General features: G+C 42.2%; 47 protein-coding genes, 6 tRNA genes, 3 rRNA genes, 1 pseudogene and 1 riboswitch (2 of these 58 only partly in view). Of the genes and pseudogenes, 30 read left to right on the top strand and 27 right to left on the bottom strand.

Annotated elements, in window-relative coordinates; all coding sequences use genetic code 11:
- Window positions 1–897, top strand: partial view of a transposase gene (locus HUK62_RS15070; protein ID WP_176538265.1) — the 3' portion only. Its footprint begins 390 nt before the window's first position; 897 of the gene's 1287 nt are visible here — the last part of the coding sequence; its start codon lies off the left edge, out of view; the stop codon is at window positions 895–897.
- 69 nt (window positions 898–966) lie between these two features.
- A complete protein-coding gene (locus HUK62_RS15065; RefSeq protein WP_176538264.1) occupies window positions 967–2430 on the top strand; it encodes a phospholipase D family protein in 1464 nt (487 codons plus the stop codon).
- A gap of 118 nt (window positions 2431–2548) precedes the next feature.
- Here the strand turns inward: HUK62_RS15065 and HUK62_RS15060 are convergent, their stop codons facing one another.
- Window positions 2549–3001 carry a hypothetical protein gene (locus HUK62_RS15060; protein ID WP_058870278.1) on the bottom strand — a complete coding sequence of 151 codons (453 nt, stop codon included), beginning with the start codon at window positions 2999–3001 and terminating at the stop codon, window positions 2549–2551.
- A gap of 197 nt (window positions 3002–3198) precedes the next feature.
- Here HUK62_RS15060 and HUK62_RS15055 point away from each other — a divergent pair, with 197 nt between their 5' ends.
- A complete protein-coding gene (locus HUK62_RS15055) occupies window positions 3199–3651 on the top strand; it encodes an RcnB family protein (protein WP_004697742.1) in 453 nt (150 codons plus the stop codon).
- Window positions 3652–3720: 69 nt separating this feature from the next.
- Here the strand turns inward: HUK62_RS15055 and HUK62_RS15050 are convergent, their stop codons facing one another.
- The 4 genes from HUK62_RS15050 to HUK62_RS15035 form a co-directional block, all read right to left on the bottom strand.
- Entirely contained in the window at window positions 3721–4218 is a 498-nt protein-coding gene (locus HUK62_RS15050; RefSeq protein ID WP_176538263.1) for a phosphate-starvation-inducible PsiE family protein, read from the bottom strand.
- A gap of 140 nt (window positions 4219–4358) precedes the next feature.
- Complete coding sequence (locus tag HUK62_RS15045) at window positions 4359–6140, bottom strand: acyl-CoA dehydrogenase C-terminal domain-containing protein (RefSeq protein WP_176538262.1); 1782 nt, start codon at window positions 6138–6140, stop codon at window positions 4359–4361.
- Window positions 6141–6337: 197 nt separating this feature from the next.
- On the bottom strand, window positions 6338–8140 hold the full coding sequence (locus HUK62_RS15040; protein WP_004983590.1) for an acyl-CoA dehydrogenase C-terminal domain-containing protein: 1803 nt from the start codon (window positions 8138–8140) through the stop codon (window positions 6338–6340).
- A 305-nt stretch (window positions 8141–8445) separates the two neighbouring features.
- Entirely contained in the window at window positions 8446–9063 is a 618-nt protein-coding gene (locus HUK62_RS15035; RefSeq protein WP_126035358.1) for a hypothetical protein, read from the bottom strand.
- Window positions 9064–9182: 119 nt separating this feature from the next.
- Between HUK62_RS15035 and baeS the strand changes: the two genes are divergently transcribed.
- From baeS to HUK62_RS15020, 3 genes are all read left to right on the top strand, one after another.
- On the top strand, window positions 9183–10853 hold the full coding sequence (gene baeS, locus HUK62_RS15030; RefSeq protein ID WP_176538261.1) for a sensor histidine kinase efflux regulator BaeS: 1671 nt from the start codon (window positions 9183–9185) through the stop codon (window positions 10851–10853).
- 19 nt (window positions 10854–10872) lie between these two features.
- Window positions 10873–11559 (top strand): response regulator, encoded by a 687-nt coding sequence (locus HUK62_RS15025; protein ID WP_004697755.1) that lies wholly within the window; start codon window positions 10873–10875, stop codon window positions 11557–11559.
- Between the two features lie 211 nt (window positions 11560–11770).
- Window positions 11771–13126, top strand: a complete 1356-nt coding sequence (locus HUK62_RS15020) for an amino acid permease (protein WP_176538260.1) — start codon at window positions 11771–11773, stop codon at window positions 13124–13126.
- 104 nt (window positions 13127–13230) lie between these two features.
- Here the strand turns inward: HUK62_RS15020 and HUK62_RS15015 are convergent, their stop codons facing one another.
- From HUK62_RS15015 to HUK62_RS14980, 8 genes are all read right to left on the bottom strand, one after another.
- Window positions 13231–13503 (bottom strand): DUF2164 domain-containing protein, encoded by a 273-nt coding sequence (locus HUK62_RS15015; protein ID WP_176538259.1) that lies wholly within the window; start codon window positions 13501–13503, stop codon window positions 13231–13233.
- Window positions 13504–14250: 747 nt separating this feature from the next.
- On the bottom strand, window positions 14251–14622 hold the full coding sequence (locus HUK62_RS15010) for an MmcQ/YjbR family DNA-binding protein (RefSeq protein ID WP_151836111.1): 372 nt from the start codon (window positions 14620–14622) through the stop codon (window positions 14251–14253).
- A gap of 69 nt (window positions 14623–14691) precedes the next feature.
- A complete protein-coding gene (locus HUK62_RS15005; protein ID WP_176538258.1) occupies window positions 14692–16137 on the bottom strand; it encodes a YdiU family protein in 1446 nt (481 codons plus the stop codon).
- A gap of 78 nt (window positions 16138–16215) precedes the next feature.
- Complete coding sequence (locus tag HUK62_RS15000; RefSeq protein ID WP_151836109.1) at window positions 16216–16545, bottom strand: DHCW motif cupin fold protein; 330 nt, start codon at window positions 16543–16545, stop codon at window positions 16216–16218.
- A 74-nt stretch (window positions 16546–16619) separates the two neighbouring features.
- Window positions 16620–17786 (bottom strand): acyl-CoA desaturase, encoded by a 1167-nt coding sequence (locus HUK62_RS14995; RefSeq protein WP_004697764.1) that lies wholly within the window; start codon window positions 17784–17786, stop codon window positions 16620–16622.
- Window positions 17787–18062: 276 nt separating this feature from the next.
- Window positions 18063–18785 carry a glycerophosphodiester phosphodiesterase gene (locus HUK62_RS14990; RefSeq protein ID WP_176538257.1) on the bottom strand — a complete coding sequence of 241 codons (723 nt, stop codon included), beginning with the start codon at window positions 18783–18785 and terminating at the stop codon, window positions 18063–18065.
- 306 nt (window positions 18786–19091) lie between these two features.
- On the bottom strand, window positions 19092–19670 hold the full coding sequence (locus HUK62_RS14985) for a cob(I)yrinic acid a,c-diamide adenosyltransferase (protein ID WP_176538256.1): 579 nt from the start codon (window positions 19668–19670) through the stop codon (window positions 19092–19094).
- Between the two features lie 98 nt (window positions 19671–19768).
- On the bottom strand, window positions 19769–21652 hold the full coding sequence (locus tag HUK62_RS14980; RefSeq protein ID WP_176538255.1) for a TonB-dependent receptor: 1884 nt from the start codon (window positions 21650–21652) through the stop codon (window positions 19769–19771).
- 34 nt (window positions 21653–21686) lie between these two features.
- Window positions 21687–21895: riboswitch (cobalamin riboswitch) on the bottom strand.
- Window positions 21896–22038: 143 nt separating this feature from the next.
- Between HUK62_RS14980 and HUK62_RS14975 the strand changes: the two genes are divergently transcribed.
- From HUK62_RS14975 to HUK62_RS14955, 5 genes are all read left to right on the top strand, one after another.
- On the top strand, window positions 22039–22680 hold the full coding sequence (locus HUK62_RS14975; protein ID WP_176538254.1) for a phosphoribosylanthranilate isomerase: 642 nt from the start codon (window positions 22039–22041) through the stop codon (window positions 22678–22680).
- The gene (gene trpB / locus HUK62_RS14970; RefSeq protein ID WP_086210407.1) at window positions 22664–23893 is read left to right on the top strand and encodes a tryptophan synthase subunit beta; all 1230 of its coding nucleotides are present in this window, start codon (window positions 22664–22666) and stop codon (window positions 23891–23893) included. The genes HUK62_RS14975 and trpB overlap by 17 nt, the downstream gene beginning before the upstream one ends.
- Before the next feature lie 68 nt (window positions 23894–23961).
- Window positions 23962–24888, top strand: a complete 927-nt coding sequence (locus tag HUK62_RS14965; RefSeq protein WP_078388460.1) for an FRG domain-containing protein — start codon at window positions 23962–23964, stop codon at window positions 24886–24888.
- Between the two features lie 10 nt (window positions 24889–24898).
- Window positions 24899–25411 carry a DUF1543 domain-containing protein gene (locus HUK62_RS14960; protein WP_078388459.1) on the top strand — a complete coding sequence of 171 codons (513 nt, stop codon included), beginning with the start codon at window positions 24899–24901 and terminating at the stop codon, window positions 25409–25411.
- Between the two features lie 162 nt (window positions 25412–25573).
- Window positions 25574–26566 carry a DUF2804 domain-containing protein gene (locus tag HUK62_RS14955; protein ID WP_078388458.1) on the top strand — a complete coding sequence of 331 codons (993 nt, stop codon included), beginning with the start codon at window positions 25574–25576 and terminating at the stop codon, window positions 26564–26566.
- A 47-nt stretch (window positions 26567–26613) separates the two neighbouring features.
- Here HUK62_RS14955 and HUK62_RS14950 read toward each other — a convergent pair whose 3' ends face one another.
- Together HUK62_RS14950 and HUK62_RS14945 are read right to left on the bottom strand one after the other, a co-directional pair.
- On the bottom strand, window positions 26614–28446 hold the full coding sequence (locus tag HUK62_RS14950) for a DUF3413 domain-containing protein (protein WP_171263835.1): 1833 nt from the start codon (window positions 28444–28446) through the stop codon (window positions 26614–26616).
- A gap of 112 nt (window positions 28447–28558) precedes the next feature.
- Window positions 28559–29434: a metal-dependent hydrolase gene (locus HUK62_RS14945; protein WP_176538253.1), complete on the bottom strand. Its 876-nt coding sequence runs from the start codon at window positions 29432–29434 to the stop codon at window positions 28559–28561.
- A 135-nt stretch (window positions 29435–29569) separates the two neighbouring features.
- Between HUK62_RS14945 and HUK62_RS14940 the strand changes: the two genes are divergently transcribed.
- Complete coding sequence (locus HUK62_RS14940; protein ID WP_176538507.1) at window positions 29570–30592, top strand: AraC family transcriptional regulator; 1023 nt, start codon at window positions 29570–29572, stop codon at window positions 30590–30592.
- A 52-nt stretch (window positions 30593–30644) separates the two neighbouring features.
- Here the strand turns inward: HUK62_RS14940 and HUK62_RS14935 are convergent, their stop codons facing one another.
- Window positions 30645–31976: a Na+/H+ antiporter NhaC family protein gene (locus HUK62_RS14935; RefSeq protein WP_176538252.1), complete on the bottom strand. Its 1332-nt coding sequence runs from the start codon at window positions 31974–31976 to the stop codon at window positions 30645–30647.
- 372 nt (window positions 31977–32348) lie between these two features.
- On the opposite strand from HUK62_RS14935, the gene trpA reads away from it, so the two are divergent.
- The 4 genes from trpA to HUK62_RS14915 are packed head-to-tail and all read left to right on the top strand — an operon-like array spanning window position 32349 to window position 36329.
- Window positions 32349–33152: a tryptophan synthase subunit alpha gene (trpA, locus tag HUK62_RS14930; protein WP_005401958.1), complete on the top strand. Its 804-nt coding sequence runs from the start codon at window positions 32349–32351 to the stop codon at window positions 33150–33152.
- The gene (gene accD, locus HUK62_RS14925) at window positions 33149–34045 is read left to right on the top strand and encodes an acetyl-CoA carboxylase, carboxyltransferase subunit beta (RefSeq protein ID WP_058870258.1); all 897 of its coding nucleotides are present in this window, start codon (window positions 33149–33151) and stop codon (window positions 34043–34045) included. The genes trpA and accD overlap by 4 nt, the downstream gene beginning before the upstream one ends.
- Window positions 34042–35325 carry a bifunctional tetrahydrofolate synthase/dihydrofolate synthase gene (gene folC, locus HUK62_RS14920; RefSeq protein WP_176538251.1) on the top strand — a complete coding sequence of 428 codons (1284 nt, stop codon included), beginning with the start codon at window positions 34042–34044 and terminating at the stop codon, window positions 35323–35325. The genes accD and folC overlap by 4 nt, the downstream gene beginning before the upstream one ends.
- Entirely contained in the window at window positions 35322–36329 is a 1008-nt protein-coding gene (locus HUK62_RS14915) for an SPOR domain-containing protein (RefSeq protein ID WP_176538250.1), read from the top strand. The genes folC and HUK62_RS14915 overlap by 4 nt, the downstream gene beginning before the upstream one ends.
- A 25-nt stretch (window positions 36330–36354) precedes the next feature.
- Here the strand turns inward: HUK62_RS14915 and HUK62_RS14910 are convergent, their stop codons facing one another.
- The 3 genes from HUK62_RS14910 to HUK62_RS14900 all read right to left on the bottom strand — a co-directional run bounded on the left by HUK62_RS14910 (window position 36355) and on the right by HUK62_RS14900 (window position 38703).
- The gene (locus tag HUK62_RS14910; protein ID WP_176538249.1) at window positions 36355–36930 is read right to left on the bottom strand and encodes a dual specificity protein phosphatase family protein; all 576 of its coding nucleotides are present in this window, start codon (window positions 36928–36930) and stop codon (window positions 36355–36357) included.
- On the bottom strand, window positions 36927–37751 hold the full coding sequence (locus HUK62_RS14905) for an MBL fold metallo-hydrolase (RefSeq protein WP_176538248.1): 825 nt from the start codon (window positions 37749–37751) through the stop codon (window positions 36927–36929). Before HUK62_RS14905 ends, HUK62_RS14910 begins: the two co-directional genes overlap by 4 nt.
- 310 nt (window positions 37752–38061) lie before the next feature.
- The gene (locus tag HUK62_RS14900; RefSeq protein WP_062031356.1) at window positions 38062–38703 is read right to left on the bottom strand and encodes a peroxiredoxin; all 642 of its coding nucleotides are present in this window, start codon (window positions 38701–38703) and stop codon (window positions 38062–38064) included.
- A 354-nt stretch (window positions 38704–39057) separates the two neighbouring features.
- Here HUK62_RS14900 and HUK62_RS14895 point away from each other — a divergent pair, with 354 nt between their 5' ends.
- The 9 genes from HUK62_RS14895 (at window position 39058) to HUK62_RS14855 (ending at window position 46105) form a co-directional block, all read left to right on the top strand.
- Window positions 39058–39477: a hypothetical protein gene (locus tag HUK62_RS14895; RefSeq protein WP_176538247.1), complete on the top strand. Its 420-nt coding sequence runs from the start codon at window positions 39058–39060 to the stop codon at window positions 39475–39477.
- Window positions 39478–39691: 214 nt separating this feature from the next.
- Window positions 39692–42415 (top strand): preprotein translocase subunit SecA, encoded by a 2724-nt coding sequence (gene secA, locus HUK62_RS14890; RefSeq protein WP_176538246.1) that lies wholly within the window; start codon window positions 39692–39694, stop codon window positions 42413–42415.
- 192 nt (window positions 42416–42607) lie between these two features.
- A complete protein-coding gene (locus HUK62_RS14885) occupies window positions 42608–42955 on the top strand; it encodes a hypothetical protein (RefSeq protein WP_004983653.1) in 348 nt (115 codons plus the stop codon).
- A 157-nt stretch (window positions 42956–43112) separates the two neighbouring features.
- Window positions 43113–44333 (top strand): bifunctional glutamate N-acetyltransferase/amino-acid acetyltransferase ArgJ, encoded by a 1221-nt coding sequence (gene argJ, locus HUK62_RS14880; RefSeq protein ID WP_176538245.1) that lies wholly within the window; start codon window positions 43113–43115, stop codon window positions 44331–44333.
- A 144-nt stretch (window positions 44334–44477) separates the two neighbouring features.
- Complete coding sequence (gene nadA, locus HUK62_RS14875) at window positions 44478–45545, top strand: quinolinate synthase NadA (protein WP_176538506.1); 1068 nt, start codon at window positions 44478–44480, stop codon at window positions 45543–45545.
- A 153-nt stretch (window positions 45546–45698) separates the two neighbouring features.
- Window positions 45699–45775, top strand: a tRNA-Pro gene (locus HUK62_RS14870).
- Window positions 45776–45821: 46 nt separating this feature from the next.
- Window positions 45822–45898 (top strand) — tRNA-Arg (locus HUK62_RS14865).
- A 35-nt stretch (window positions 45899–45933) separates the two neighbouring features.
- A tRNA-His gene (locus HUK62_RS14860) sits at window positions 45934–46009 on the top strand.
- Between the two features lie 19 nt (window positions 46010–46028).
- Window positions 46029–46105, top strand: a tRNA-Pro gene (locus HUK62_RS14855).
- Window positions 46106–46227: 122 nt separating this feature from the next.
- Here the strand turns inward: HUK62_RS14855 and HUK62_RS14850 are convergent.
- The 3 genes from HUK62_RS14850 to HUK62_RS14840 are packed head-to-tail and all read right to left on the bottom strand — an operon-like array spanning window position 46228 to window position 48441.
- Window positions 46228–46704, bottom strand: a complete 477-nt coding sequence (locus HUK62_RS14850) for an OmpA family protein (protein WP_176538244.1) — start codon at window positions 46702–46704, stop codon at window positions 46228–46230.
- Window positions 46698–47936 (bottom strand): sensor domain-containing diguanylate cyclase, encoded by a 1239-nt coding sequence (locus HUK62_RS14845; RefSeq protein WP_176538243.1) that lies wholly within the window; start codon window positions 47934–47936, stop codon window positions 46698–46700. The genes HUK62_RS14850 and HUK62_RS14845 overlap by 7 nt, the downstream gene beginning before the upstream one ends.
- Window positions 47937–47940: 4 nt before the next feature.
- Window positions 47941–48441 carry a YfiR family protein gene (locus HUK62_RS14840; protein WP_168159422.1) on the bottom strand — a complete coding sequence of 167 codons (501 nt, stop codon included), beginning with the start codon at window positions 48439–48441 and terminating at the stop codon, window positions 47941–47943.
- Window positions 48442–48948: 507 nt separating this feature from the next.
- Between HUK62_RS14840 and HUK62_RS14835 the strand changes: the two genes are divergently transcribed.
- From HUK62_RS14835 to rrf, 5 genes are all read left to right on the top strand, one after another.
- Window positions 48949–50486, top strand: a 16S ribosomal RNA gene (locus HUK62_RS14835).
- Window positions 50487–50547: 61 nt separating this feature from the next.
- Window positions 50548–50624, top strand: a tRNA-Ile gene (locus HUK62_RS14830).
- Window positions 50625–50692: 68 nt separating this feature from the next.
- Window positions 50693–50768, top strand: a tRNA-Ala gene (locus tag HUK62_RS14825).
- 447 nt (window positions 50769–51215) lie between these two features.
- A 23S ribosomal RNA gene (locus tag HUK62_RS14820) occupies window positions 51216–54109 on the top strand.
- Between the two features lie 170 nt (window positions 54110–54279).
- Window positions 54280–54394, top strand: a 5S ribosomal RNA gene (gene rrf, locus HUK62_RS14815).
- Together the 16S, 23S and 5S rRNA genes with 2 tRNA genes alongside form the textbook arrangement of a ribosomal RNA operon.
- 166 nt (window positions 54395–54560) lie before the next feature.
- Here the strand turns inward: rrf and HUK62_RS14810 are convergent.
- The 5 genes and pseudogenes from HUK62_RS14810 to HUK62_RS14795 form a co-directional block, all read right to left on the bottom strand.
- Window positions 54561–55651, bottom strand: a protein-coding gene (locus tag HUK62_RS14810) for an IS4-like element ISAba33 family transposase (protein WP_122071878.1) whose coding sequence is annotated in 2 segments (ribosomal slippage) — window positions 54561–55111 and window positions 55111–55651 — 1092 coding nt in all. Because the reading frame shifts where the segments join, the coding sequence is not laid out codon by codon here.
- A gap of 87 nt (window positions 55652–55738) precedes the next feature.
- Window positions 55739–56145, bottom strand: a pseudogene (locus HUK62_RS14805) (roadblock/LC7 domain-containing protein).
- Window positions 56146–56163: 18 nt separating this feature from the next.
- The gene (locus tag HUK62_RS14800; RefSeq protein WP_176538242.1) at window positions 56164–56712 is read right to left on the bottom strand and encodes an ATP/GTP-binding protein; all 549 of its coding nucleotides are present in this window, start codon (window positions 56710–56712) and stop codon (window positions 56164–56166) included.
- 9 nt (window positions 56713–56721) lie between these two features.
- Window positions 56722–57042 carry a hypothetical protein gene (locus tag HUK62_RS19115; protein WP_228723707.1) on the bottom strand — a complete coding sequence of 107 codons (321 nt, stop codon included), beginning with the start codon at window positions 57040–57042 and terminating at the stop codon, window positions 56722–56724.
- Window positions 57039–57671 carry the 3' portion of a hypothetical protein gene (locus tag HUK62_RS14795; protein WP_228723706.1) on the bottom strand. It continues 15 nt past the right edge of the window, so the window shows 633 of its 648 coding nt (coding positions 16–648); its start codon lies beyond the right edge, outside the window — the gene reads right to left on this strand; it ends in the stop codon at window positions 57039–57041. The genes HUK62_RS19115 and HUK62_RS14795 overlap by 4 nt, the downstream gene beginning before the upstream one ends.

Raw genomic sequence — 57671 nt, 5'->3', positions numbered from 1 at the left:
GAGCGCAAGTCCCATTTGGACTCACTCGCAGAACAAATCAAAACGATTGAACAGTATCCGATTGAGAAAACAAAAGTCCATATCATTGACCGTGAAGGAGACTCGATTGCCCACTTGAGGGAAATCAGCAGCCATGGTTTCAAATGGTTGATTCGGGCCAAAGAAAGCCATCGGATTGAGCATCAAACGGAAACCTACAAAGTTGCAGAAGTCGCAGAAAAAGTAGTAACTCAGCAAGTTAAGCCGATTGCTTATAAAGGAAACAGGCATATGCTGCATGTTGGAGAAACCGATATTCGGATAACGCGTGCAGCAAAGCCGAAGAGAAAAGATGATTTAGGCCAACGGGTTGCTCCCCAGCCAGGCAAGGCAGTTACAGCCAGATTAATTGTTGCTGTGGTGAAAGATGCTCAAGGTAAAACAGTCGCGAGATGGTCGCTGATCAGCAATGTTTCTTCAGAGATTGATGCGGTAGAATTAACCACCTGGTATTACTGGCGCTGGACAATTGAGTGCTATTTCAAGCTTCTGAAGCAGGCAGGCCATGACGTTGAATCATGGCTTCAGACCACACCTGCAGCGATTTTAAGACGGCTCCTGATCAGCAGTATGGCGTGTGTACTGACTTGGCGAATACAGCGTTCTGAAGATGAACAAAATCAGAAAATTCGTATATTTCTGGCCCGTCTTTCAGGCCGACAGCAGAAGAGAGGTAAGTTGGAAAGTGCACCTGCAATATTGGCAGGACTTTCGATTTTACTGAACACTCTTCAACTGCTCTCAGAATATTCAATAGATGAACTGAATGAAATCGCAACAATTGCATTAGGTACATCAAGATGTGTAGATACCTATGCTTTTAATGAGAGGGTTAGGGAGAGGTTGCCAAAACATTGACAACAGAAATCCTCTTGAAAAATCAAACAATAAAACCTAGTCTGAGTATATTGGATTAGGTTTTTTGTTATGCGTATCTTTCGAAAATTACATCAAAAGCTCAACTGGACATCGACCCGTTATGTCGGTGTCGTGGTGGGTTTATTGGCTCTGACTTATTTAACGTCTGCAGTTTACCATAGCGTTAAACCACTGCCTGATGGGCTGGACTATACTGGCAAGTTACGTCATGCCGATGTCAAATTTATTGCAGATCAAACCTACATCGATGCACAAGGCAAGCAACAACAAGATCATCATATTTTCAACACAGTGTTTCAACTGATTGAAGATGCGCAAACCACGATTGTATTGGATATGTTCTTGTTTAATGATGAAGTGGGGACATCTCAAGCATCACAACGGGCTTTGACTCGTCAGCTGACCGATGCGTTGATTGTCAAGCGAAGCTTGCATCCGAATATTGAAATCAAAGTCATTACCGACCCGATTAACTCGGTATATGGTGGGCTATTACCTGAGCATTACCGTAAGTTACGTCAGGCAGGCGTGGATGTGATCGAAACCGATTTACGTCCGCTCCGTGCCTCTAACCCTGTTTGGTCAGGTTTTTGGTATCTCTGTTGTCAAAATGCAGGCAATAATCCCGACGGCGGTTGGTTAAGAAACCCGTTTGGGGATGAAAAAATTACCCTACGTAGCTATCTCAACTTATTTAATTTCAAAGCCAATCACCGCAAAACTTTGGTGGTCGATACCGCCGAAGGTTGGAAAACCTTGGTCACATCTGCGAATCCGCATGATGGCAGTTCGCGACATTCCAATGTGGCGCTGTTGGTGACAGGCAATACCGCAATTGATGTGTTGAAAACAGAGCAAACTGTGGCACATATGTCTCAGGGCGATGTACCAATGGTGATTCTAGGCGAAATTGCAGGAAATCCATCGCAGCCTCAAGTACAGGTGCTGACGGAAAAAGCAATCCTAGACGCAACCCTCAACTTGTTGAATACGGCAAAAGCCAATGACCAGATTGATTTGGCGATGTTCTATTTGTCTGAGCGTCAAATTATCAATGCTTTAAAAGATGCACAGAAGCGTGGAGTTAAACTTCGGATTTTACTCGACCCCAATAAAGATGCATTTGGTCGTCAAAAGAATGGAATCCCCAACCGTCAAGTTGCGTCTGAGCTTAACGATGAAGGTATTACAGTGCGGTGGTGTAATACTCAAGGAGAGCAGTGTCATAGCAAAATGATTTTAAAACGCCATGCGCAAGAAGCAGAGCTCATTTTAGGTTCAGCGAATTTTACCGCACGGAATTTGAAGAATTATAACTTGGAGACCAATTTACGTGTGATTGGCCAGTCTAACGCAGCGGTGTTTACAGATGCACAGCAATATTTTGATGGGGCATGGTCGAATTTAAATGGTCGTCAAATGAGTGTGGGCTATGAGCAATATAAAGATGAGTCGAAACTCAAATATGGGCTATACCGCTTTATGGAATGGAGTGGTTTGTCGACGTTTTAATTTTGAATTCCTTTTGCCATTTCTTACCGTTTCATTAAAAGCGGAACTTCCTTTATTGTGCAAGATGAAAAGTCCCTCTTTTTAAAGAGGGATTTAGGGAGATTTAATTTTTAAGATTTTACTGCTCAGGATTTGGCGGGATGATTTGATCCAAATCTTTATCGGTCATGTTATCGAGTTCATGTAGATCGGTTTTGATTTTCCATTTTTCGGCATCTTCCACTGGGCTCGGTAGACGCGCTTCTAACCAGTCACAAATGACATCGGGTGGAAAGTCAGGGTGGTTACACTGAATGACCCATGCCAAGAATTGTTTGGCTTCACCATTCATATACGGCGGCGGTGAAACAGGTAAAAACTGCGTCGGCAGGCGCTCATTTTTAGAAATATAGTTCAGTACATGTCCCAACTCTTGTACCGTTTGCCATGCCAAAGGATGATCTACATCAATTTGAAACTTAAACCACCATGCACTTTTGCCATCTGTGCCATAAGCATCAATCAGATTTTTTTGAATACTGGGCACTTTTGCAAAATATTCATAGAGTCGATCAAAACTTAATTCAGCCACGATTGTTCATCCAATACATTTATAAACAAAGATTAAGTATAAACTGAAAACATATACGATTTTTTGCTTTTCAAAGAAATCCTGCTTCAAACCTTATAGTGGTGATAACGACCAGTGATCTAAAATTGACAACTTGTACATTTTTTATCCATAAAATGGGTTTAAAATAATAATATTCACCTCAGTGGAGGAAGATGATGAAATATTTAAAAATAATCTATGGAATAAGTTTACTCAGCTTGTTTCCTGCACTGAGTTTTGCTCAACCCGCGACGCGTTATTATGGAAAACCGCTGACTTCGCAAACCCAGCGTTTCCCAACCTATGCTGGACCGTATCAAGGTGCAATGCCCAGACCTACATCACCGCCTCAAATTGAGCCCCCTCATCACAGACCACCTCCACACCATCCACCACATGGCGGATATCCGATGCGACCGGGTGTGAGTATTATTTACCGAGCACCCAGCTATTCAACCTATAGTCAGGAAACCAATAGCTATGTGTATGGGGATGGCGACTCCAGTATCGAAAGCCGTGATTATGTGTTGATTACCGATTGGAGACGTTTGGGATTACCAGACCCACCTGAAGGCATGCACTGGATCTATGAAAATGGACGCTACGCCTTAGAACCAGATTCAAAATAAATGAATCTTTGCTTGATACAGAAAAACCTCCGTTGTTTAGACGGAGGTTTTTTAGTGGTCAATCAAGAATTAAGCGAGCTCATCATCTTGTGGGCGTGGTGTTTTCCCTTCAGGTAAAGGCTTGTCGGCATGTTTATCCCGAATTACTGAAGGATAATTCCACGATGCATAACGCACCACCAAAATTGCAATCGCCATAATTAAAATTGAACCCGTAATAATCACCAAATCCATATCAGCTTTGTGGTCATGCTGGATATCGGAAATTAAAAGTCGGGTGAGGGCAGTGATGGCGATATAAATTAAAAAGCGGACAGGCATGTGGTTGGTTTTAAAATAGATACCAACCATTGCACCCAGTTCTAAGTAGATGAATAACAGTAAAATATCATCAATTGAGGCATATTGTTTAATGGTCAGGATCTCATAAACGGTATGACCTGCCGACCAAATCACCATACAGCCAATAATAAATAAAGCCACATAGTGAAAGCTTTCTACTGCGGTATTGCCCAGTTTATCGAGGAGGGTTTCTATTTTCTCTACTTTAGGGTCACGGTTGGTCATGGCTGCCTCCTGATATGTTGATGGTGGTTTATTGCATCATAAGCAAATTTCATGCACATGACGTATAAAAGCAAAAATAAAGCTGATCCATAAAAAAACGCCTGACGAAGCAGGCGTTTTTTTATTCAGTCTTTAAGCGATTAAGCTTGGCTGGTGAAGTAGTCTTCAGAGAAGTTCATGATGACTTCTGCACCTGCTTTTACTTTTGCGATACGTAAGTCGATTTCAGGCAAAATGCGTTGAGCAAAATAAGCTGCAAGCGCCAGTTTGTTTTGATAGAAGTCACCATCTTTGGTTTTTGCAGCATTGGCAATTCTTGCAAACATATAGGCAAAGCTGAGTAAGCCGACTGCATGTAAGTAATCTACTGCTGCTGCATTCGGGAACTCTGCACTTTCAGCAGCACGTTCAAGGATATACTTAGTCACTTCTTCCACTTCAGTTGCTGCATCGAGTGTTGCATCTTTAATGAAGTTTAGGTCTGCATCTAAGCCGTTAGCAAAATCACGGATTTCAGTAATGTAGTCTGCAATGAATGTACCACCACATTTAATTGTTTTACGACCGATTAAATCTTGAGACTGAACGCCGTTGGTGCCTTCATAGATTTGTGCAATACGTAAGTCACGTACACATTGCTCCATGCCCCATTCACGAATATAGCCATGACCACCGAAGACCATTTGTGAATCAATTACTGCGTTAAATGCAGTATCTGTTAAATACGCTTTTGCAATAGGGGTTAATAAGGCAACACGGTCATTGGCTGCTTTTACTGCTTCAGGGTCTGTTGAGAACTTAGTGATATCCAGTTGCTGACCCACGTAAACTGCAAATGCACGAGATGCTTCATTATTGGCACGTGCATTCAGCAACATACGACGCACATCACCATGAACTAAAATGCTGTCTGCAGGTTTAGCAGGCGATTGAACACCAGAAGCGCTACGACCCTGTAAACGGTCTGTTGCGTACTGTGCCGCATTTTGGTAGGCAAATTCAGATGCGCCTAAACCTTGAATACCCATCGACAGACGTTCGTAGTTCATCATCACGAACATTGCCGCAAGGCCTTCATTTTCTTTACCGACCAAGTAACCTTTGGCACCGTCAAAGTTCATTACACAAGTTGCAGACGCTTTGATCCCCATTTTGTGTTCAATTGAACCTGGACCTGCTGCATTACGCTCGCCCACAGAACCATCTGCATTCACTAGGAATTTAGGCACGATGAAGAGTGAAATACCACGTGAACCCGCAGGTGCATCAGGAGTTTTTGCCAAAACTAAGTGAATGATGTTTTCAGCTAAGTCGTGGTCACCGCCAGTAATAAAGATTTTGGTCCCTGTAATGTTATAGGTGCCGTCTTCGTTACGTTCAGCTTTAGTTTTGATAATGCCTAAATCTGTACCTGCATGTGGCTCAGTTAAACACATGGTCCCAGACCATTCGCCTGAGTAAATTTTAGGTAAATAGGTTTCTTTTTGTTCTTGCGATGCGTAGCTGTTCAGCGCCATACCTGCACCGACAGAAAGAAGCGGGTAGAGCATGAATGATGGGTTGGTTGCGAACAGCATTTCATCTGCTAGAACTGTCAGCATTTTTGGCATGCCTTGACCGCCCCATTCTTCATCAGCCGCTAAGCCAATCCAGCCGCCTTCAGCATATTGCTTAAACGCTTCTTTAAAACCAGCAGGTGTAGTCACTGCTCCATTGCTAAATGTTGCACCTTCTTCATCACCTGTACGGTTTAAAGGCAGGGTTACGTTCTGCGCAAATTTAGCCATTTCCTCGAGGATCGCTTCAGCCGTCGCACTGTCTACATGAGCTAGATTTTCATTAGACTGCCAGAACTGATCTGCATTGAAAACGTCATTGAGGATAAACTTCATATCCGCAAGTGGGGCATTATAAATTGGCATGTTCGTTCACCTGTTTATTGTTTGAATCTCTGTAGACTTAGGACAGCTTAATTAACAACGCAGAGTGTTGTTAAATGACCCAAGCGAAATAACGCTCTATTTATAAAGAAAAAGGACCGCCAAAGCTATGACTGTCCTTTTTCATTTCTGTACTCAAGAGTACAACTATTTCGAATATCGAATTAGTTATTAATTACTTAGAATGCAAAGTGCTCTGCATCTAATGCGAGTAATGGTTCTACGCCACCAGCAATCACATCAACGTGTGAGCGAACACGTGGAAGAATCTTCTTGAAGTAGAAACGAGCTGTCGTTACTTTCGCATTATAGAAGTCAACGTCAGTTGTACCTGCAGCCAATGTTTCTTGAGCCACAAGTGCCATACGTGCCCATAGGTAAGCAAGCGTTACATAACCAGAGAAGTATAGGTAATCGACCGCAGCTGCACCCACTTCATCTGGGTTTTGCATTGCTTTCATACCAATTTGCATGGTTAAGTCGCCCCACTCTTTGTTTAGAGCAGCAAGAGGTTCAACAAACTCTTTCATTGCAGCATTGTCTTTGTTTGCTTCAACAAATTTGTGAATAATCTTAGTGAAGTCTTTCAACATTGCACCTTGAGTACCCAAAACTTTACGACCTAACAAGTCAAGCGCTTGGATTTCAGTTGTCCCTTCGTATAAACACGCAATACGTGTATCACGAACGATTTGTTCCATACCATGCTCTGAAATAAAGCCGTGACCACCAAACACTTGAACGCCGTGTTTTGCAGATTCAGAACCCGTTTCAGTCAAGAATGCTTTTGCAATTGGAGTAAGCAGTGACAAGATGTTGTCAGAAGATTTACGCTCTTCTTCCGTCGCACCTTGCTCAACCACGTCCGCATGTAGAGACAATAAGTAAACCAGTGCACGACCACCTTCAGCAAATGCTTTTTGAGTTAACAGCATGTTACGAACAGCAGGGTGAACAATAATTGGATCGGCTTCTTTTTCTGGTGCTTTAGGACCTGTTAAAGAACGCATTGCTAAACGGTCTTTCGCATATGTTAATGCACCTTGGAATGCGCCTTCAGATGCTGCAAGACCTTGTACAGCCGTACCAATACGTGCAGTGTTCATGAAGGTGAACATGCAGTTTAAGCCACGGTTTTCAGGGCCAATCAAGAAACCTTTTGCATTGTCAAAGTTGATTACGCAAGTTGAGTTACCATGGATCCCCATTTTGTGTTCGATAGAACCACAACGCACCGCGTTACGCTCACCCACAGTACCGTCTGCGTTTAAGTTGAACTTCGGTACGATGAATAAAGAAATACCTTTGGTGCCTTTAGGTGCGCCAGGAAGACGAGCAAGTACAATGTGAACAATGTTCTCAGCCATGTCATGTTCACCCGCTGAGATAAAGATTTTCTCACCAGTGATTGCATAGCTACCGTCAGCTTGTGGCTCAGCTTTAGTACGGATAATACCCAAGTCAGAACCTGCATGAGATTCTGTCAAGCACATCGTACCTGTCCAAACACCTGAAACAAGGTTTGGTAAGTAAGCATCTTTTTGTTCAGCTGAACCGTGATGTTCTAAAGTACGAACTGCACCATGAGAAAGACCTGGGTACATACCCCATGCCCAGTTTGCAGTACCGACCATTTCTGAAATCACGTTACCCAAAGAAACAGGTAATGCTTGACCGCCATATTGCTCTTCAGCAGAAAGAGACGGGAAGCCAAGTTCGATATATTTTTGATACGCTTCTTTAAAGCCAGTTGGAGTTGTAACAACGCCATCATTCCAAGTACAACCTTCGCGGTCGCCGCTTTGGTTGATTGGAGACAATTCGTTTTCACAGAAATCTGCAGCAGCTTCTAAATATTGGTCAACCAATTCACGGCTTACGGTTTCCTGAAATGCAGGCAATTTAGAATAGTGTTCTTCTGCATTCAATAGCTCATGCAGTACGAATTGCATATCACGTAAGGGCGCTTTGTATTGTGGCATATCGGTTTCCTCAATACTGGTTTAACCAGCTTATAATCCTAATAAACATAAAAACGTGTCTTCTTTGACACGGATTGGAATAACTTAATCGTGCAACATCTTCTAATTTGGTACAAGCGGTTCAGGTGCTTTTCTTGGTGACTGTAAAGTCAAATAAATATTATTCAAAATCGCTAAGTGCACTGAGTGTAAACAGTTTTGCTGCTTTTGGCATGACATAAATAGTCAAAAAGCGTAAAAAGTTATGTCCAATAAAAAAGGCGCAATTTGCGCCTTTTTGATCTATTTATACTTTTTAGAGTGGTTTAAGCAGCCTTATTGGGTGCTGAAACAGGAGCTTTAGGTTGGAAGTGAACGATACATTTGCCATCTACTGTTTGTGTGCCAACTTTTAACTGCACGGCTTTACCATCGGTTTGACCTTGGCAGGCTTTGGTCGCAGCTTGTTGGCGCGCTTGACGTTCAGCTAAACGTTGATCGTATTGCTGGGTTAACTCAGCACGTTTCGCATCGGTTAGTGGTTCGCCGCGTTGCATATGCATACCACGGAATTCACCACGATCGGCTTGATCGCCACGCATTGGGCGATGTTCACCACGTTTCATTTCATCACGGTTAGGTTTAAATGAAATCGCACATGTACCTTCTAGTGTTTGCTCACCTGCTTTGACTTGGACTGCTGAACCCACCGCTTTGCCATCGCAGGCTTTTTTAATGTCTTGCATGACTTGTTTACGTTCAGTACGCATTTTTTCAAATTGTTCGCGTTGTTCAGGTGTCATGTGACGGTCTTTCTGATAATGACCATGCATATGTTGCGACTGCTCCATATCTTTTGGTGCTTGGGTGGATTGACAGGCAGTTAACGCACCTACAGATAAAACGCTGGCAGTGGCTAAAGCAATTTTTGTCATCTTATTCATTCTACAACTCCCCCATACAAGAGCATGTGATTTTGGATGATTAAAGATTAAATAATAAAGATGTAGAAACAATGGAGAGTTTTTTGATGCAGTGTTCTATACAATAACAAGGCAAAAGAATGACCGAGAGATTGCTTTTGAAGATTCGCCGCGTACCGATTGCTTTACGCTTATTCCTCACTGTATTGCTGACCACTTTGGTGATTACCACGGTGAGTTTAGGTATGCTGCATTGGACGATGCAAAAGAATTTTGCCAAATATGTGGCGGACGTGGAAATGCAAAAGCTTGATCATCTGATTGATAACTTGGCTGGCGTTTATAGCACTTATCATGACTGGGGCAATGCCATTCAAGCGCAAATTTTGCAGATTGAAGGACATGCCGCGCCAGATGATTATGACCGTCTCTCTCGTTGGTGGCTGCGCCGCCAGTATGATATTGCTCTGCAACAGCGTTATTTTAAAGAGAATACCAAAACCTTACTCAGTGATGTCTCTACCACAGAAGTCAAACATGAAAAACAGATTTTAACTGAACAAGAACTGCAAGCTTTGGAGGAAAACTTACCTTCGGAGTTTCAACCCTTTGAAGGTTTAAAGTTCCCGCTCAGCGCCAATCAAAATGTTTTCCGTCCAGATCGTAAAAAAGAAGAGATTGAACAAGAGAGCAAACAAAACACAGGCAAAAAACAGTTTATTTCCACGCCTGACCGTTTAGGTCTGAGCTCGCGTTTGTCTTTATACGATACGCAGCGTCAGTTCGTGGTCGGTGAACCTTCGGATGATCAAGTTTCTTTCCGTCCTATTGTGGTGAATAACCAAGTGGTGGGCTACTTGGGGCTGAAACCAGTTCTCGATCAAGATGATGCGTTAAGTATCAACTTCTTTAGTAATCAAAAGCGCTATTTATTACTAGTCTATGGTTTAACCGTTTTTGCCAGTTTAATTGCTGCGTTGTTACTTGCGACTTATTTTAAGACACCGATTCAACGCTTGTTGAATGGTACGCGTGAATTAACGAAGGGTAATTTTCAGCATCAAGTTAAAGTGAATCGAAATGATGAGCTGGGTGATTTGTCCAATGAACTGAACCAACTGGCGGTGATTTTAGATCAGCATGAAATTTCACGTCGTCAATGGGTGTCAGATACTTCACATGAGTTGAAAACACCGCTGGCGGTATTACAAGCGCAGATCGAAGCGATGCAAGACGGTATTCGGAAACCAACGCCTGAGCATTTTGAATCGATGTTACGCCAAGTCACCAGTTTGAAAAAACTCACGCATGACTTGGCTGATTTGGCACAAGCGGAAGCACAGCAATTAAACTGTTACTTTGCAACCGTGAACCCATGGGCGGTAATTGAGCAAGAAGTGGAAAACTTTAAGCCTAAATTTGAACAGGCCCATTTAAGCATCAGTGTCGAAGGTGAGGGCGCCGAGTTACAACTTGATATTGACCGCTTTAAGCAAATCATGGTCAATTTATTGGGTAATAGCATTCGTTATACCGAAGCGGGTGGTCAGGTTCGAGTTCATACGGAACAGTCTGCAACAGATTGGACAGTCTATGTCGATGACAGTCCATATGGTTTAACTGATGAGCAACTGGCACGACTCGGTGAGCGTTTCTATCGAGTCGATGACTCGCGTACGCGGAGCACAGGTGGTACAGGTTTAGGTTTGGCTTTATCGGCTAAACTGGCTCAGGCTTTGGGCGGCGAATTGAGTTTTGATCATTCGCCTTTGGGTGGTTTACGTTGCAAGTTAACGTTCCCAAAAAAATGAAACACAAAAGGAAGTATGTATGAAACATATTATGCTGGTTGAAGATGAAGTAGAACTTGCACAATTGGTCCGCGATTATCTTGAAGCAGCGGGCTTTGAAGTCAGTATGTTTCATGATGGTCAGGAAGCTTACGATAGCTTTACGCAGCGTAAACCGAGTCTGATGATTTTAGACTTAATGGTGCCTCGTATGGATGGCTTGACCATTTGCCGTAAAGTCCGTGAACAGTCGGATTTGCCGATTATTATGGTCACTGCACGTACGGAAGAAATCGACCGTGTGCTTGGCTTGAACATGGGGGCAGACGACTATGTGTGTAAACCCTTTAGCCCAAAAGAATTGGTAGCGCGTGTCCAAGCCGTGTTACGTCGTTTAGAGCGTAAAGCTGAGCCTGAAGATCAGTCTTTGTTCCGTATGGATAAAGCGCAACAACGCATTTGGTATCAACAAAAGCCTTTAAACTTAACGCCGACCGAGTTTCGTTTACTGGAGTTGTTTTTAGAGCATGTGGGTCAAGTCTATTCACGTGCACAGCTACTGGATCATATCAACCCAGACAGCTTTGAAGTAGCTGACCGTGTGATTGATAGCCATATTAAGAACTTACGTCGTAAGATTTCGGATGCAGCTGAAACAGGCAACCGTCATGAATGGGTTCAGGCGGTATATGGGGTAGGCTACCGTTTTGAATATCCTGAAGATTAATTCAGTTTTCTGAACGATAAAAAAGCGGATAAGCTGAGGTTTATCCGCTTTTTTTATGGGATTCAAGCAAAGGCGGCAATCAAAATCAGCAGTTCACTTAAATCTCCAACTGGTGAAATGAAACCGAGTAATCTGCGATTTTAAAGGGCAAGACTGGTTGATCGTCTGTGCAAGCGGTACAATTCATTTTTTTATCAGATGAGCATGTGTTTTGAGCAGCGAGACGCCTAAACTTCAGCGCCGTTTAAAGAACCGCCATATTCAATTGATCGCCATGGGTGGTGCAATTGGCACAGGGTTGTTCTTAGGTTCAGCACATATTATTGAGTCTGCTGGCCCATCGATTATTTTGGGTTATATGATTGGCGGTTTGATTGCATTTTTAATTATGCGTCAGCTCGGTGAGATGATTGTGCATGAGCCAGTGACAGGTTCATTCAGCTACTTTGCCTTTAAATATTGGGGGCGGTTTTCAGGCTTTTTAACGGGCTGGAACTACTGGGTACTGTATATCTTGGTGGTGATGACTGAACTGACCGCGATTGGCAAGTATGTGAATTACTGGTGGCCACATATTCCTGCGTGGGTCTCGGTGCTGGTGTTTTTTGTGGTGATCACACTGGCCAATCTTGCCAATGTCAAACTGTATGCGGAGTCTGAGTTTTGGTTGTCGATGATTAAAGTTGTGGCGATTATCGCCATGATCATCTTCGGGGTTTATCTGTTGTTGACGGCTGATGTTGGTTCAACTGCATCTGTCACGAACTTATGGGTACATGGCGGGTTTTTCCCACATGGCTTTGAAGGCTTGTTTTATATGCTGGCCTTTATGATGTTTGCCTTTGGCGGCATTGAGCTGATCAGTATGGCGGCTGCGGAAACCGAAGATCCTGAAAAGAACATTCCAAAAGCAGTCAATCAAACGGTGATTCGGGTTTTCCTGTTCTATATTTGCTCGCTGGCGATACTTTTGTCTTTGGTACCTTGGAATCAATTGGATTTGGGTGGCTTAGATAAAAGTCCATTCGTACTGATTTTTAAGCAAATTGGCATTGATTGGGCAGCGCATTTACTGAATTTTATTATTCTGACGGCATCGGTTTCTGTTTGTAATAGTGGGATGTATGCCAATAGTCGCATGCTTTTAGGTCTGGCAGAACAAGGCAATGCCCCGAAAGTTTTTAAGCAGGTGAATCGACAAGGGACACCAATTGCGGCGGTTTTATTTTCAGCATTACTGATTTTTGGTTGCGTGCTGTTGAATTACTTTTTGCCTGAAAAAGCGCTCAGTTATCTGATTTATATTGTGGTCAGTGCTGCGGTGTTGAATTGGATGATGATCAGTTTGATCCATCTTAAATTTAGACAGAGTATGAAAAAACAGGGCATTCAAACCAAGTTTCCAGCGTTATTTGCACCGTTTAGCAATTATTTTGTTTTAGTATTTATGCTGATGATTTTATATATCATGTGGAATCAAGGTTTTATGCTTTCCGTGTTGATGCTTCCTGTCTGGATTCTCGTGTTATTTGTTTTATTTAAAACATTGAAAGCGAAGAAGAGTTAAAGCGCAGGTGATGATGTTGAAAAGGACTCAATATGAGTCCTTTTTTTATAGGATTTTTGATATTTTAGGATTTAGCTTGATATATAAATGATAAATAATTCCAGTCAGCTTTTAGTTTGTTTTTTAACTTTTTCTTTGGTCAAAATAAACAAGTCATCATTCAAATAAGCGAAGCGCTCTGCTAACCATTCATGGGTGTCAGTTAGGGCTTGATTGTAAAAGTGAGGCCCAAATTCCTCGACAATAAAGTCAAATAAAAATTGAGCGGGGAAATTTCCAAGATCTAACTCAAGCTCTTTCATCGCGTATTTCTTTAATGCATAAATCAATTGTTCACGTGTAAATTCATCAAACTGAACGATCTGCTTATTAGTCATGGGGGGAATCTCAAAATATAATCTGAAAGAATTACATCTGTTATAAAGTATTTATTCAATCCGAGAGCGTCCTAGTATGACGTTCATCATCATTTTTAGTTAGGTTGTGTGGAGAGTGAGCGACTTGCATACTCCATCTTTTCGGATTGATATGTATAGATAATTAAATAGGCAAAATCGAGAAAGAGTGATTGTATTTCCAACAGATTGAAGTACTGAGCTATAAAGTTGCTTTTAAATCACGCAAAAAGTAATTTTTAGGAGTAAGGCTCAGTTTTAGTCATCCTGAAAACTATCCACAATTTCTGCGGATAATTTTGGGGGTAAGTCTAATTAAGCTTATTTTTCTATGTACGTTTTGGCTTACACTAATTCAAGCGGATTGCGTCTAGGCCAGCTCTGAAATATTTTATATGATGCAGTCATAGAGAACAGGAAGTTCCAAAACATAAAACAAAAATGATAAGTTCAACACTAGGATGTGAGGTACGACAGGAGTTATACCTAGCTAACCAATACGAAAAAGCCCGACAGGATGTTGGGCTTTTTTTTATCATCTATAAATGTCTCATTTCACTTTTCGTTTCGAATTTTGGGTTCCAAATGGGCAATACGTAGAAAACGTCGAAAAGCTGCTCAGCAGAGACAATATACGTTCAAATCCATGACCTGTTTGATGTGGTGATAGGGTTGAGCTTTAGGAAATGTAATAGGAATAATTAAAATTTTTTTTCATTCAATAAATATTTAGGTGATGGCTTTAAGCGCAGCGATTCGCTGTCTTTGTAGTTTATTCAGCTTGGATACCACGAGCTCATAAGAGCTGTGTACTAGATCAATGGCTAAATCAGGATCTAAGTCTTCATCCTCATAAATTGAAATCCAATGTTTTTTATTCATATGCCAACCTGCATGAATATACGGATAAATATCACGTAACATCGCGCCGTGGTCAGGCGTGACTTTTAAGTTACTTAAAGCTGTCCCACTTAAAGATGAATTGAGCAAAAACATTTTATCCATGACTTTATAGACATCACAGCCTTCACCAAAGGGCTGACTACACGTCACTTCAGGTAGGGCAAGTGCAGCTTTTGCAGCAATAAGGTGTAAGGACATGGTGATCATCACTCAGTGGGCGAAGCCCTATAGATATTGTTCAATTTATCCACAGTTTAAGCCAAATGCTTAAGAGGAACAACTCACTATCACCTCTGGAACATCGGTTGGTAAAGGTGCTAAATCCTCAGCCTTCTCTAGTGCTACATTCCGCTCAAACGGGTGGCTGAGGAGGTCAAATAAGCGTTCGACTTCTGAGTAATCATTGCGCTCAGCCAGTTCAATCGCTTTTTGTGCCATGTGATTGCGTAGGATATAAACTGGATTGGCTTGTTGCATGGCTGCATCGAGTTCTGCCGTGTCTTGATTTGCACGAATTTGTTCATACTGAGCGAGGAAAATTTCAAACTGACGACGGTCAAGGCAGTCATCTTTAATCATTTCATATTGTTGATTCTGCAAACGCGTAAAGCTTTGTGTGTAGTCGAGCTGTTCGGTTTGTAGAATCCGTAAGAAAGTCATGGCACAGTCAAAACTCTCAGTGTGAAAATGAGGTAAGCCCATTTTCTGACTTAAACCCAGTTTGTAGTGCTCCAAGAACGTGGGTTCATAGTGCTCTAAGCAATCTGCAAGGTCCTGCTTCCATTGTTCTTTGTCATAGTCTTGCGGACAAAGCGGAATCAGGTTGTTCAACCATGTCCATAAGTTCCAGTGTCCAATGCTCGGCTGCTGCTGATAGGTATAGCGGCCTTGATAGTCAGAGTGATTGTTAATCCAATTCGGGCGGAAGCGTTCCATAAAGCCATAAGGGCCAAAATCGAGGGTTGAGCCTGTAATGTTTAAATTATCGGTATTCATCACCCCATGTGCGAAGCCGACCAGTTGCCATTTGGCAATCATTACTGCTGTCCGTTGAATCACTTGGGTTGCAAATGCCAAAACAGGTTGCTCTGCCTCTAAACACTCAGGGTAATGCCATGCGATGCATTTTTGGGTAAATTCGTCGAGTAAATCAGGTTGGTACTGGTTGATCCACTCAAAATGTCCCAAGCGAATATGACAGTCTGAGGTACGTAACATCATTGCACCGAGTTCCAATTTTTCCCGCTGCACGCCTTGAGCCGACGAGGTAAAGCCCACCGCGTTGCTTGAAGCCACGCCTAAACTATTCAGCGCATGTCCAGCCAAGTACTCTCGAATGACGGAACGAAGTACCGCACGACCATCTCCCATTCGCGAGTAAGGAGTAGAGCCTGCGCCCTTTAAATGCAGGTCAATGGTTTGCCCATGTTGATCGAGAATCTGTGCGATCAATAAACCCCGACCGTCACCGAGCTGTCCTGCCCACTGACCAAATTGATGTCCTGCATAGACCATTGCCAATGGTTCAAACTCACTAAAGGTTTTTTGTCCGCTACAAATCTCTACCCAAGACTGTTTGTCGGCTTCAGACCATTGCAACTGTTCTGCTAAAGCGGCATTGAAATGACCTGCTTTTGCCCCTTTTAGTGGCAAGGGCTGTTGATGGTGATAAAGCTTTGATGGAAGAAGGGAGTAGCGTGAATTGAACTGCATAGTGAAGGATCACAAGGGATAAGCCATGACCCCATCAATATAGCAAAGTTTTAGTGTTAAGACATATATCCAACTGTTTTAGTCAACTATAAACAGCTTGGCACCCTTTGAGGTGGACGAGCGATGGGCTTCAGCTTGATCTGCAACTTGGTAACTCATGCCAGCTGTGAGGGTAAAAGTTCGACCATCATCTAGTTCGGTGTGTAGTTCGCCTTCTAAGCACAACAGAATATGCCCTTTAGAACACCAGTGGTCGGCCAAATAGTTCTCAGAATACTCGACCATACGCACGCGAATCGCGTCAAATTGCTGAGTATGCCATAGGGCATAACCCTGATCACCTGTGTGGCGGGTGGTTGGTATCTCGGCCCAGTTGGTGATACCGAAAGGAATGTTGTTAATATCCATGCTGTTATCCTTTATGAACTGCTAAAAAAAGCCCCTTGCGGAGCTTTCTTTTGAAATGGTGAATCAGAGATCAATTATTGTGAAACAGGCGCTTTTTTAATGCTACGCATCAAGGTGGTCAAGGTTTGACGGTGATGACCTAAGCGCTGTTCGACTAACTGAAACTCAATTTTGAGCTTTTCATCCATTTGATGGATTTTTTCAGCCACTGCTGTTTTCTTGGCTTGAATTTCTTGTTCTTTCAATTTTGCCCAGTCATTCAAGGTTTGGGTAAAAGCATCATATTCCTGTGCAATACGAGCTTTCGCAGAGCTGATGTCATCACTGACATTGAGACCATGAACTTCTAAGTCTTGCTCAGCATATTTAAACTTCATCGCAAGTTCAGCTTTTTTAATATTGAAGCTCGGAATACGACGTAAGTTTTTAGCTAAACCCAGTTTTGAGCATGACCAAATCAACCATTTAGTTGGGTCATATTGCCACCATTTCACACCATTACGGTAGTCGTATTGGAAAATGTGGTGGTAGTTATGATAACCCTCACCCCAAGTCGCAATAGCTAACCAGAAGTTGTCACGTGCGGTATTTTCGTCGGTATACGGACGTTTGCCCCACATGTGGCATAAAGAGTTAATGAAGAACGTGACGTGGTGGCTGAGGATTAAACGCATTAATCCGCCCAACAATAACACGCCCCATAAGTCGCCTACAGCCCAACCGATTGGTAATAAAATACCCATGTGGACGCTAATCACTAAAGGAACATAGTATTTGTGTTGGAACATCACCAATTTGTCATTGAGCAAATCGGGTGCATTTTTAAAGTCCGGTTCTGCTGATGGATAGTCTCGAAGCATCCAACCCATGTGGGCATACCAAAAACCATTGTTAATCGAGTAGGGATCTTTCTCGATATCATCGACATGGCGGTGGTGGGTACGGTGACCTGAACTCCAAAATAAAATACTGTTTTGCACGGCAAAGGTACCCATAATCATCAAAATGATTTTTAAAGGTAAGCTTGCTTCATAAGCACGGTGTGCCCATAAGCGGTGATAGCCAGCGGTAATACCTAAGCTACTAACACCCAGTAATACAAACATACTGATCCAAGCGGCTAAGCTGAAATCATGCTGAAAGGCATATAAGGGAATTGCAATCACAGCCACAATCGGAAGAAAAACCAATGCAAAAATTGCAACCCAGTTAAATGGGGCTTTGGGTAGGGGAGCATTCATCTCCAACAGCACTCCTGAAACCTTGGGAGGTATAAATGGAAGGTCAATCCATTACTTTTTGCATGGATTAAGCTACAGCATATTAGCATGAGCGAACCTTGGTTCACTAGCATTATTGTACAGATGTATTGTACTAAACAGTAACAGAATACGAATGTTTAGATATCGAAATTACCGAAGCATTTCTAGGCTTTATCGTAGCAGAGCGATCAATATGAAAAATCAATATTTTCAGTGTCACTACTCATGTAAAACTCAAGTCAGTCGTTGGCTTGTTCAATGTGCATCTGCCAAATGTTGTAGCATCATTTTAGGAAAATCGGTAATTAATCCATCAATGCCACAGTCACGTAAATGTTTGGCGCGTTCGATGTCATTCACTGTCCAAACACTAATGGCTAAATTCGCTTGTTGTGTGGCTTTTAACAAGTCATCGGTTGCCAGTTGGTTCATCCAGCCGATTTGGCAACAGTCGTATTTGAGCGCTTGTTCAATCGCAAGATGTTGAATATCGTCTTCAATCAATAAGCCACGTTTAAATGTTGAGTGTTGATCTTGGAGTGCTTGTAGGATTTTAAGATCAAAACTGGTGATGACCGCACTGTGTTCAAAGCCTCTAAGTTGCTGTGTGAGATGTTGTGTTAGTCGTTCCGCTTCAGTTTGTGTTTGCACGGCTTTGACTTCAACTTCAAGATGTTCGAAGTCCTGCATAATCTGGAGTGCTTGTCGTAGTGTTGGGGTACTTTGCTTTTCCCAGTCTAGCCAAATATGTGCTTGGTTATAGCTATCAAGTTCTGCGCTATTTAATGGGTAGAGCGCTTGGTCGATACCGGTAGTTCGGAGCATGTTGTCATCATGCATAATGATCAGCTCATGGTCTTTGAGCTGACGAACATCAAATTCAACCGCACGTATGCCCAGATCATGAATATATTGAAAACCGCCGAGTGTATTTTCTGGGGCTTCGCCACGTGCACCACGATGTCCGATGATTCTCATATTGAACCTGATCTATATACGTCTTTTGAGTGATTGTAGCGCTAAAAATATCTGATTGGGATAGATTCTAAGGCAGAGATATTAGATATGCGTAAATGCGATTCGTAATGGTTTTTGGCAGAATTGAATTTGAATGAAATGCTTCTGTGATATTCACGATCAGAGATGGCTGTGGGCGAGTTTTACGATTGGCAAATGGTTTGGGATACTTTTCCTGAAAGAAATGTAAGCTAAGAAAGCCTTCCAGTGAATTGATCACTGCAAGACTCCGAAAAAATCTATTTCGTTCTAAAAACTTAGAAACATTTAAATAGTTTCATTGATATTTTTTTGCCAAAGTACTTCTGAGCCACCTTCAGCACGCTGCAAAGCACGGGATGCAACAAAAAGCCAGTCGGATAAACGATTGAGCAACTGTAGTGCGGTGCTTTGAATATTTTGATCACGAGTGTGCACTGACATTAAGCTACGTTCAGCTCGGCGGCATACTGAACGAGCTTGGTGTGCATAGCTACATGCTAAAGAACCCGAAGGTAAGATAAATTCTTTCAGCATGGGTAAGTCTTCATTCATACAGTCAATTTCTTGTTCAAGAAACTCAATAGAAACAGGTTGGAGCAAATGATAGTTTGGAATACACACTTCACCGCCTAAGTCGAAAAGCCAATGTTGAATGAGGCTTAAGCTTTTATCCCATCTCGCTTTGTCTGTGATTTGGCTTGCGGTAATTTGAGCACGAAGCACACCAATGGTTGAATTGAGCTCATCGACATCACCAAGTGCGGTAATTCTTAGATCATCTTTAGTTACACGTGATCCATCGCCCAGACCTGTGGTGCCTGAGTCGCCAGTACGGGTATAAATTTTACTTAAACGGTGGCCCATAATATTTCCTAGGTTTAAATGAAAAAAAGGATAATGCCGGTCAAAACATTATCCATAAACTGCGCTGTTTTTAAATTTTTTTGAGTCTTTAAGTTAAATTAATAACGGAAAGTGACTCCTGCGGAAGCTAGGCGGCCACCGTTGATGTACCAATCTGTTGCAGATCGAGATACTTGGTGGTACTGATTATCCCAAAGGTTTTGAATGTTGGTAAAGACTTTTACATTTGGATTAATATTCCAAAAGGCGTTGAAATCCATCGTCGCATAGCCAGGTACTTGAATAGGATTTGCAGTATTTGATGCGTTTGATTTTGAACGAGCAATCGCTGAAATATTGATACCGTAGATAGAGTTCTCTAAACCAGTTGTTAGGGTAACAGTATTTTTTGGTCTGTAAGCTATTTCTAACCCAGTTTCTTTATTTTCAGTTTTTACATAGGCATATTGAGTTGAAATGAAGTAATCATCTTGTTGCCATTTTAGACCTAATTCACCACCTTTAAATGTGGCTTTATTAACGTTTAAGTTTTGATAAACAGGAAAAGTTGTTACCCAATCACCATCACAGGTTGCGATACATTGAGATGAAATTAAATTCTTAACTTCATTTTGATAAAGTGAAACATTTGCAAGTAAATTTTGATTCAATTGATAGTCAGCACCAACTTCATAAGAAGTACTTTCCTCTGGTTTTAAATCAATATTCCCCCCCCATTGTGAGTACATTTCATTTAGGGTTGGTGCGCGAAATGCACTCCCAATATTCGCATAAACACTTGCATTTGTTAAGAAGTGATAGCGAACAGCAGCTTGTCCAACAGTATGATTGCCAAAGCGCTCATTGTCTTCTAAACGGACACCAAATTGCGTATCAAATTGTTCATTTTTAAATTGGTGTTGTAGGTAATAGCCCATGCTATCAACACTCTGATCACCTTTTAAAATTGTATTGGTTTGATAATTTGCATCCGTATATGTTGCACCAACTAAGATATTTTGATTTGGAGTGAATTTCCATTTTAGGTTTAAATCAGATTCATTATTTTCTGTATCATAACGTGAACCATAAGAGGGTACATTTTGCTTATCTTGCGCATTTGAATAACGTGCATTTACGATTAAATCAGGCAAAATATTGTAGGCAAGCTTTGCATTAATGACACGATTCTCAAATTGGCGTTGAGCTGTATTGCTAATATAATTATTAGTGAAAATATTGGTTCCCTTATTTTCACTAATCGAAGCAGAAGCATCTATTGTATTTTCTTGATAAAAACCGACTTTGGCGTGATAGCCCTTTTGGTCATAACTAGCTTTTTCATTTTTAGGTTGGCTTTCTAGAATGCGTGTGCCATCGCTTTCTAAGCGTTGACCACCGATTTTTGCATAAAAACCTTGATCGGTAACTAAATTGGCATTTGCAATTGTTTTATAAGTATTATTTTCCCCATAAATTCCAGTTAAATCTGCACCTGTTTTCTCAGGTTTTTTTGAAATTAATTGGACTACACCACCAATCGCATCACTACCATATTGTACAGATGCAGGCCCTTTTAAGATTTCAACTTGTTGAACATCAGTTGTATCTAAAAATGCAGGATAGAGTGGGGCAAGTTCATTTTGACTGTTTAAGCGGGCACCATCTTTAAGAACCAAAGTATGAACTGATTTGGCGCCGCGAAGTGAAATCTCAGAAATTTGTCCTAAGCCACCGCTTTGTTTTATATAAATCGATGGATCTCTTTGAATTACATCAGATATATTTAATAAGGGGTTTTGTTCAATGGTTTTTTCATCAATCACAGAAATACGTGCAGGAACATTTTCAATCTTTTCTTCAGAACGTGATGCAGTAACAACCAATGTTTCTAAAGAGGCATTCACAATATTCGTGTTGTCTTGTGCAGATACAGACGTAGAGAAACCCATCGCAATAGCGATTGCGCCCACTAAAGCTGTAGGCTGACATAAATTTGACATGCTGGCTCCATACATTCACCCCCCGTGAATGATTGAGTTAAATGGCGCAATAAGCAGGTCTCCGGACTTAAATATAAATATTGCGAACAATATTGGTATATCCATCTTCCCACACGAGTGCAGTGATGTAAGTGCAAATACTTATAAAGATATACGTTTCGTTTTACCGTTGCGGGGGCAGTGTTGGATTTGCACCAACTTCCCTAAAGCATAAATGCTCAGACTTATTGCATTTGGGCGCAGTATACGGTTTGTATGCGAATTAAACAATCGATGTAAAGATTTTTCAGGATGAACTTTACGCAAGGTGAAAAAATTGCATTACAATGATTCGCCCAGATATTTATAGATCAGCTATAAATAGGGCTGAGCCAGAGTCATAACCTATGCGAACCCGTGCCAAAATTTGTGGAATTACCCGTAGCCAAGATATTCAAGCTGTGGTCAATGCTGGGGCTGATGCGATTGGTTTTGTATTTTTCAGGCCTAGTCCACGCAATGTAAGTGCAGATCAAGCTAAAGAATTGATTCAACACGTGCCTGCCTATGTGCAAACTGTTGGGCTTTTTGTGAATGCCACTGCGGATGACATTGCCGATGTGTTAAAACAAGTGGCGCTGGATATCATTCAGTTTCATGGTGATGAAACACCAGAAGACTGTCAGGCGATTGCGGCACAAGTGGAACGTCGTTGGTATAAAGCCATTCAAGTGAAACCTGAACTGGATGTGGTGGCAGAAGTTCAACGCTTTCAACAGGCAGGGGCAAGTGCAGTATTGTTAGATGCATGGCATCCTGAACTGAAAGGGGGAACAGGACATAGTTTTGACTGGTCGCAATTCCCCAAACTGGATATTCCTTTAATTTTAGCTGGCGGTTTAACCCCAGATAATGTTGAAGACGCTATAAAGACGACTGGGGCTTATGCTGTAGATGTCAGCGGAGGCGTCGAATCCGCTAAAGGTATAAAAGACCAACAACTTATAGAAAACTTCATGCAAGGAGTCCATCGTGGATCAGCAAAGTAATGTGATTGACTATACCCAATACCCAGATGAACGTGGGCATTTTGGTATCCATGGCGGACGTTTTGTGTCAGAAACTCTAATGGCTGCATTAGAAGACTTAGAAAAGCTCTATTTCCGTATGAAGGATGATGAGCAGTTTCTGGCAGAATTCGACCGTGACCTCGCCTACTATGTAGGTCGTCCTAGTCCTTTATATTATGCTGAGCGATGGTCGAAAGAGTTGGGTGGTGCGCAAATTTATTTAAAGCGTGAAGACCTGAATCATACAGGTTCACATAAAGTGAACAACACCATTGGTCAGGCTTTATTGGCAAAACTGTCAGGTAAAAAACGCATTATTGCTGAAACTGGCGCAGGTCAGCACGGTGTCGCAACGGCAACCATCGCAGCGCGTTTAGGTCTTGAGTGTGTGGTGTTCATGGGTGCTGAAGACGTGAAACGTCAAGCCATGAATGTGTATCGTATGCGTTTGTTAGGTGCAACAGTTGTGCCTGTAGAAAGCGGTTCAAAGACATTGAAAGATGCTATGAACGAAGCGATGCGTGACTGGGTAACTAATGTTGACTCAACTTACTATGTGATTGGTACAGTTGCAGGCCCGCACCCATATCCACAATTGGTTCGTGACTTCCAGTCAATTATTGGTCGTGAAGCTCGTAAACAAATTCAAGAGCAAGCAGGACGTTTACCTGATGCTTTAGTGGCATGTGTGGGTGGTGGTTCAAATGCAATGGGCTTGTTCTATCCATTTTTGAATGATGCTGATGTGAAAATGTATGGTGTTGAAGCTGCGGGTTATGGTATTGAAACTGGTAAACACTCTGCACCATTGAATGCAGGTCATGTAGGAGTTTTACACGGTAACCGTACTTATTTGATGTCGGATGAACAAGGTCAAATCATTGAAACGCATTCGATTTCAGCAGGCTTGGATTATCCAGGTGTAGGCCCTGAGCATAGTTTCCTTAAAGATATGCATCGTGTTGAATATGTGCCGATCAATGACAATGAAGCTTTACAAGGTTTCCGTGATTTGACTCATATTGAAGGGATTATTCCGGCATTGGAAAGTTCTCATGCGATGGCTTATGTCACTAAACTTGCGCCAACGATGTCTAAGGATCAAATTATTATTGCGACGGTTTCTGGTCGTGGGGATAAAGATTTGATGACTGTGGCACGTATTGATGGCGTGGAAATGGTTGAGATGTAATTCACAATGACTATTGAATAAAGCTCCTTTTGGGGCTTTATTTTTGTTGATTAATTGATGGAGAGGATATGGAAATTAAGGAGGGATTTGGTTTTAAAGAAATCATTTTAGAAAATGTGGATGAATTTATTGAACTCATTAGACCAGACAAAAAAAATATCAATCAATACTTAGAAAGTGTGAATGGTAAATTTATTTATCGCGGTCAAGCAGATTCAAATTGGGAATTAGAGCCTAGTTTATTCCGACATTCACCTGCAGACCAAATTTTATCAAACACATTTGATGGACTTTGTTTTATGTATTGGGTACGTTTAAAGGAATTTATAAACGGCTGTGATTTAAATTCATCAAAAATTCCTTTCGATTCCAAAGCTTTAAGAGATAATCATTTTAACGAGTTCGATAGTGCAGTTGTCTTTAAAACTAAGGCATGGCCGCATGCTGAATTGTATGAGTTAATCGCTTTTGCCCAGCATTATGGTGTATGGACAGAGTTTTTAGATTGGACAAAAAGTCCGTTGGTTGCATGTTACTTCGCTGCTTCTCAAGCTATCAAACAACCATCATTTGATGATCTATTGTCGGTTTGGATATTTGATACCGAAAAGGAAAATTTACTGAGCAATGGTACTGAAAAAAACTTTGAAATTATTGAAGTTCCTAAAAGTGCTAATCAAAATATATCTTCTCAACTGGGTTGTTTTACTTTAGTTCGTCAAAACTTGGTTAGAGGAACAGCATTAACTTTTGAACAGAAACCTAAAAGAATTAAACAGCTTAAATTATTAAATGAGCTGGTTGCTGATAAAAAGATACAAGCATTATTAAAAATTTCTTTACCCCAAAAATATGCTGCTGAACTTTTACAATATTGTTCAGTTTATTCAATCAATGCCGCTACTATTTTTAGAGGAATTGAGGGGGCGGCAATTTATGCTAAAGAAAGCTTTGATATTGAAGCATTTAGAAGAAAAGTAACTTCATCAATTTAAAGGAAATAGAATGCCCAACCTATTTATGGTTATGCTAGGTGGTCGTCATGCACGTGCCAATACCGAAGTCCATGATGTTGTGTTTGCTGTCGCTGACAGTTTAGAAGACAGTTACCCGCAACTTAAACATGCATGGTTTGGTGAACAAAAAGGCTTACATATAGATGCTTGGGCAAGGCTAAATGGTGTTGAAAGTCGAGGGAAAAAATACCAAATACAGTTTAGTGATGCTCAGCCTCAAGTCACAGATGAAAAATTGTGGCTCATAAATTTAGGTGGCTATGACACACGTGAATTTGGGGAGTTGCATCGTTATGTACTCGTTGTTGCTCCACATGCAGCGGAAGCCAAACAACTTGGCAAACAACATTTTGATCAAAAGTGGAAAAAGCAACATACAGATCGTGTTTTAGACGTCGATGACTGTATTGCGATTGATTGCATACATGGACGTTATGTGGCTTTGGTTGAAGCTGAGTTTGATGCAAACATCTGGGAAAATACATATCTGATGTTAAATTAAGTTTGGATCATTCTTAATTTTTAAGTGGTGTCTTCAAACGAAAGAGAGTAGGTTTAGCGAACAATTTGATGAAAAAACAAACTAAATACTTTTCACCTTTAAAATTATAGGCATAATATGCTTAGGGATATTAATTAACTTTTGCTTAAGGATAAAGCATCAATGGATTTGATTCAGTCCAACGGACAACCACATTATGGTCGGTTTAGCGAACTTCCAAAAACCATTGATTTAAATAAGTATCAGTATAAAACCCCATATGGTGAAGTGCTCACTGGCTGGCGGAAAAAGCTAAAATATAAGAAATTTAAGTTTTGTAGCATTCAACATGAACACTACACCATTGGTTTAGCGATTGCTGATATTGCTTGGGCTGGACACGGTTTCGTTTATATTTACGATCATCTTAAAAATGAAGTACTTGAATGGAACGCCGTGAATTTTCTGGCGCGTAAAACCGTTTTAGATGAACAGCCTTTGTATAACCAGAGTGTGTTTGCAAATTCACCGTTTCAAATTGAAATTCAGCATGCCAATGGGGTGCGCTATGTTCAAGTCACCAAGTATGGTGAGATTAAGCTGAGTGCCCGAATTTTCTGCGCAGGCACTGATCCATTGAGTATGTGTAGTCCAACAGGGATTAATGGTTGGACTTATACCCATAAACTGACCACCTTAGCGTGTGAGGGTTTTTTTACCAATAAAGCGGGGCAGATCATTCAGTTTAATGAGCGGACCTTGGCTGCGCTAGATGACACCTGTGGCTTCCTCCGACCGGAAACAGCTTGGTTTTGGCTCTCTTGTAGTTTTTGGGATGCACAGGGTAAGCGTATTGGTCTGAACTTAGCCTCTGGTGTGAATGAAAGTTTTGGCAATGAAAACTGTCTGTGGATGAATGGAAAGCTCTATACCGTGAGTGATGTTCTATTCCAAATGGAAGAAGAAGGGCGTTGGAGCATTCGCTCGTTAGATGAACGCTTAAATTTAACTGTGACCACGGGTTGGCGCCGTTTTGAAAACCTAAATTTGCGTCTTGTGGGCAGTCAGTTTAGTCAATGGCAAGCCAAGATTAGCGGTACGATTCAGCAGGGTGATCAAGAGATTGTATTGCTAAATGAATATGGATTGCTCGAACAGCACTATGCAAAGTGGTAAAAGACCTGTGATAAAAAACCGGCATCATGCCGGTTTTTCTTTTGCCTTTATTTATTAAAACGACTAATTTGCTCCAATGCTGCTTGAACATGAGCATAGTTTGGCTCTTGATCTGACATTGGCTGATTCTTTTTATCTAAGATTTCGAACTGCCCAACAGCCCCCACTTCTAAGATGTTTTTAGGGGTAACAATGCCATATTTACTATAGCTTGAGGTTAAAATCCAATCACGTTGAATTTGTGGTCCCAACAAATCTTCACCCACTGAATAGTCGTGAATTTTTGTGGTTACACCCAAATAGTTTTTCATGAGTGTAGGAACAATATCTTGATGGCTAGTTAAAACGTGGTTATTCCATAGCGCATCAGTTTGTATCTTCGGACCAATGATTGCAAAGGGAACTTTGACTTGAGGGTCGGTAAAGTTACCATTATGTCCCCAGAAGTTTTGAAGATTATCATTCACTTCTTGCCCGTGGTCGCCAGTAATGATGACCAACGTGTTCTCTGCATCACCTGTTTCTTTGAGTTTATCTAAAACTTGTTTCACAATGCTGTCGACGTAGTGCACACTAGTTTTATAACGATTCATCATTAATGAACGATCAGAATCATTACTTAACTTGAGATAATTGACTTCATCCAGCATTGGTTTGTACTGGTGTGGATAGTCTTTAGGAAAGCTGTATCCGTGTGGAGAGTCATAAAATAAAAATGAAAAGGTTGGTTTGTTTCGATCTCTTTTTTCATACCATTTTAACCAATCTTGCGTTAATTCTTCATCAAGACCACCTGCCACTTTGCCAGAAGAACCAATACGTAAATTTGGCACTTTTGAAAACGCGGTTTCATGGAATTCAGGGTTGGTTAATTTGGCAGCAGCAAATAAACCCAGTTGATAATTCAGTGCTTGCAAACGGTCAATAAATACTGGACTTTGGCGGTTCACAATCATGCCATGCCAGTAAGTACCAGGAATACCATAGAACATCCCAAAAATACCTGTGCGTGTGGCATTTCCTGTTGAATAGTGTTGATTAAAAATCTTTCCGTTCTGCGCATAATTCCACAAGTTTGGTGAGTTGTCTGCATTAAATGTGTCTGCACGCCAAGAATCAATCACGATAAACATAATATTGGTGGGTTGCTTTGGAGCTTCTCCAACAATCGGCGTCAGCGGATAATTCAGGTCACTTTTACGTTCTAAAGACATAGCCTTTTGTTTTTCTAAGGCTTCTTCATCAATCCAGCCGTACTTTTTCATGGTTTTATTCGAGGTCATCGGATAAAACATCGGTAAATAGCGTTGTGTCATGGTTACAGGTTGATACACATGTGCTGCAGCCCAAACGTGAATACCATTACTTAAAAGTAAAGCAACAAACACTAAGCCTGTAAACTTTTTACCAATGCTCCATGAAAAAGTGGGTAATTTTTTCTCTAAGAATCGGATCAAGTAAAATTGTGCTGCAAAAATACAGGCAATCGCAGCAATGACCATCAGCCATGTTGAGATTGAGAAACTCACAACCTGACCTGACATCACCAGTTCCAGCATGACGGTATTGATATGGAAACGGTACTGTGCGTAAACAAAGGTATCTATGATCAGTGCAATGAGTGCCAAGCTAGCAATACTTGCTTGCGTAATATGACGTAGCGTATTGGGTAGAAATAAGCTCGGAATCAAGATCAAGCCAATCAATGAAGCAAGCACAGTCATGTGCGAGAATGTTCCAGTAAATAAGAAACTGAATCCCAATAAATCTGTTGGAAACTCAGATAAATACAGGAAATATCTGCAAGCAATAAGCATCGAGATCACTGCATTGACCATGATCAAATAACCAAGAACGCGGAGTTTGAATTTAAACGACATTTTTAACTTCGGATGTAATCGGACATACAAATTCAACTTCATATACCCATGTTTTAAGATGGCGTATGATACCTAAACTCATCCAAAGTGTATATTTGTTGCGCTTACTGAATTATTTCCCAGCTTGCCAAAAAGCTTCACCCGCTAAAATCGGATCATGACTTTCTGCTAGGGTGTCGATCCAAACTTTATACTGAGCAATCACAGGATGTTGATTGGGATGAAAGTCTTTCTTAAACCAATCGAGATATTGACCACGCATCCGAGACAGTATCCCTTTTTCCCCAAAGAACCAAGGCAGCCCTTTACGCATCATTTGCAAGCGCTGAATACGGCTAAAGCCATCATGCTTGAGCATGACATCTGCACGATAAGTGGTGAAACCAAACATCATCACCGTGGTAAAGGCCAATGCAAATAGACGCGTTGTTTCGGGTACATGTCCGACTTGTTTCATCACATCAAACGCGACATCACGGTGTTCCATTTCTTCAATGGCATGCCATGCAAATAAAGCACGCACATAGGGGTGAGCCTCAGCCAACGTGGCTTTATGGCTATAAAAAGTCTCGGCCATCAGTGCGGTTAAATGTTCTGCCGCCGCAGTCATGGCAATGTTGTATTGAGGCGAGCGTTTGCTTAATTCGAACTTAAAGATTTTATTTAAACGCTGAATAAACTGATCGACTGGCATGCCTTGTTCTCGCATGACCTGATTCATTTTGTCATGGGCAATGCCATGCTGTGCTTCCTGCTTAATAAAATCGGTGACACGTGCAGCTAAGCTTGGGTCTGTAATTTGGTCCCGAAACAAACGCACGCTTTGAATAAAATAGCGTTCTCCATCGGGGAAAGTGAGGCTGAGTGCATCAAACATACGCGTCCGAAATGGGTCGCCACCAAACCAAAAACGGGGCACTTCATCAAGCTTAAAATTGAGTTGAGTTCGCACAATTGGTTCAATAGGGGCTGTAACAATGGCATTCATTTTGTTTTACTTCATTTGCCTTGGATGATTGCAGTATGTCGGAGAAAATGCAGTTTGTTTTGACAGATATTGCCATTTTTTATACATTTTACGCCAATATGAAAATATCGCATGTCAAATAGCGGGTTGGCCGTCATGCAAGAATTACAAATCCCCAATGGTTATTTTCAGCTCTGGAACATGTACCTCATAGAGCAAGGAATTGATTTTCATCAACTCGGTTTTTTAGAGCAATATCAGTATGAACTGGAGCATGTATTACAACTGCCAATCGATACCCAATCGCCATTTTCATTCTTTCAAACGATTTTACAACTGACGCGAGAGCAGCTGGATTGCCCTCAGTTGATTATGGAGATGGCAAAATTTATTCAACCTGAGCATTTTGGTGTTTTGGGCTATATGGCCACACGCAGTAATAGCGTGGCTGAAGCACTGAGTTATGTGATGCGTTTTAGTCGTTTGGTGATTGATGGGGCAGAAGTTAGTCCCATGCAGATGCAACAAAGGGGCAATGAAATTTGGCTGACTTGGCCTTTTCTCAATGAGAAATATGCTTCACTGAATGAAATAACCATGGCATCTATTGTTCATTTGGCCAAGAAAATTTTTCCCGATCAATTACAGTTCTTAAAAATCCAAATGGCGCATCCAGCCCAGATGGCACAGTATCATTATCAAAAATTTTATAGCTGTGAAGTGAGCTTTAATCAAGCCTGCTATGCCTATGTGATGAGTGCGGACAGTTTGATTTTAAAATCGGGCTTTGCTGATCCTTCTTTAACGCAGCTTTTACTGAAACAAGCAGAGGTTGCAATTGCCCTCAAGCCTCGTTATGAAAGCGTATTACAACAGATTCATAGCGCCGTGGCTGATTATCTTAAAGCGTATGCGGAAGCCCCTAAAATCGAACTGATTGCCAATGAATTACACTTGTCGACGCGAACCTTACAACGCCAGTTGCAAGACTGGGATAGTTCATTTAAGCGAGTACTTGAGTCAGAGCGCATGAAGCGATGTGAATATTTATTACAACAAGGTTTGAGTTTGACTGAAATCGCCTTACAACTCGGCTATTCGGGACAGTCGGCTTTAGCGCGTGCCTATAAACAGCATAGTGGTCAGACATTATTGCAGTTGAAACGACAACTGAAATAACAGCAGGCATAAAAAAAGCGCCTTCGGGGAGGCGCTAAAATGTATGCAATGATCAGACTGATTTCAGTCGTGGAAAACGGAATGCAATCGCAAGGATGGCAAAGATTGCCAGTATCCAACAGTAGTAAATGCTGCCGATGAGTTCAACTGGCGAAAGCTTTGCAATTGAGCAGGCCAATAGAAGCTGTGCACCATAGGGAATAAGCCCTTGTACAACACATGAAAAGATGTCGAGTAAAGCGGCTGCACGTTTTGGGTCTACGCCATATTCTTTCGCGACTTCACGCGCCATATCGCCCGATAAAATAATCGCTACAGTGTTGTTGGCCACAAAAATGTTGGAGAAAACCACCAAAAAGCTTAATCCGATTTCACCTGCGCGCTCACGACCAACTTTAAATAAACGGGTTAGGCTGTAAATGCGTTGAATAAGCCAGTCGAGACCACCTTCTTTTTGCATAATGGTCGAAAGACCGCCCAAGAACATCGACAGTAAAGCGACTTCAAACATACCAACAAAACCATCGTAGATAGCTGTGTTGAATTGAATGACGGTAAATTCTGGCTGTGCAATCAGTCCCATCACCCCAGAGAGCACCACACCGACTGTAAGTACCGCAAGCACGTGTAAACGACTGAAGGCGAGGAAAAATACCACCACATAGGGCAATACTAGCCAAGGATTAAAGTCTTTCGACTGAATGGTTTCGGTTTGGTGAATACTAAAGACATAAATCGCGATTGTGATTAAAGCCGCAGGTACTGCAATCCAGACATTGACGCGAAACTTGTCTCGAAGTTGAACTTTTTGACTGGTGGTGGCTGCAATGGTGGTATCCGAAATCATCGACAGGTTATCACCAAACATCGCACCGCCCACGACCGCACCTATGGCATAGACAGCAGCAATATCGGTGGCTTGAGAGAAACCAAAGGCAATCGGTGCACAGGCCGCAATGGTGCCCATCGAGGTGCCCATTGCTGTTGCAATGAACGCTGAAATAATAAATAGCATGGGCAGCACAAAGGCGGGTGGAATCGCAGACAAGCCCATTTGTACCGTGGCATCTACACTACCAATGGCGCTGGTGGTACTGGCAAATGCACCTGCCAGCATGAACACCATGAACATCAAGATGAGGTTCGGGTGACTTGCGCCGCGCAAAAAGGTTTCGATGCCTTGATTCAGCTCACCGCGATAAATCAATACCGCCAAAATAATGGCAGGAATGGCCGCAACAGGCGCTTTCATTTGATAGAACGCAAACTCGGTTCCAATCACAGAATGGTAAATACCACTGCCTAAGAAAATGGCTAAAAAAACAATAAGCGGTAACAGCGCAAGCGCACGTGCTTGCACTAAACCTGAGTTATCGGTGGTCATAGGAGATAGGGAAATGAAAGAATGTGCGTAGTATAATGCAGGTTTTGCTATTTCATAAAACTTTAAATGTAAAAGCTAAACCGCCTATTTTTATCATTTTTTTCTAAATAAAAATAAGTTTATCTAAAACTTAGACATTTGGGTATTTCCTAAAATTAGGCATCTTTGATCATTGAGAAAAAAACCGAAATATCAGTAAATGGTGCTTTACGGTTGTTCTGAAAATATTTGACGAAAAATGAATTGGAACGTGAACGCGATGTGCTCTATTCAATGAGTAAAAAATAGCGTTACAATGCAGCGTCTTGTATTTTTACAAAGCCAACTCCTCAGTAGTTTTAATTTTAAACAAGTTAAGGAAAGCACAACCCTATGTCACGTTTAGCCACTCGTTTTGGACAGCTTAAATCTCAACAGCGTAAAGCTTTGGTTTCTTATGTTATGGCTGGTGACCCTCATCCACAGGTAACGGTTCCTTTGTTACATCAGATGGTCGAGGCGGGTGTCGATGTGATTGAACTCGGTCTTCCATTTTCAGACCCTATGGCAGATGGTCCTGTGATTGCCCTTGCTGCAGAACGCGCATTGGCAGGTGGCACCAATACCTTAGATGCTTTGAATATGGTCAAAGAGTTCCGTCAAAAGGATCAAGAGACCCCAGTCGTATTGATGGGTTATCTGAATCCAGTTGAAGTCATTGGTTATGAAAAGTTTGTATCGACTGCGCATGCATGTGGTGTCGATGGCATTCTACTGGTGGACTTACCGCCAGAAGAAGCAGCAGAGCTTGATGTTGTATTGAAGCAATTTGATATGGATCAAATCTTTTTACTAGCGCCAACCTCAACGGACGAACGCATTAAACATGTGGTGAAACAGGCGAGTGGTTTCATCTATTACGTGTCTTTAAAAGGGGTCACAGGTGCAGCAACTTTAGACGTTGCTGAAGCTGCAAACCGAATTGCGAAAATTAAAGCAGAAACAGATATTCCTGTCGGTGTTGGTTTTGGGATCAGTGATGCGACATCTGCCAAAGCAATGGGCGGAGTGGCTGATGCTGTGATTGTTGGTAGTGCTTTTGTTAAGCAATTTGCAAACTTAGCACCAGAACAAGCCGTGGTTGAAACGGTTAATAAAGTCAAGGAGCTTCGAGCAGCGCTCGATGAGTTAGTATGAGTCAAGATGTTAAATCAGGGAAAATCCTAAGTCCATCGACGCCATGGACTGAACGTGGTGTACCCGGTATTCAAGTACCTGATGAGCAAACCTCACTCAAGGCGACGTTTACAGAACCAACGATTGAATGCCCTGAGTGCCATGCACTTGTTACACGTACTGCAATGTCATTTAACGCTTATGTTTGCCCTCAGTGTGATGAACATTTGCGTATGAAAGCCCGTGATCGTTTGAATTGGTTCTTTGACCAAGTGCAAACAGAATTGGGGCAAGAATTTAAAGCCAAAGATCCGTTGAAATTTGTCGACTCAAAGCCATATCCAGCGCGTATGACTGAAGCACAGACCAAAACCGGTGAAACTGAAGCCTTGGTGGTGATGCAAGGTTTACTCAAAGGTATTCCTTTGATTGCCTGTGCCTTTGAATTCGACTTCATGGGTGGTTCAATGGGTACGGTTGTTGGTGACCGTTTTGTGCAAGCGGCTGAAAAAGCCATTGCGGACAAGCAACCTTTGATTTGCTTTGCTGCTTCAGGCGGTGCGCGTATGCAAGAAGGCATGTTGTCTTTGATGCAAATGGCGCGTACTTCAGCGGCCATTCAAAAAATGAAAGATGCAGGTCTGCCTTATTTGGTGGTGTTGACCCATCCTGTTTACGGCGGTGTAACGGCATCTTTAGCGATGCTCGGTGATGTACATATTGCAGAGCCGAAAGCGATGATTGGTTTTGCAGGTAAACGCGTGATCGAACAAACGGTACGTGAAAAGCTAGAAGAGCCGTTCCAGCGCGCTGAATACTTGCTTGATCATGGTGTAATCGATCAAATTGTTCACCGTCACGCATTACGTGATACAGTTTATCGTATTGTCGCGAAACTGATGAATTTGTCTTGAACACAGCACCACTTGCAACAGACTCTTTAGAAACATGGCTCGATTATTGGGGCCATGTTCACGTTACGGGGATTGATTTAGGATTGGAACGCGTAATTCCTGTAGCTGAAAAGCTCGGTGTAACGCGTCCCGATGCCAAAGTTTTAACCGTAGCGGGAACCAATGGAAAAGGTTCGACCACCACCACACTGGCTGCCATTTTAAATGCGCAAGGCTATAAGGTGGGATTGTATCAGTCACCACATATTTACCGTTTTAATGAACGGGTTAAATTGCGTGGTATAGAGGTCGATGACCAAAGTTTGGTTGATGCTTTTGTGCAAGTGGATCAAGCGCGCCGTGATTGTGATTTAAGCCTCTCGTTTTTTGAGGCGACCACACTCGCGGCTTTTGTTATTTTTAAAGACCAAGCCTGTGATGTTTGGGTCCTTGAAGTAGGGCTCGGTGGTCGTTTAGATGTGGTCAACGTGATTGAGCCAGATGTTGCGGTGATTACTAATATTGGTTTAGACCATACTGACTGGTTGGGCGATACCATTGAAAAGATTGCCTTTGAAAAGGCAGGTATTATCCGTCCCAATATTCCTGTGGTGTTTGGCGGTTTACAACACATTCCTCAAGCGATTCTTGATAAAGTGGATGCTTGTGCTGCCACATTATATGCAGTGAATCGTGACTATTTTTATCAACGTAGTGAACATGATCGGTCGTGGATGTTTGCATCCTCTGGTACAACATTAAAATTACCGCAGGGTTCACTCGCGGTTGAAAATATTTCAACAGCCGTTGCTGCTGTTTTATTGAGTGGTTTAACGGTTACTCAAACAGCTATTTCTGAAGGAATTCAAAATGCAAAATTGCAAGGTCGTTTTGAAATTCGCCAAATACAGAACAAAACGGTAATTTTTGATGCAGGGCATAACCCGCATGGTGTTGCTTTTTTATTAAATCAATTGCGAAATTTCCTAAAATACAATAAACAGTACACTGAAGTAGTCAGTGTTTTCTCGATGTTGGCAGATAAAGATGTGAAATCTGTCACAGAGTTATTGAAAGATTCCATACAAATGTGGAAAATTGCGGCATTAACTGTCCTGCGTGCAGCTCCAATTGAACAATTGGATCAAGCGCTACAAGGGCAACATGTGCAGCACTTTGACAGTGTGAAATTGGCTTTTAAATCAGCGCTCGACGAAACAAAGAATAATCAGCTGATTTTGGTATGTGGTTCATTTCATACCTTAGAAGCGGTATGGGAGTATTTGGAAGAATGTCAATGAATAGCAAACAACGTTGGATGGGTGGCGTTGTTTTATTAGGTGGTGGTGTCCTTTTGGCGGCATTACTGCTTAAAGGCAAAGAAGAAATACATCAAAATAATATTAAAACACCAGAGCTTGTGACACAAAATGTGCAACGTAATGCCGAAGGTGAGTTGGTTCAACTTCAGCCGTTAACGGTTGATGTTGAAACAGAAAAGCGTTTACTGGAACAACAACGTGTAGCACGTGAAAAATCGGTTGCTGAACAAGAAGCTCGTGCGGCCGAATTTTTAGCAATGCAACAGCAAGCCGAAGCAGATGCTGCACGTAAAGCAGCGGAAGAATATGCCGCGTTGAATGCGCACCGTAATGCTGCACAGCAAAGCTCGGACAACATTCCACCAGAATTGGTTGAAGATGAAAAAGCCAAGCAACAGCGAATTGCTGCGGACAAAGCGGCTGAAGTAAAGAAGTTGGAACAGCAAAAGCTGCAAGCGCGTACTGAAGCTGAAAAAGCAGCGGCTACAAAAAAACTGGCTGAGCAAAAAGCCTTAGCAGAAAAGCAAGCGCTTGAAGATAAAGCTAAGCGAGAAGCTGAGGCTAAACGTAAAGCAGAAGACGAGCGTAAGGCTGAAGCGAAAAAAGAAGCCGAACGTAAAGCAGAAGCTGAGAAAAAAGCGGAAGACAAACGTAAGGCAGATGAAAAGCGTAAAGCTGATGAAGCCAAGAAAAAGGCGGAAGCTGAGAAAGCGCGTGATTTGCTTGAACATGGCGATAAGCAGTGGATGGTACAGGTGGCATTGGCTGCCAATGAAGCCAATGCGGATGCACTGGCGGCGAAACTTCGTGCTAAGGGCTATAAGGTCACTAAAAGTCCAACCTCTAAAGGCGTACGGATTATGGTGGGGCCATCTAAAGACCGTGATACTGCTGATGCAGCCCGCAAAAAGATTACTTCAGATGCGAGCCTCGGTATGAAGTCCGCATGGGTGATTGACTGGGTGCCACTCGACAAACGTTAAGATCGGGTTAACCCATTTGCCTTCACTATGATGGATTCAACAGTTGCTGTTGAATCCATTTTATATTTGCAGGGCTAAATAACGGTTCGATATTTTGCCAAATTGGATGAAAACCATAACCCCCATATTTCATCTCAGCCAAGGCATCAGCGGTAGACCAGTTTTGGAAAATAATGCGATACATGGCCACACTGGCACCAGTACGGTCTGAGCCATGGTAGCAATGCAATAAAACTTTTTGCTGGTTTTGCTCTGCATGTTGAATTTGTTGCATCACCTTTAACAAATCTTCTCGGTCAATCGCCCATGTATGAATCGGGATATGCACCAGTTTAAACCCTTGGTTGGACAGTTTTTTCAGGTCTTGATTGCGTGAGCGTAAGTTAATAATCACATCAATTTTCTGTGCTTTTAAACTCTGAACTAAATCTTGATCGGGTTGCTCACTACGAAAAACGGTTTCACTGATTTGATAGAAATTATGCGCAGGTTGGATGGACTGTCCCCAGTGTTGTGGACGCTCTGCATCGGGCAGCGCAGGCGTAGTCATACAGCCAGAAACACTGAGACACAGAGAAAGCATAACAAGATATTTGGTCATAGAATCAGGCTCTGATGGTGTGAAAGTTCAACAGGATCATGTGCGCAAAAGATTTCGATACGTGGTTCCGACTGCGCCAATTGTTGAATTTTATGCAGGTTGCTTAAACGTTGCGCATTATCTTCGGCAAAAAATACTTCCAAGGCATTTAAGCTGCGAAGTTTATTTTGAGGGTTGAGTTCAAGGTGGGAGTAGTAGGCATCCCCGCAGAAGAGTTTCCAACCCTGCTGGGTTTTAATGGCAATGCCACAGTGACCTTCAGTATGCCCAAATAGCGGAATCAAAAGAATCTCATTATGAAATAAGTCAAATCCTTGCACTTGAGTCAAATTAAACCATGCGTCACCGTGAATTGGCTCAATAAAGTGCCAATGGCGATGCTGCTGAAATTGTTGTGTTTTATAACGGGCTTTATTTTTAAATGACTTCAGGTTTTGTGCCGCATTATATTCGTTAGACAGGATATGTACTGTTGCATTGGGAAAGTCGGAAATACCCCCTGCATGGTCAAAATCCAGATGTGAAACCAAAATGTGTTTGACATCCTTTGGGCTAAAGCCAAGTTTTTGGATTTGTGCAATGGCGGTTAATTTTAAGTTTTGTTCAATTTTTCCAATTCGAGCCACCAACTGCCCCAAGCGCTGCTTGGTGTGTAGATAGTCTTGTATGCCTAAGCCCGTATCAATCAGCACCAGCCCTTGATCTGTTTCAACCAAAAGACAATGGCACACAACCTTGGCTTGAAAACCTTTTTGACCAAAGAGTGGGGCACACACTGGACACATGGTGCCACAATGTAAATGGTGAATGTTATAAATCATAAAGTCATTTTTATCGTATTGTTTTGACTGTTATAGCGGAAGATGTGAGTTTTAACAGTTTGATTTTGTTAAAGAGTCATGTGTATCTGCTTTAAGCGGAAAAAAGCCTGTCGATTGACAGGCTTTCAAAAGTTCAAACCCGGCTCGTCATTGGAGTTTGAAACGATCATACAAGGTGACTCAGAGCGTATTTTTATTGTTTAGGTTCCTCTTTTAGATTGCTTGGAGTTCGGTACCCAATTTTTGTTTTCAATGGAGCTGCTCGGTCAAAACCTCGGGCTTCACTTGTCTGCTGCCACAGCAGAATATTTTATCTTTGCTCAGGCTGTGGAGTCAGGCGTAAATACGGGGTAACTGCTTTATAACCTTTCGGAAAGCGCTGTGCGATTTCAGCTTCATCTTTGAGTGACGGCACAATCACCACATCTTCGCCTTGTTGCCAGTTCGCAGGAGTTGCAACTTTGTGGTGATCGGTCAGTTGCAGTGAGTCAATCACGCGTAAGATTTCATGGAAATTACGACCTGTTGATGCAGGATAAGTGATAATCAAACGGACTTTTTTGTTTGGATCGATAATCACTAAAGAGCGAACCGTTAATGTTTCACTGGCATTGGGATGGATAAAACCATATAACTCAGACACTTTACGGTCTTGGTCGGCAATGATCGGGAAGTTCACCGTGGTATTTTGGGTTTCATTGATGTCTTTAATCCAACCCTGATGCGATTCGACATCATCGACCGAGAGGGCAATGGCTTTTACTCCACGTTTTTCAAATTCATCTTTGAGTTTTGCAGTAAAGCCAAGCTCGGTCGTACATACTGGTGTGTAGTCAGCAGGATGTGAAAAAAGTACCCCCCAGCTATCGCCTAAAAATTGATAAAAATCGATTTCGCCTTCGCTCGAAGCCTGTTGGAAATTGGGTGCGATATCGCCTAAACGTAAACTCATGTTGAACCTCAAATTATCTTTATGTCTATGGAATGAACATCACTATGGCGCAATTTCTTATGCATGAAAAATAGTGTTTTATTATTTATTTATACAAAATATTCATAATAGGTCGGATAGCTGTTATGTATTTGGGTATGCCAAAGATGACCTCATTGTTGCTCTAGAGACCGCTTATTTGCATATTTGGTAACGGTATTTAAACGAAATTATTTCTGCTCTAAAGTGTGTAACTATATAGGATTGATCGCACATACGATCGGTTTATGATTGGCTATAATTCTTTTCATGATTGATTTATAGTTGTTTTTTAACGTAATTCCACAAAGTATAAAAAACTTGAGTATTAGAACAATGAAAAAAATAGGGATAGCCCTGACTTTAGTGTTATGGGGACTGGAAGTAACCCATGCGCAGAATGGTGGGCAATTGAAACAAGCCCAAGTCAGTACTGCTAGTCAAACGCCACAACAAATTACAGATCAATATCTAGCATCTCAAAAAAGCCTCAAACAGCGTAAAGCTAACCTTTCACAGGCTCTCGAGCGAGAGTTAGCTCAAGGTCAGAATGCGAATAATATTTATCAAGTTGCTTGTGTACAGCTTGTTCCAATTCTTACCGCAATGCGAGTCAATGATGAACAACTCTTGGGTTTCTTACAGAGCATGAATCCAAATCAGTCCAACAACGGGGTGAAAGCCTCGCTGCGGCAAAATCATGCACTTGAAAGCAAAACCTTGAACAACTGCAAACAATTAAAGTCGCTACTTTAAAAAAGACCGTGAATCCTGATGAGTTCGGATGAAATCTCTATGTCGGCTGTTTAAAATTTGTTACATTAGTTTGCCTTAGATTCGACGGGCTAGAAACAATGAATAGATTTTTTAAATGGTTTTGTGTAAAGCCCTTGTACTTCAAATTTCTAGCACCATAATAACGACTAAGAAAACATATTCATTTGACAAGCAAGATTTAGAGAGTCTATTCATGTTGGCAAGTCTGATCGGAGGAATCTTCGGTACCAAAAATGAGCGCGAACTCAAACGCATGCGTAAAATCGTAGACAAGATTAATGCGCTCGAGCCGACGATATCCGCTCTTGGCGATGCAGACTTATCTGCAAAAACTGAAGAATTTAAACAACGTTATAACAAGGGCGAAAGCCTCGATAAATTACTCCCGGAAGCATTTGCCGTCTGCCGTGAAGCAGCTAAGCGTGTAATGGGCATGCGTCATTACGATGTACAGTTGATCGGTGGTATTACCTTACACGAAGGTAAAATTGCAGAGATGCGTACAGGTGAAGGTAAAACCCTGATGGGTACCTTGGCGTGTTATTTAAACGCGATTAGTGCTCAAGGTGTTCACGTCATTACCGTGAATGACTACTTGGCACAGCGTGATGCAGAATTAAACCGTCCGCTCTTTGAATTCTTGGGTTTAAGCATCGGGATTATCTATTCCATGCAAGATCCAACAGAGAAAGCTGAAGCCTATCGTGCCGATATTACCTACGGTACCAACAACGAATTTGGCTTTGACTATCTACGTGACAACATGGTGTTCTCGCTTGCTGAGAAAAAACAACGTGGTTTGATCTATGCCATCATCGATGAAGTCGATTCGATCTTAATTGATGAAGCGCGTACGCCTTTGATTATTTCAGGGCAAAGTGATGATTCTTCACAGTTGTATGCCGCAATCAACAGTATTCCGCCCAAGCTGCATGCACAGAAAGAAGAAAAAGTGGCGGATGGTGGTCATTTCTGGATTGATGAAAAACAACGTTCTGTTGAAATGACAGAAATTGGTTTCGAAACGGTTGAAAATGAACTGATTGAAATGGGCTTGTTGGCTGAAGGTGAAAGCCTGTATTCATCGACCAACCTAAATCTAGTTCATCATGTTACTGCTGCCATTCGTGCGCATTACTTGTATCAACGCAATGTGCATTACATCATCAATGATGGTGAAGTGATTATTGTCGATGAAAACACAGGGCGTACCATGCCAGGTCGTCGCTGGTCAGAAGGTTTACACCAAGCAGTTGAAGCAAAAGAAGGCTTAGAAATCCAGCCAGAAAACCAAACGCTCGCAACTACAACCTTCCAGAACTATTTCCGCCTATACAAAAAGCTTTCGGGTATGACCGGTACTGCCGATACTGAAGCTGCGGAAATGAAAGAAATTTATGGTCTAGATGTAGTCATCATTCCGACACACCGTCCAATGGTTCGTCTTGATCAAAACGATTTAATTTATTTAAATCGTAATGGTAAATACAACGCGATTATTCAAGAAATTCAACGCGTGCATGAGTCTGGTGTAGCACCAATTTTAATTGGTACAGCAACCATTGAAGCCTCTGAGATTCTCTCGGATAAATTGCGTGATGCTGGTATTCAGCATGAAGTGTTGAACGCGAAACAACACGAACGTGAAGCGGATATTATTGCGCAAGCGGGTGCACCGCGAGCAGTAACCATTGCAACCAACATGGCTGGTCGTGGTACAGACATTCTGCTCGGTGGTAACTGGAAAGCTTTACTGGCAAAAATTGAAAACCCAACCCATGAAGATGAAGCGCGTTTAAAAGCCGAATGGGAACAAAACCATGAAATGGTATTAAGTTCTGGTGGCTTACACATCATTGGTTCTGAGCGTCACGAATCACGTCGTATTGATAACCAGCTTCGTGGTCGTGCAGGTCGTCAGGGTGACCCTGGTGTGTCACGTTTCTACTTGTCACTTGAAGATGACTTAATGCGTATCTTTGCAGGTGATCGTGTTGTGGGCATGATGCGTGCGATGGGCTTACAAGAAGACGAAGCCATTGAGCATAAAATGGTGTCACGTTCGATTGAAAATGCGCAGCGTAAAGTTGAAGCACGTAACTTCGATATTCGTAAGAACTTATTGAAATACGATGACGTCAACAACGAACAGCGTAAAATTATTTACTCGCAACGTGATGAAGTTTTGGCTGAAAGCACATTACAAGATTACATCGAAGAGATGCAACGTGATGTGATGAAAGGCGTGATTTCTAACTATATCCCACCTGAGTCAATTCATGACCAATGGGATATTGATGGGCTTGAAAAAGCGTTACGTGAAGACCTTGCGATTGATTTGCCAATCAACCAATGGTTGGAAGATGACCGTCGTTTAGATGAAGAGTCTTTGGTTGAGCGTATTACTGATGAAGTGGTACAGCGCTACCGTAGCCGCCGTGAGCAAATGGGCGATGAAACAGCAGTTATGCTGGAGCGTCACTTCATGTTGAACTCGTTGGATCGCCACTGGAAAGATCACTTGGCAGCGATGGATTATTTACGTCAAGGCATTCACTTACGTGGTTATGCACAGAAAAATCCTGAGCAAGAATACAAAAAAGAAGCGTATAACTTATTTGTAAATATGTTGGCGATTATTAAATCAGATGTTGTGACTGACTTATCTCGCGTACATGTACCAACGGCTGAAGAGCTGGCTGAAATGGAAGCTCAAAAGCAAGCTCAAGCTGAAGCGATGCAATTGAACTTGTCGCATGCAGACTTTGATGGTTTGTTGGCCGATGATCAAAGCCAATTCGCAGAAGTAGATGCACAGTACGAGCCTGTAGAAGAGTTTGCGGCACCTGCGAGTCGTAACGCGCCTTGCCCATGTGGTTCAGGCTTAAAATACAAACAGTGTCACGGTAAAATCTAAACTGTGAACGAGTGAAAAAGCAGAACTTCAGTTCTGCTTTTTATTGGTATGACTGAAAAATTGACGTTAAGATCAATCCAAATACGATTCTGATTACAGCTAAAGCGTTGCATAATGTGAATAGCATTTGCAGTGTTAGGCATTAAATGCTATTTAGTTGCTCATCATCTAAACCTCTAAAGTGGAAAGACAATGAAAAAAGTATTAAAACCAATCATGATTGTAGCTTTAGCGCTTCCAACTTTTGCATTTGCAGATACCACTACCGCAGCTAAAGTTCAACAAGCACGCGGTGCAACCACAGCACCTGCGGCACAAGCCAATGGCAATATTACGGTACAAAGTCCGCGTACAGGGATTCGTTATACCTTTGCCAATCCAAATCAACGCCCAGTGGTTCTGCAAACGGCTGCTATTGCTCCTGTAAATGCAGCAACGGTGAACCGTATTGTGGCTTCAAACCCAGCGCTTTCTCCTGTAAGTCAAGAAAATGCTAAACAAGCGCTTTTGTCTAGCTCAGCACAGCTTGCTTCAAATTAATCAAATGCTACTGCATAAAACCAATCTTCGGATTGGTTTTTTTATGTCAAAAATGAGTGTGCATTGAAAAGTTAAAGCAAACAAAGTCTTCTGCTCGATTTTTTCTGAAAATTCTAATAAGCTGTGTTTTTTCTAACAAATGAATTGGACGTTTAAAATGCCAGTAGGTGACGTATCAATGCCACAAATGCACGTGGTGAAAGGGGTAAGAATCGGAACGGCTGAAGTTTATGTGCGCTATCAGAACCGACGTGATCTTGTCATTTTCGAATTTGCTGAAGGAACGAATGTTGCGGGTGTTTTCACTCAAAATGCATTCTGTGCAGCGCCCGTGCATGTGTCAAAAGCGCACTTACAAGTGGCGAATCCGCGCTACCTCATTATTAACACTGGTAATGCCAATGCAGGTACAGGCAAAACAGGCATGCTGAATGCTGAGCGTACTTGTGCAAAATTGGCTGAGCTTACCAGTGTGCAAGCAACGGAAGTGTTACCGTTTTCAACAGGGGTGATTGGTGAACAATTGCCGTTGGAGCGTTTGTTAAATGGATTACAGCCTGCATTAAATAGTTTGCGTGCTGATGCTTGGGGTGATGCTGCTACTGGGATTATGACCACAGACACCACACCGAAAGGCGCATCTGAGCAATTCGAATTGGATGGCATCACGTATACCATGACGGGTATTTCTAAGGGTGCAGGCATGATTCGTCCCAACATGGCAACGATGTTGGGCTATGTTGCAACCGATGCACCTATCAGCCGTGAGTTGGTTCAGCAACTGTTGAGCGAAACGGTTAATGTTTCGTTCAACCGAATTACCATTGACGGTGATACTTCAACCAATGACTCCTGTATCTTTGCGGCTACGGGTCAAGCGGGTGGTGCTGAAATTAGCTCAACCCAAGATGCACGCTATACCGTAGTGCTAGATGTACTCACGCGTATGATGAAACGTCTTGCACAACTGATTGTGCGTGATGGTGAAGGTGCAACCAAGTTTATTACGGTTGCTGTTGAAGGTGGGTATGACACGCAAGAATGCTGTGATATTGCTTATAGTATTGCGCATTCACCTTTGGTTAAAACTGCGATTTTTGCGTCAGATCCGAACTGGGGACGTATCTTGGCAGCGATTGGTTATGCTGGGGTTAAAAATTTAGATGTTGAAAAAATCCAAGTTTGGTTAGATGATGTGCAAATCTGTAAGGATGGTGGCGCAGCTGCCGACTACACTGAAGCAGAAGGTGCTCGTGTAATGTCACAAGCTGAAATGACCATTCGTGTAGATCTAGGACGCGGGGCAGCGAAAGACACAGTGTATACCTGTGACTTATCTTATGACTATGTGAAGATTAATGCGGATTATCGCTCTTAATCTTCACAAGTGTAAAAAAGCCTCCTTTGGAGGCTTTTTTAGCATAAGAACTTTTGAATGATTGGTCAAAAGCCGAGAAGCCATTTGGCCAATAAATTAAGTGCGGGACTTGCTTGCCGACAAGCATGAAGGGATGAATGAATGATGAACAATGCGACCAATTTAATTGCCAATGACGCAAAATCAATTGTGCAGGCGCATTTGGACCGTTTGGGTGAAACCAAAGACTCAAAGCTCAGTGAAGAAGTGAAGCAAGAAAAATTTGCTTTAATCTTGGACGAGTTGAAAAAGCGCAATGCGGTATTGGTAGCGCACTACTATTGCGATCCTGAAGTGCAGGAATTGGCCGAGTTAAGTGGCGGATGTGTTTCTGATTCATTGGAAATGGCCCGCTTTGGTCGTGATCATCCAGCATCGACCTTGGTGGTGGCGGGCGTTAAATTTATGGGGGAAACATCAAAAATTTTATCACCGAATAAAACCATTCTGATGCCCACTTTAGAGGCCACATGTTCTTTAGATTTGGGTTGTCCTGTTGAAGAATTTAGTCAGTTTTGTGATGCCCATCCAGACCATACAGTAGTGGTCTATGCCAACACTTCAGCAGCCGTTAAAGCCCGTGCTGATTGGGTGGTGACCTCAAGTTGTGCGGTCGAAATTATTGAGCATCTAGACAGTTTAGGTGAAAAGATTATTTGGGCGCCCGATCAGCATTTAGGTCGTTATATCCAAAAGAAAACAGGCGCAGACATGTTGCTTTGGGATGGTGCTTGTATTGTGCATGAAGAATTCCGTGCACGTGGCATTGCGCAAATGAAGGCGCTTTATCCTGATGCTGCGGTGCTGGTACATCCTGAGTCACCTGAGTCGGTGGTGGATGTTGCTGATGCTGTTGGAAGTACTTCACAGCTAATCAAAGCTGCGCAAACCTTACCCAATGAACGACTGATTGTGGCAACTGATCGGGGTATTTTCTACAAAATGCAACAAGCGGTGCCCAACAAAATTTTGGTTGAAGCACCAACAGCCGGAGAGGGTGCAACCTGTCGTTCTTGTGCACACTGTCCATGGATGGCAATGAATGAGCTGGATGGTATTTTAGAGGTATTACAGCGTGGCGATCAGGAAATATTTGTAGACCCGGTACTTGCTGAGCGTGCGAAATTACCTTTAGATCGCATGTTGGATTTCAGTGCATCGCTAAAACGTTAAAATTTGTATAAAAAATGCCTGAAACGCTTGATTAATATACATTTGACGTGATTTTTTTATTTTTTTTAAATATAGGTGTTGACGTTATCAAGCGTCACGCCTAGAATGCACACCGTACCGAACGAGATGTTCGATACAAAAGCTGAGATGAATCGGAGCATAGCACAGCCTGGTAGTGCACCTGGTTTGGGACCAGGGGGTCGTAGGTTCGAATCCTACTGCTCCGACCAATTCTTCAAGGCAAGGTTATCCATAATACCTCGTATTATTGGTCATGCGCCTGTAGCTCAGTTGGATAGAGCATCCGCCTTCTAAGCGGATGGTCACAGGTTCGAATCCTGTCAGGCGCGCCATTAGGTGGCTTGGTATTAAGAACCGACACGTTATGGTGGATGTAGCTCAGTTGGTAGAGCCCTGGATTGTGATTCCAGTTGTCGCGGGTTCGAATCCCGTCATTCACCCCAACTTTAAAAAAGTTGAAATCGGAGCATAGCACAGCCTGGTAGTGCACCTGGTTTGGGACCAGGGGGTCGTAGGTTCGAATCCTACTGCTCCGACCATTTGTTGAAATGGTCGAGATAAAGATACCGCGTTAAGCGGTTTTTTTATGCCTGAAATTTAGTAAAGTACATAAAAAAGCCTTCGTGACGAAGGCTAAAGATAAAACATAAAATAGAGATGCTTAAGGAATAATAATATTTACACGACGATTCAGCGCTCGATTTTCCTCGCTGCTATTTTCTACCAGAGGTTGTGATGCACCGCGACCCATGCTCTGAATATTTTGAGTTTTAAACCCTGTTTCGATAAAAATCTGGCTAACTGTTGATGCGCGTTTCTCCGAGAGTATTTGGTTGTAGCTTGGGTCACCAATATTATCTGTATGTCCAACCACTTTAATTTTATTCAAATTATACTGCTGCAACTGTTTAGAAAGTGCTTCGAGTGCAGGTTTTTGAGAGGCTTGAATATCGGATTGGTCAAAGCCGAACAATAATTTTTCAGGCAGTCTCAGCGTCCAGCCTTCTTCAGTCAAGGTGAAGCCTTGTTTTTTCAGCATACGTGCTTGTTTATAGTTGAGATGCCCTAAACTCAGGCAGCCAGATAAAGCAGTGATAAGACCTGCGATAAGTATAAATTTACAAAGATGTTTTAACATGAGGATTCCTGATCAGGATTTAGGCAAGGTGTGATGTACCACCCTTGAGCTAAGTTTTTGGCTTTATACATTGCATTGTCTGCTTCAGCAATCAAATCTTCAGGCGTTGTTGCACATTTTGAGAAAGCAACGCCAATGCTGAAACTAAAATGAATCTGATGTTGATCAAAAGATAATGGTGCTTTACTGTATTCGATTAAATGCTCGCAAATTAGTTCTAAATGATCATAGTGTTTGATATTACGGAGCAGAATTGCAAACTCATCACCACCTAAACGAGCAACCACATCGTGGCTTCTGACATTCTTTTTTAAGCGTTGAGCCATTTCTTTGAGTACGGCATCACCTGCTAAGTGCCCATAAACATCATTAATGTTTTTAAAGTTATTGTTGTCGATAAAAAAGAGAGCTGTCTGGTTTTTCTCAGGGTGCTCAAATTGATTGAACAAAATATTGTAAAAATAATGACGATTCGGGAGTTCAGTTAACTGATCATGCAACGCTTGATGTGATAACTGAGAGTTTTCGCTTTGTAGTTTTTCATTGGTACGCTGCACTTTATCTAATAAATTATTAAATGCACCACTGATGACGCGAAATTCATAAATGGGGGATGATGGAAGACGTGCTTGATATTGAGTATCAAAATTAAGGCTTTCAACGGTATTGACCATGGGTTGAATCGAGTGCATCAGTTTTTGATGGGTTGAATGTACCAACCACAACATAATCAACAGGATGATAAAAATCCCAGCGGAGAGACAAATCAAGAGCTGAAAGAAAAAGCTCATGAGTTGAGTAGCACTTCCGTAAATGATCAATGTCCCGTACTGGTTATTTTGATGTTTGATGGTGCGTGTCACAGGGTGTTTAAAGAAGACCTTATCAAACAGATTTTCCATCCATGCAAACACAGGTGTAGGTTTGTATGCTTCGGCCAGTGGTTTCCCTTGTAGGTTGATAACTTGAATAGCGCGAATTGGATATTGCTGAATATGATTGTTCAGAGTTTGCTGTAGCGTAATACGATCATTGAAAATGACAGCAGGTTGAATTTGCTCGCTTAAGGTTGCGCTAAAAATATTGAGGCTTTGTTTGGCATAGGTATTCATGGTGTAGATGGAAATCACCACGAAAATTAAACTACAAATTCCAAGAGTAAGAGCAAAAATCAGCAATTGAGACTGACTAAAAATTTTTTGTAGGGAAGTATTAGAGCTTTTACGAAACATTGACTTAAGGCTCCGTAGATTTTGCTAATAATAAAACACGTGGATCTACACGTGCTTCGGATTGGGACAGGCTGGCCAAGTTTACCTTAAAGGAAGTTCGCGTTTTGTTTTGATATAAGCAAAATGCGCTACCTAATTCGCATTCGGTATTGTTGGAGCTGAACGTCAGAGGAGCATCTTTTAGGTTATTTATAATATTTTGCTCTTCACGTGGTGTGTAGGTTGAGAAAAAAACAGCATTGCACATAACCTTATTCAATTCAGACAAACTGACCGCTTGAATTTGATATGCACTCTTGAGTTGCTGATTGACTTGAATGAACTGATTGGATAATTGGTTGTTATTTAAAATGCATAAAGAAATGGGATTGGGAGTATTCCAACGTACATAGCTCAAAATCGTCAATGTGGTTGCCGGGAGATTTAGTTGTGGTTGTGCCTGTACCTGAGAAATCATTAAACAGGACAAGAGGGTTAAATAAATTTTGTATTTAAAAGCTGTCATTATTCATTTTGCTTGGCAGCGAAAGTGAGCTTATTTTAACGAAAAATAAACAGTGATGGTTAAAATTGCTTTAATAATCGACAAAAATCACATTTTTGACCAAAAAATATTCGCTTGAAATAAAATAATAGAAAAAGGTGTTGCAAGGGGTGTGAAATGCTGTAGAATGCACATCCATCGGCGGTGATGTTGATTAAAACTTGTTGAGAAACAAGGGTTTAGCCCAAGTAGTAGAATCTGAAAGTCTTGAATAAGTTTAAAAATAATTAACAAAACCTGTTGACTTCTTCTTGAAAGAGAGTAGTATAGCCGACCTAGCTTGCTGATGACGAATCAGTAAGAAGATCATTAAGAGATTATGAAGAACAACTTGTGTGGATTTTTACTGATTGATCGATCGAAAATATTTCATTGATTGAAGGTAAAAATTACTCGAAGTTTATTTGAGAAATATTTGTCAGAAAATTGATGAGCCAAGATTTGTAGCCATAAGCTACTAATGATTTTTAACTGAAGAGTTTGATCATGGCTCAGATTGAACGCTGGCGGCAGGCTTAACACATGCAAGTCGAGCGGGCGAGGTTGCTTCGGTAACTGAGCTAGCGGCGGACGGGTGAGTAATGCTTAGGAATCTGCCTATTAGTGGGGGACAACATTCCGAAAGGAATGCTAATACCGCATACGCCCTACGGGGGAAAGCAGGGGATCTTCGGACCTTGCGCTAATAGATGAGCCTAAGTCAGATTAGCTAGTTGGTGGGGTAAAGGCCTACCAAGGCGACGATCTGTAGCGGGTCTGAGAGGATGATCCGCCACACTGGGACTGAGACACGGCCCAGACTCCTACGGGAGGCAGCAGTGGGGAATATTGGACAATGGGCGCAAGCCTGATCCAGCCATGCCGCGTGTGTGAAGAAGGCCTTTTGGTTGTAAAGCACTTTAAGCGAGGAGGAGGCTACTTGGATTAATACTCTAGGATAGTGGACGTTACTCGCAGAATAAGCACCGGCTAACTCTGTGCCAGCAGCCGCGGTAATACAGAGGGTGCGAGCGTTAATCGGATTTACTGGGCGTAAAGCGTGCGTAGGCGGCTTTTTAAGTCGGATGTGAAATCCCTGAGCTTAACTTAGGAATTGCATTCGATACTGGGAAGCTAGAGTATGGGAGAGGATGGTAGAATTCCAGGTGTAGCGGTGAAATGCGTAGAGATCTGGAGGAATACCGATGGCGAAGGCAGCCATCTGGCCTAATACTGACGCTGAGGTACGAAAGCATGGGGAGCAAACAGGATTAGATACCCTGGTAGTCCATGCCGTAAACGATGTCTACTAGCCGTTGGGGCCTTTGAGGCTTTAGTGGCGCAGCTAACGCGATAAGTAGACCGCCTGGGGAGTACGGTCGCAAGACTAAAACTCAAATGAATTGACGGGGGCCCGCACAAGCGGTGGAGCATGTGGTTTAATTCGATGCAACGCGAAGAACCTTACCTGGTCTTGACATAGTAAGAACTTTCCAGAGATGGATTGGTGCCTTCGGGAACTTACATACAGGTGCTGCATGGCTGTCGTCAGCTCGTGTCGTGAGATGTTGGGTTAAGTCCCGCAACGAGCGCAACCCTTTTCCTTATTTGCCAGCGGGTTAAGCCGGGAACTTTAAGGATACTGCCAGTGACAAACTGGAGGAAGGCGGGGACGACGTCAAGTCATCATGGCCCTTACGACCAGGGCTACACACGTGCTACAATGGTCGGTACAAAGGGTTGCTACCTAGCGATAGGATGCTAATCTCAAAAAGCCGATCGTAGTCCGGATTGGAGTCTGCAACTCGACTCCATGAAGTCGGAATCGCTAGTAATCGCGGATCAGAATGCCGCGGTGAATACGTTCCCGGGCCTTGTACACACCGCCCGTCACACCATGGGAATTTGTTGCACCAGAAGTAGGTAGTCTAACCGCAAGGAGGACGCTTACCACGGTGTGGCCGATGACTGGGGTGAAGTCGTAACAAGGTAGCCGTAGGGGAACCTGCGGCTGGATCACCTCCTTAACGAAAGATTGACGATTGGTAAGAATCCACAACAAGTTGTTCTTCATGACGATGTATCTGAGGGTCTGTAGCTCAGTTGGTTAGAGCACACGCTTGATAAGCGTGGGGTCACAAGTTCAAGTCTTGTCAGACCCACCAAATCTGACTAACAAGCATTATTAAATGCTGAATACAGAAAAACAGAGACATTGACTTATTGATAAGCTGGGGACTTAGCTTAGTTGGTAGAGCGCCTGCTTTGCACGCAGGAGGTCAGGAGTTCGACTCTCCTAGTCTCCACCAAATTCGAGGAAAAACAAAGCAGCGCTTTGTCCGAGAATTTAAGCAAACAGCTATGCTGTGCGCAGGCACACATGGAACGAAGCTTAATCTAAGAAGTTGGATTACAGAAATTAGTAAGTAGATAACTTATTAACTTCTGTGATTTATCACAGTTTCCTGACCTGACGAAGGCTGGAAAAATCATTAACAGAATATATTTGAGTTGAAATAATTTGTTCATACTCGTTTTTAAGATCGACATTAACAGTGATTTATTACTGGATGATGAAGATTAAAGAAATGAGTTACTAGCGAAATTAACTGAATCAAGCGTTTTGGTATGTGAATTGAATTGAAGCTGTACAGTGTTTAAGTACACAGAACAACAAACTGTAAGGAAGTGATGAGAAATCATCATAGACTGTCTTAATCCTACTTGTAGGGATTAACGACTGTTTGGGGTTGTATAGTCAAGTAATTAAGTGCATGTGGTGGATGCCTTGGCAGTCAGAGGCGATGAAAGACGTAATAGCCTGCGATAAGCTCCGGGGAGGCGGCAAATATCCTGTGATCCGGAGATTTCTGAATGGGGAAACCCACCTGTCATAAGGCAGGTATCGTATGATGAATACATAGTCATACGAGGCGAACGAGGGGAAGTGAAACATCTCAGTACCCTTAGGAAAAGAAATCAATTGAGATTCCCTCAGTAGCGGCGAGCGAACGGGGAAAAGCCCATTAAGTCATATCAGTTTTAGTGGAATGCTCTGGGAAGTGCAACCATAGTGGGTGATAGTCCTGTACACGAAAGGGCTGATATGATGATGTCGAGTAGGGCGGGGCACGTGAAACCTTGTCTGAATATGGGGGGACCATCCTCCAAGGCTAAATACTCCTGACTGACCGATAGTGAACCAGTACCGTGAGGGAAAGGCGAAAAGAACCCCTGTGAGGGGAGTGAAATAGATCCTGAAACCGCATGCATACAAGCAGTGGGAGCCGACTTGTTCGGTGACTGCGTACCTTTTGTATAATGGGTCAGCGACTTACATTCAGTAGCGAGGTTAACCGCATAGGGGAGCCGTAGAGAAATCGAGTCTTAATAGGGCGTTTAGTTGCTGGGTGTAGACCCGAAACCGGGTGATCTATCCATGAGCAGGTTGAAGGTTGGGTAACACTAACTGGAGGACCGAACCCACTGTCGTTGAAAAGCCAGGGGATGACTTGTGGATAGGGGTGAAAGGCTAATCAAACTCGGTGATAGCTGGTTCTCCCCGAAAGCTATTTAGGTAGCGCCTCGGACGAATACCATTGGGGGTAGAGCACTGTTTCGGCTAGGGGGTCATCCCGACTTACCAAACCGATGCAAACTCCGAATACCAATGAGTACTATCCGGGAGACAGACTGCGGGTGCTAACGTCCGTAGTCAAGAGGAAAACAATCCAGACCGCCAGCTAAGGCCCCAAAATTATAGTTAAGTGGGAAACGATGTGGGAAGGCATAGACAGCTAGGAGGTTGGCTTAGAAGCAGCCACCCTTTAAAGAAAGCGTAATAGCTCACTAGTCGAGTCGGCCTGCGCGGAAGATGTAACGGGGCTAAAACTATATGCCGAAGCTGCGGATTTGCAATTTATTGCAAGTGGTAGGGGAGCGTTCTGTAAGCCGATGAAGGTGTATTGAGAAGTATGCTGGAGGTATCAGAAGTGCGAATGCTGACGTGAGTAACGACAATGCGAGTGAAAAACTCGCACGCTGAAAGACCAAGGGTTCCAGTCCAACGTTAATCGGGGCTGGGTGAGTCGACCCCTAAGGCGAGGCCGAGAGGCGTAGTCGATGGGAAATTGGTTAATATTCCAATACTTCTATGTAATGCGATGAGAGGACGGAGAAGGTTAAGTCAGCCTGGCGTTGGTTGTCCAGGTGGAAGGTTGTAGGCATGTATCTTAGGCAAATCCGGGGTACTCTATGCTGAGAACTGATAGCAAGCTGTACTTGTACAGTGAAGTGGCTGATACCATGCTTCCAGGAAAAGTCTCTAAGCTTCAGTTACATAGGAATCGTACCCGAAACCGACACAGGTGGTCAGGTCGAGTAGACCAAAGCGCTTGAGAGAACTCTGCTGAAGGAACTAGGCAAAATGGTACCGTAACTTCGGGAGAAGGTACGCTGCCGACGGTGATAGGATTTACTCCTTGAGCTATTGGCAGCCACAGAAACCAGGCCCCTGCAACTGTTTATTAAAAACATAGCACTCTGCAAACACGAAAGTGGACGTATAGGGTGTGATGCCTGCCCGGTGCTGGAAGGTTAATTGATGGGGTTAGCGTAAGCGAAGCTCTTGATCGAAGCCCCAGTAAACGGCGGCCGTAACTATAACGGTCCTAAGGTAGCGAAATTCCTTGTCGGGTAAGTTCCGACCTGCACGAATGGCATAATGATGGGGGCGCTGTCTCCAGCAGAGACTCAGTGAAATCGAATTCGCCGTGAAGATGCGGTGTACCCGCGGCTAGACGGAAAGACCCCGTGAACCTTTACTGCAGCTTGACATTGAACTTTGATCTTACTTGTGTAGGATAGGTGGGAGGCTTTGAAACCGAGACGCTAGTTTCGGTGGAGCCAATCTTGAAATACCACCCTGGTAATATTGAGGTTCTAACTCTGTCCCGTTATCCGGGACGAGGACCATGTCTGGTGGGTAGTTTGACTGGGGCGGTCTCCTCCTAAAGAGTAACGGAGGAGTACGAAGGTGCGCTCAGCGTGGTCGGAAATCACGCGTAGAGTATAAAGGCAAAAGCGCGCTTAACTGCGAGACCCACAAGTCGAGCAGGTACGAAAGTAGGTCTTAGTGATCCGGTGGTTCTGTATGGAAGGGCCATCGCTCAACGGATAAAAGGTACTCTGGGGATAACAGGCTGATACCGCCCAAGAGTTCATATCGACGGCGGTGTTTGGCACCTCGATGTCGGCTCATCTCATCCTGGGGCTGAAGCAGGTCCCAAGGGTATGGCTGTTCGCCATTTAAAGAGGTACGCGAGCTGGGTTTAGAACGTCGTGAGACAGTTCGGTCCCTATCTACCGTGGGCGTTGGAAATTTGAGAGGATCTGCTCCTAGTACGAGAGGACCAGAGTGGACGAACCTCTGGTGTACCGGTTGTGACGCCAGTCGCATCGCCGGGTAGCTATGTTCGGAAGGGATAACCGCTGAAAGCATCTAAGCGGGAAGCCTACCTCAAGATAAGATTTCCCTAGGACTTTATGTCCTCTAAAGAGCCGTTGAAGACTACGACGTTGATAGGTTGGATGTGGAAGCATAGTGATATGTGAAGCTGACCAATACTAATTGCTCGTGAGGCTTGACTATACAACACCCAAACAGTTGGTGTTGTGGTTCAAATCACTGCAAACAACTTGATTTAGTTATAAAGCTAGATAAAATATCCAACTCAAATATACCTGTTAATAACTCATTTGATGAAAGTTAGGCATACACAATGTGTAAATAAGACCCAACGAATAGTCATAAACAGTTGTGCTGGCGACAATAGCAAGAGTGAACCACCTGATCCCTTCCCGAACTCAGAAGTGAAACCTCTTAGCGCTGATGGTAGTGTGGAGTTATCCATGTGAGAGTAAGTCATCGCCAGCTCATTAATTCAAAATCCCCCTAACTTAACGGTTAGGGGGATTTTTTTATGCGAGGAATGCTGAAAAATAAAAAGATTGGTTAAAACATAGCCTTTAAAATTTAATAGGCTTCGTCCTTAATAAAAATTAAATTTTTTTATATTTTTATTCTCTGTACACGACAAATTTCATAGAGCCCTTGTCCTATCAGGCTTTTTCTTTCTTAAAATTGCGAGCACTTTCTTAAATTCCTCTTTTTTCCCAAAACCAATCAAACGTAGAATAGCCATTTGAACATAGTCCAAACCGTAGCGAAATAAACTTACTGAAAGTCGTCCATGCTTCTTTATTTTTATCGCTTTTTTTCGATCATGTTGCCATTCACCTGTTAAATAGCACCAACAGAAACCGATCGCTAGCACTGCTATCAATTTCTTGACTCGTCTAGGGTCTGTTAAACGAGTATTTTCAAGATTGAATCCACGTCCTTTGAGACAACTAAATAAGGTTTCGATTTCCCAACGTAATGCATAATCACGAATAGCAGAAGCATTAAACATAGGAGAAACAACAAGTAAAAGTTCTCCATTTTCTAATCGTAGCGCACTAATATACAGTTTCACTCGACCAACCCAAATACGTCGTTTACGACATTCAGTTTGACCAACTTGAAGATGACGAAATAAATCACTAATTTTATGATTCTTGGCTAAATGATTGGTCACAATAAAGTTTTTTTAACACGTATACAGAAGTTAATGTCATTTTCAATTAACCATGTAAACCATTTCTCACCGATAAATTCTCTGTCTGCGAACACATTCACAATACGATCTTTACCAAAAATGGAGATAAAGCGTTGAATCAAAGCAATACGCTCTTTTGTATCTGAATTTCCACGTTTATTGAGCAATGTCCAAACAATAGGTATCGCTATTCCACGATAGACGATGGCTAGCATCAAGATATTGATATCTCGTTTTCCCCATTTCCAGTTGGTTCTATCCAAAGTTAATTGGACTTTATCGAATGAAAATATATTGAAAATTAACTGAGAAATTTGACGATAATCGAAATACTGATCTGCAAAGAAGCGTTGTATACGTCGATAAAATGATTGTGGTAAGCACTTGATGGGTAAGGCTTTAGATGCAGAAGAAAGATTACATGTCTGTTTTACAATTAATGCAAGAATAATCAGTGTAAAACATTTTACATGTGACTTGTTCCACTTTAGGTATTTGTTTAAGATGAGATGTAACTCATTGAAATGTGTCATCATATTCGTCGTTAGAAAACAAGTATTATGCCATTATTTCAATGAGTTATCTTTTTTTGTCGTGTACAAAGATTTTTATTAGAGATATCAATATTGCATAATACGGTTGCTGGCACTTTTTAACGTGTAGAGTAGCTGCCCTAAGAGTACATCTTTCTCAGTCAGCGTTACGATAATCATTGGATGATTTGAAGAAGGGATCGAGGTTAAAATGGCATACCATTGTCCGCATCTAAAGTAATTGATTGACAACCTTCGAGATGAATTTCATTCATAAAGGCTGCAACCATAGCTAAGATTGAGCTACTAACTGCTGCAAGTTTAGTGCTGTTATACCCATCTCTCTTATAAACATGGGCTAACTCGAAGCCATCTGTGCTACACAGCATGACATAATTGACACTGCGGACATTCATGAGAACATCTTGAATCTCACTCTTTGCAAAATCAATTAACTCTTTTGGTGCTGTGCGGCTTTGCGCTAAAGTAAACATATAGAACCTCGTTAAGGGTTAATTGGCAATATTTGAGTTGATCTCAATGGATGTAATGAGCGCTTCTAATAATAACAAAACGTCATCTTTCTTCCTTGCATCGATAGAGAAGAGTGGAGAAAAGAGATCATTTTGTAATAACCAGTCTTTATAGATAGTGGTTGATTTGGTTGACTCAGAAAGAAGATCGGTATGTGTAATGCCGATCGCAATATTGTCGGTAAAGTTTTGAAAGGTTTCCAGATAGCTTTCTAATTCTTGAATAGGGTTGTCTGAATGATGGTCAATCAAAATTACAGCACCAATAGCACCTTTAGTAATGGTAGACCAAATAAAGTCGAAGCGGCTTTGCCCTGGTGTACCATATAGCCCAATGGTCAGGTTTTCATCAAGCGTGATTTCACCATAATCAATACCAACGGTGGTTTCTAATTTGGTATGGCGCTGTGCATCTGTGTTGAAAGCCTCTGTTTGCAGTACAGGAATCTCTGAGAGTGATCGAATTGCCTCTGTTTTACCCGCGCCCATACCACCAGCAAAAACAATTTTAAAGCGTTGTAAAATCATATTATTATCCTATATGCCTAGTTTTCTTCTTAGTTTTCCAAAAAAGCTTTTAATTAAACCTGCTTCTTCTGTAACTTGAGGCATTTCTGGTGGGTTAAAGTGTTTATCCCAAATATTGATTTTTGAGAGATTATGGGTCGCGATATTGGCTGCAATAAAGTGCTGCACAGTTTCAATAGGGAGATTCAACTGCGTTGCAATTTTTGAAATTTTACTACCTTGAATAAAACAGCTGGAAAGTTGAAAAATAGTTTTTCTGTCCACATTGCTTGCTGGCTTAGACCACATATGGATCTTAAAATGCCCATCTTCAGGTGCAATTTCTTTCAAAAATATGGGTGAATCCCAAAAAACTGCCATAACCAGTCACTAAGTATATGGGGGTGCTTACGTGAGACTTTCATGAAGTTACTGGTGCTGGCAATGTCATAATCAAAACCAGAATCTGTAAAGCCTTGTTCTCGTTCTGTATTGAGCCAAGCGATATTTTTCTGAATATCAATAATGGCAATGGTGCCCAAAGTATCAAAAAGATGTAGCTTAGAGTTGCGTTCGCTATCCAGCATTTTGCTGAAATATTCTAATTTGTAGTGTGTTTTTTTATTCTGAGTTTCGATAGGAAGGATTTGTTGATTCTCAAAAGAGGGATGTAGTAGATGTTGAATAATCCAATTCGAGAAGCTTTCAAGATGTGTAATTGGTAAAGAAAGTGTGTTTTCGTGGAGTCGGTTTTCGTTATAGGGTTGCTTAGAAATTTTTAGCCATGGGAACTGACGACTTCGAATGATCTTTTGGATCCCTTCGGTTTCATAAAAACTTTCATGGATAAATAAACAATCAATAGTTGGGTCAGCAGCGGAGCTCCAGTTAATTTGATACTCTTGAGGAATGAGATTACGTAGCTGTGTTTTAAGTTCGTCAGAATGGTTTGAACTCAGGCCGGTAATCGCAATATTAAT

It is taken from the genome of Acinetobacter sp. NEB 394 (assembly GCF_013374795.1).
Lineage (GTDB): Bacteria > Pseudomonadota > Gammaproteobacteria > Pseudomonadales > Moraxellaceae > Acinetobacter > Acinetobacter johnsonii.
The sequence above is the reverse complement of the archived record's forward strand: the minus strand, read 5'-3'. Positions and strand labels throughout refer to the sequence as shown.

Excerpts from the sequence above, each read along its gene's own strand:
- trpA (WP_005401958.1), top strand. The coding sequence starts at position 32,349 with ATGTCACGTTTAGCCACTCGTTTTGGACAGCTTAAATCTCAACAGCGT.
- HUK62_RS14885 (WP_004983653.1), top strand. The coding sequence starts at position 42,608 with ATGAAAAAAGTATTAAAACCAATCATGATTGTAGCTTTAGCGCTTCCA.
- HUK62_RS14940 (WP_176538507.1), top strand. The coding sequence starts at position 29,570 with ATGCAAGAATTACAAATCCCCAATGGTTATTTTCAGCTCTGGAACATG.
- accD (WP_058870258.1), top strand. The coding sequence starts at position 33,149 with ATGAGTCAAGATGTTAAATCAGGGAAAATCCTAAGTCCATCGACGCCA.
- argJ (WP_176538245.1), top strand. The coding sequence starts at position 43,113 with ATGCCAGTAGGTGACGTATCAATGCCACAAATGCACGTGGTGAAAGGG.
- HUK62_RS15045 (WP_176538262.1), bottom strand. The coding sequence starts at position 6,140 with ATGCCAATTTATAATGCCCCACTTGCGGATATGAAGTTTATCCTCAAT.
- HUK62_RS14975 (WP_176538254.1), top strand. The coding sequence starts at position 22,039 with ATGCGAACCCGTGCCAAAATTTGTGGAATTACCCGTAGCCAAGATATT.
- HUK62_RS15015 (WP_176538259.1), bottom strand. The coding sequence starts at position 13,503 with ATGACTAATAAGCAGATCGTTCAGTTTGATGAATTTACACGTGAACAA.
- HUK62_RS14980 (WP_176538255.1), bottom strand. The coding sequence starts at position 21,652 with ATGTCAAATTTATGTCAGCCTACAGCTTTAGTGGGCGCAATCGCTATT.
- secA (WP_176538246.1), top strand. The coding sequence starts at position 39,692 with ATGTTGGCAAGTCTGATCGGAGGAATCTTCGGTACCAAAAATGAGCGC.
- HUK62_RS14935 (WP_176538252.1), bottom strand. The coding sequence starts at position 31,976 with ATGACCACCGATAACTCAGGTTTAGTGCAAGCACGTGCGCTTGCGCTG.
- HUK62_RS14950 (WP_171263835.1), bottom strand. The coding sequence starts at position 28,446 with ATGTCGTTTAAATTCAAACTCCGCGTTCTTGGTTATTTGATCATGGTC.
- HUK62_RS15000 (WP_151836109.1), bottom strand. The coding sequence starts at position 16,545 with ATGGATATTAACAACATTCCTTTCGGTATCACCAACTGGGCCGAGATA.
- HUK62_RS14965 (WP_078388460.1), top strand. The coding sequence starts at position 23,962 with ATGGAAATTAAGGAGGGATTTGGTTTTAAAGAAATCATTTTAGAAAAT.
- HUK62_RS14985 (WP_176538256.1), bottom strand. The coding sequence starts at position 19,670 with ATGGGCCACCGTTTAAGTAAAATTTATACCCGTACTGGCGACTCAGGC.
- HUK62_RS14850 (WP_176538244.1), bottom strand. The coding sequence starts at position 46,704 with ATGTTAAAACATCTTTGTAAATTTATACTTATCGCAGGTCTTATCACT.
- HUK62_RS15065 (WP_176538264.1), top strand. The coding sequence starts at position 967 with ATGCGTATCTTTCGAAAATTACATCAAAAGCTCAACTGGACATCGACC.
- HUK62_RS15050 (WP_176538263.1), bottom strand. The coding sequence starts at position 4,218 with ATGACCAACCGTGACCCTAAAGTAGAGAAAATAGAAACCCTCCTCGAT.
- HUK62_RS15055 (WP_004697742.1), top strand. The coding sequence starts at position 3,199 with ATGAAATATTTAAAAATAATCTATGGAATAAGTTTACTCAGCTTGTTT.
- HUK62_RS15010 (WP_151836111.1), bottom strand. The coding sequence starts at position 14,622 with ATGTCCTTACACCTTATTGCTGCAAAAGCTGCACTTGCCCTACCTGAA.
- HUK62_RS14995 (WP_004697764.1), bottom strand. The coding sequence starts at position 17,786 with ATGAATGCTCCCCTACCCAAAGCCCCATTTAACTGGGTTGCAATTTTT.
- nadA (WP_176538506.1), top strand. The coding sequence starts at position 44,478 with ATGAACAATGCGACCAATTTAATTGCCAATGACGCAAAATCAATTGTG.
- HUK62_RS15005 (WP_176538258.1), bottom strand. The coding sequence starts at position 16,137 with ATGCAGTTCAATTCACGCTACTCCCTTCTTCCATCAAAGCTTTATCAC.
- HUK62_RS14900 (WP_062031356.1), bottom strand. The coding sequence starts at position 38,703 with ATGAGTTTACGTTTAGGCGATATCGCACCCAATTTCCAACAGGCTTCG.
- HUK62_RS14840 (WP_168159422.1), bottom strand. The coding sequence starts at position 48,441 with ATGACAGCTTTTAAATACAAAATTTATTTAACCCTCTTGTCCTGTTTA.
- HUK62_RS15025 (WP_004697755.1), top strand. The coding sequence starts at position 10,873 with ATGAAACATATTATGCTGGTTGAAGATGAAGTAGAACTTGCACAATTG.
- HUK62_RS14910 (WP_176538249.1), bottom strand. The coding sequence starts at position 36,930 with ATGACCAAATATCTTGTTATGCTTTCTCTGTGTCTCAGTGTTTCTGGC.
- HUK62_RS15035 (WP_126035358.1), bottom strand. The coding sequence starts at position 9,063 with ATGAATAAGATGACAAAAATTGCTTTAGCCACTGCCAGCGTTTTATCT.
- HUK62_RS14990 (WP_176538257.1), bottom strand. The coding sequence starts at position 18,785 with ATGAGAATCATCGGACATCGTGGTGCACGTGGCGAAGCCCCAGAAAAT.
- HUK62_RS15040 (WP_004983590.1), bottom strand. The coding sequence starts at position 8,140 with ATGCCACAATACAAAGCGCCCTTACGTGATATGCAATTCGTACTGCAT.
- HUK62_RS14905 (WP_176538248.1), bottom strand. The coding sequence starts at position 37,751 with ATGATTTATAACATTCACCATTTACATTGTGGCACCATGTGTCCAGTG.
- HUK62_RS14895 (WP_176538247.1), top strand. The coding sequence starts at position 39,058 with ATGAAAAAAATAGGGATAGCCCTGACTTTAGTGTTATGGGGACTGGAA.
- HUK62_RS14960 (WP_078388459.1), top strand. The coding sequence starts at position 24,899 with ATGCCCAACCTATTTATGGTTATGCTAGGTGGTCGTCATGCACGTGCC.
- baeS (WP_176538261.1), top strand. The coding sequence starts at position 9,183 with ATGACCGAGAGATTGCTTTTGAAGATTCGCCGCGTACCGATTGCTTTA.
- HUK62_RS14845 (WP_176538243.1), bottom strand. The coding sequence starts at position 47,936 with ATGTTTCGTAAAAGCTCTAATACTTCCCTACAAAAAATTTTTAGTCAG.
- HUK62_RS14945 (WP_176538253.1), bottom strand. The coding sequence starts at position 29,434 with ATGAATGCCATTGTTACAGCCCCTATTGAACCAATTGTGCGAACTCAA.
- HUK62_RS14800 (WP_176538242.1), bottom strand. The coding sequence starts at position 56,712 with ATGATTTTACAACGCTTTAAAATTGTTTTTGCTGGTGGTATGGGCGCG.
- HUK62_RS14955 (WP_078388458.1), top strand. The coding sequence starts at position 25,574 with ATGGATTTGATTCAGTCCAACGGACAACCACATTATGGTCGGTTTAGC.
- HUK62_RS14915 (WP_176538250.1), top strand. The coding sequence starts at position 35,322 with ATGAATAGCAAACAACGTTGGATGGGTGGCGTTGTTTTATTAGGTGGT.